Genomic DNA, 57,671 nt, shown 5'->3' with positions numbered 1-57,671 from the left:
ACGACCTGCACGGCCGCCCGAGGTAGACCGGCCTCCTCGAGGCCGCGAGCGATGCATTCGGCCAGAGCGGCGTTGGACTCCCTGGCCTCGGAGCCGCCGCGCAGAATGCACGCATTGCCGGACTTCAGGCACAGACTCGCGGCTTCCAGGGTGACATTGGGACGCGATTCATAGATGATGCCGATCACGCCGAGCGGCACCCGCATCTGCCCCACCTGGATGCCGCTGGGCCGGGAGCGCAGGCCATCGACCTCCCCCACCGGATCCGGCAGCGCGGCCACCTGGCCGAGCCCTTCGATCATGGCGTCGAGGCGTGCATCATCCAGCGCCAGCCGATCGAGCAGGGCGGCGTCCAGACCATGGCGGCGGCCCGCTTCCAGATCACGGGCATTGGCGTCCAGCACCTCGGCGCGAGAGGCCTCGAGATGAAGGGCCATGGCGTTGAGCGCGGCATCCTTGGCCGCCGTGTCGATGCGCCGCATGGCGGTCGCCGCCTCGCGCGCGGCCAGGCCGAGACGCTCCATGTAGGCCTCGATATCCGCGATGTCGGTCGCCCGGTCCGTATCGCTGGCAGAATGTGTGACGTTCGCAGTCATGCCGTAACGTATCTCCTGAAAATGGATCGCCGCCGTCGCGGTCGCCTTCGCGTGGACCGCGGAACTCCCCATACTAAGTCACCATGCTCAGCATGTACAAAGCCGGTCCGACGCAACAAGCCTTCGCCATGGCAACTTCACCCGCAAGGTGAAGGCCTCTTGAGTCAGTGGCCGCCTTTCGGTTATATCGCTCTATCCACCGGCCCGACGCACAGCGTCGGCCCTTTGACGCCTGGAGTGCGCCTTGAGCCTTACCGATGCCTTTTATCAGCTTTCGCCATCACCGACCTTGCTGCTGGCCATCATGGCGATCATTGCCTTGATCGAGTCCTTGGCGCTGGTCGGCCTGGTGGTCCCCGGCGTGGTACTGATCACGGCCGCCGCCTCGATGGCCGGGCATCAGGAACTGAGTCTGGCCATCGTCATGCTCGCAGCCTTCTGCGGTGCCGTGGCCGGTGACGGCTTGAGCTTCTGGCTGGGCTATCGGCACCGGCGCCGGGTGCCCGGCTGGTGGCCCTTCTCGCGTCACCCGGAGTGGCTGTCGCGCGGCGCGAAATTCTTCCAGCGCTACGGTGCCTATTCCGTGGTGCTGGGACGCTTCGTCGGCCCCGTACGCCCGATCATCCCCCTGATCGCCGGCATGCTGCACATGTCGCCACGCCGATTTGTGTGGGCCAACCTGATATCCGCGGCACTCTGGGCGCCAGTCTATGTGTTGCCGGGCTACCTGCTCGGTCACGCCTGGCAACGGTTGCCGGGGCTGCCCGAAGCACTCGAGCCCTGGCTGGCCGTGCTCGGCAGCGCCGTGGTGGCATTGGCACTGGTATTTTCCTGGCTGCGCCATCAGACCTACCGCGACGGCCACGTGTATCGTGGCCTGGTGCGCCTGGCCCGCCACACATCCGTCGGCCGCCTGATATGGCGCGTGCTGGTAATGCAGCGCAACAGCGAGCCGCCCCTGGCCAGCTGGCTGTTATTGCTGGCCTCACTGGCCGCGCTCTGCGCCTGGACGCTGATCGTGCTGCAGCACAATGGCCCCATGCCGATGGACCGACAGTTGCATGCGCTGCTGGACAGCCTGTCCATGCCGGCACTACGCGAGTTGGGATACCTGCTGGCCGAGGTCGGCGACCTCTTCGGCATCATCGCCCTGGTACTGCCCTGGGCCGGCTGGTGGATATGGCACAAACGCTGGGATGTCCTCGGCCATTTCGGCGGCGGCCTGCTGGCCATCGCTGGCCTCAATGTGCTCGGCAAGGCCTTGATCGGCCGGGCCAGACCCACCACCCCGGACCATCTCAGCGGCTCCATGGCCTACCCCAGCGCCCACACTTCGACCTCGGTGGTGCTGCTGGGCATGGCGGCCGCCTTCCTGGCCCGCGAGCTGCCTCCCCGGTACCGCTTCTGGGCCTACTGGGCCGCCATCGCCCTCGCCGTGCCCATGGCCCTCTCCCGCCTGCTCATCGGCGTGCACTGGCTAAGCGACCTGATCGGCGGCGCCCTGCTCGGCCTGGTCGTCTGCGCCCTGGTTCAACTGTCCTGGCAACGCCGCCAACGTCCCCGACTGGCCCCCGGCCCCTGGCCGCTGATCGCCACCGCCTCGCTCGCCCTGCTCACCGCCCGGCTCATCTGGCTGGGGCCGGCGTAAGAGTGAAGAGTGAAGAGTGAAGAGTGAAGAGTGAAGAGTGAAGAGTGAAGAGTGAAGAGTGAAGAGTGAAGAGTGCCAGGCTAGCCCCAGGGTTGGGAGCGTCAAGGTTTGTCTTCCCTCTTCAAGGCGCGCAGCGCCGTTCTTCCCTCTTGATTCTTTGAAGGTGCGTAGCGCCGATCTGCCCTCTTCATTCTCGAAGCGGCTGGAGACGCATTTTTCAGCCTACCGCCAGCCACAGGCCGACGCCGACCATCAGGGTGCCGGCGATGCGGTTGAGCAGGCGGACGTTGCGGCTCTTGCCTAGCAGGTGCCGCAGGGTCTGGCCGCCGGTGGCGTAGGTCAACAGGGCCAGGAACTCGATGCTCAGGATGAGCGTCACCAGCAGCGCCAATTGGCCAGTCAGAGGGCGCGAGGCGTCGAGGAAAGGCGGCAGCAGGGCCACGAAGAAGGCCCAGCCCTTGGGGTTGGCGACGGCGGTGACGAAGCCCTGCACGGCGAGCTCGCGACGCCCCGCCCGGTTCCCGGCATCGACCTGGTCGGGAACCGCCATGCGTCCCCGGGATCGCCACATCATCACCCCCAGATACACCAGATAGGCGCCGCCCAGCCACTTGAACACCGCGAACAGGGCCGGCTGCTGGAGCATCAGGGCGGCCACGCCGGCCCCGGCCGAGGCGGCCACCAGGCCGACCCCCAGCAGCTCGCCCACCATCATCCACAGCGTATGCTTCACGCCCTGGGTCATGCCCAGCACCATGGCCAGCGTCATGCACATGCCGGGCGTCAGCGAAACCAGCAGGAAGGTCGGCACGAAGACCGAGAGCAGGGAAGGATTGAGCATCGTCTGTTTCTCTAGTGGCGAACCGATATCCGACGTATCTTGACCGGGATCTGTGTCGGGCAGCTTACGCTTACGTTCCCCAGGCCGGCATCAACTCATGCGCGATCCCCAGTTGATTGAGAATGCGCGCCACGATGAAGTCGATCATGTCGTTCACGCTGGCGGGACGGTGATAGAAGCCGGGCGCCGCCGGCATCACCACGGCGCCGAGACGTGTCAGGTCGAGCATGTGCTGGAGATGAATGGCGGACAGCGGGGTCTCGCGCGGCACCAGTATCAGCTGGCGGCGCTCCTTGAGGGCCACGTCGGCCGCCCGCTCGATCAGGTTGTTGCTGGCTCCGCAGGCCACGGCCGACAGGGTGCCAGTGGAACACGGACAGATGACCATCGCCGAGCTCGCCCCGGAGCCCGACGCGACCGGCGCCATCCAGTCCTCGCGCGCGAAGCAGCGGATCTGCCCCGGACGCGCCCCGCAGCGCTCGATCAAGGCCGCCGCCAGACGTTCCGGCTTCGCCGGCAAGTCCACATCGGTCTCGGTGGCAATCACCATGTGCGCCGCCTTGGAGATCATTACCCAGACTTCGCGCTCGGCCGCCACCAGCACCTCGATCAGGCGCAGTCCGTACTGCGCCCCGGAGGCGCCGGTCATCGCCACGCTGACGGGGGCGTGAAATTCACCCACCATGCTTGTCCTCCAGTGCGTTCAACAGCCGCTCGTGAATGCCACCGAAACTGCCGTTGGACATGACCACGATGCGGTCGCCGGCGCGTGCCTCGCCGACCAGGCAGGTTACCAGGTCATCCAGTTCGGTGAACTCCCGGCTCGGCGTGGTCGCCGCCTCGATCACCGGCGCCAGCTGCCAGTCCAGTTCCGCCGGTCGATACCAGAACGCCAGGTCGGCGCTGTCGACACTGGCCGCCAGGCGTTCCCGCAGCGTGCCCAGGCGCATGGTGTTGGAGCGCGGCTCGACCACCGCGAGCAGGCGCCCACCGGCATCGCCGGCGCTAAGCCCCTCGAGGGTCGTGGCGATCGCCGTGGGGTGATGGGCGAAGTCATCGATCACGCTGATGCCGGCTACCTCGCCGCGCAGCTCCTGGCGCCGGCGCGGTGCCTCGAAGCGCGACAGGGCCCGTGCCGCCGTCGCCACGTCGACACCACAGGCATGCGCGGCGGCAATGGCCGCCAATGCATTGCGTGCATTGTGCGTGCCGCTCAGCGACCAGGCGACACGTGCGGGGGCGGCGTGCTCGTCGGCGCGGCGGGACACGCTGAAGTCGGCGGCATCGGCGCGCTCCAGCGTCAGGCGCCAGTCACTGGCAGCGGCTTGACCGAAGCGTTCCACCGGCGTCCAGCAGCCCTGTTGCAGAACGCGTTCCAGCGCGGGTTCACCATCCGCCACCAGCAGCTTGCCCTTGCCCGGCACCGTGCGCACCAGATGATGAAACTGGCGCTCGATGGCCGCCAGGTCGTCGAAGATATCCGCGTGATCGAACTCCAGGTTGCCCAGCACCGCGATATCGGGACGGTAATGCACGAACTTGGAACGCTTGTCGAAAAAGGCCGTGTCGTATTCATCGGCTTCGACCACGAAGGGTGCATCGGGCGCGCCGAGCCGCGCCGAGACCCCGAAGTTGCGCGGCACACCACCGATCAAGAAGCCCGGCGACTGCCCCGCCGCCTCGAGCAGCCAGGCCACCAGGCTGGCCGTGGTGGTCTTGCCATGGGTGCCGGCCACCGCGACCACGCGGCGCCCGGGCAGCACTTGCTCGGCCAGCCACTGCGGCCCGGAGGTATAGGGCAGGCCCAGGTCCAGCAGCGCCTCGACCTCGGGGTTGCCCCGCGACACGGCATTGCCGACCACCACCAGGTCCGGCCGGGGTTCCAGGTTCGCCGCCGAATAGCCTTCCATCAGGCTGATGCCCGCCTGCTCGAGTTGCGTGCTCATGGGCGGATAGACACCGGCATCAGAACCGCTGACCCGCACTCCCTGCTCGCGCGCCAGCAATGCCAGACTGCCCATGAAGGTACCGCAGATGCCGAGAATATGAAGGTGCATGCTGTCTCCGCTGCAGGAAGGTGTCAGTCGGCCTGGAAAAGCGGCAGACTAGCATGGCACCCGCGCCCTCTCCAGCCAACCGGTTGCCGGGACAGAGAATCGTCACAGGATGCAGTGCCGGTGGTGATAGGCTAGAATCCACGCCTGCCCAACCTCCTTGGCGGCGCCGCAGCACGACCGCCCGGTCGTCGGCGGCACGCCCCAGATGCGACCAGCAACAGGATAGCTACATGGCACAGCACAATGCCTTTTACGCCCAGTCCGGCGGTGTCACAGCCGTGATCAATGCCAGTGCCTGCGGCGTCATCGAGGCCTGCCGTCGTCACAGCGACCGAATCGGCAAGGTCTATGCCGGCCACAACGGCATCATCGGCGCCCTGACCGAGGACCTCATCGACGTCAGCCAGGAAAGTGACGAGACCATCGCCGCCCTGCGTCACACCCCCGCCGGAGCCTTCGGCTCGTGCCGCTACAAGCTCAAGGACATCGAGACGCATCGCGCGCAATACGAGCGCCTCATCGAGGTCTTCAAGGCCCACGATATCCGCTACTTCTTCTACAACGGCGGTGGCGACAGCGCCGACACCTGCCTCAAGGTATCTCAGCTTTCCGAAAAGATGGGATATCCGCTGACCGCCATCCATGTGCCCAAGACGGTCGACAACGACCTGCCGATCACCGACAACTCGCCGGGCTTCGGCAGCGTCGCCAAGTACATCGCCACTTCCACCCTGGAAGCCTCGCTGGACATCGCCTCGATGAGCGCCACCTCCACCAAGGTCTTCGTGCTGGAAGTCATGGGCCGGCATGCCGGCTGGATCGCCGCCGCCGGGGCCCTGGCCGGCCAGGGCGAAGGAGATCCCCCGCACCTGGTCATCTTCCCCGAGATCCACTTCGACCGCGAGGCCGTGATGGCCCGGGTCCAGGAGTCGGTGCAGGAATATGGCTACTGCGTCATCGTGGTCTCCGAGGGGGCTCGCTACGAAGACGGCACCTTCCTCGCCGACTCGGGCAATACCGACGCCTTCGGCCATCGCCAACTGGGCGGCGTGGCCCCGACCCTGGCCGGCATGATCAAGCAGGACCTGGGCTACAAATACCACTGGGCGGTGGCCGATTACCTGCAGCGCGCCGCCCGGCACCTGGCCTCACGCACTGACGTGGAACAGGCCTACGCCGTCGGCGAGAAGGCCGTCGAACTGGCCCTGGACGGCCAGAACGCCCAGATGCCGGCCATCAAGCGAACCAGCGAAGATCCCTATGCCTGGACCGTGGAACCGGCACCGCTGGCCGAGGTGGCCAACCAGGAAAAATTCATGCCGCGTGAATTCATCCGCGAAGACGGCTTCGGCATCACCGAAGCAGGCCGCCGCTACCTGGCCCCGTTGATCCAGGGCGAAGACTTCCCGCCCTTCGACAACGGCCTGCCCAGAGTCGCCAAGCTGGCCAAGCACCGCGTCGCACGCAAGCTGCCGGAGTTCAAGATCTAGCGACAGCCGCGAGGCGCGAGTTGCGAGAAACGAGCGGCGGGCAGTCAGCTCGTAGCTCAGCGTAACAACCACGACAACACCAGCAGCAACAGCAACAGGCCTGCCACTGCCTGCCAGAAGCGCGCCGGCGCGCCGCTGACCTGGCGGGCTGCCGGGCCCCGGGACTCCTTGCCCGGTGTGCGCAGGGCGTGCAGAAATTCCGACAGGCGGCGGAAGCGCAGGGCCCGTTGCGGGGCCAGTGCACGCTTCAGGGCTCCATCCAGCGCCGGTGAGACCTCGGGGTTGAGTGTTCGCGCACTGCGGTAGGTCATCTGCTCCATATCGGTATGGTGCAGCAGCTCGCGGGTCGGCAGGGCATAAGGGAACTCGCCGGTCAACAACCAATAGATCGTCGACGCCAGCGAGTACTGGTCGCTGCGCCGGCCGACCTCATCATCCAGGGCGTACTCGGGGGCGCTGTGCGCGGTCAGGCCGACCTGGCGCACCAGGGTCCGCGAGCGCCGATGACCGTCCACATCACGCAGATGGCAGGCACTGAAATCGGCCAGCACCACCTGGCCGTGCCGATCGATGAGCACATTGTCGGGATGCACCTGCTGATGCAGCAGGTCCCGATGATGCAGCGCCTGCAGGGCCTTGCCCATCTGCACCGCGATATCCAGACGCTGAGCCAGACTCGCCTGGGGATGCCGGTGGGCCCAGTCGGTCAGGGTCTCGCCCTCGACATGGGCCATCAGATAATAGAGGTAACGTCGCGGGCGTGACGGCTGCATGACCTTGACCACGAAGGGCGAATGAACGCGTTCCACCACCCACTGCTGAAGCAGGAAGTGCTCGAGGTAGGCATTGCGCGTGGAAAGCTCGGGGCTAGGCGCCTTGAGCACCATGTCACGCTCGTTGCGCAGGTCACGCACGCGATACACTCGCGACTGAGCCGTCCGCGACAGCACCGAGACCACTTCCATGCCGTCCAGGCGCTCGCCGACGGCCAGCTCGGGCGGGATGGGCAGATCACCGTAGACCTTTTCGGGGCTGTCGACGTCTTCGGCCGGCAGTTCATCGATGCGCACCAACTGAAAGCAGAACTGATCACCGCCGTAGCCACGCTCCTGAGCGCGCTGCTGAGCCGTCCGGGCAAGGCGTTCGCAGGCGGCATCCAGGTCACTGACATCCTGGCGGATCAGCCCGACATAGTCCGATGGCATCAGGGTGCCCTGCACGGCCTGGGTGGTGAACAGGAAGATATCGCCCTGCTTGAGCGGCATCTGCACATAGTCGATGTCGATACTGGCGTCCATGCCGAGCGCTCTGGAGGGGTAGCGATAGCCGCCGATATCGGTGACATGGTCCCGCGACAGCTGCTCGAACTCGGCGCCGCGCAAGCGGAATACCAGGGTATCGCCGAGATGGAACAGGTGCGCTTCCTGGCCCCGATAGACCATGGCCGACAGGGAACTAACATAGCTGCCGTTGCTGACCTGATGGCTCAGGCCATAGCACCAGCCATTGAGGGCGGTCAGAACCCGGTTGGCCGATGTCTTGACGTCCCAGTGGTCAGGGGTCGAGAAATAGTCGGCCAGAAAGCCGCGCACACTGATATCCCCCGCCTGCTTGGCCAGGGAGTTGCGCATGGTGGAGTCACTGATCAGCGCACAGGCACCCTTCGTCGCCCATTGTGGCGCCTCCGGCGTCTGCACCGACATCGAGCTGCGATGCCGCCGCTTGTCCGGGACCACGAAGGCTTGACCATAACTCAGGGACAGGGTTGCGGATGCCAAGACATTCTCCTCGGGCTGGCGGCGAATCGCCGGGGTAGCCGGCTCGACACCGGGCCATCATACACGTCAACCGCGATACTGGCTTGTGCCGGCCGGCCCCCGAATCCGGACCAGGCGGTGCACAGGGGCCGCGCCGCCCTGCCGCCATGACTGAGGCCAATTGGGTATTGGTAATCGCCTGGACGGCTTCGTATAATTCGGCCACTTGCGGGCAACAGCCCCGACATTCGCCAGAGAAGGACGATCTCATGAACTTCGATAACATTCCCGCCGGCAAGGATCTGCCCAACGACGTCTATGTGGCGATCGAGATCCCGGCCAATCACTCCCCGGTCAAATACGAGATCGACAAGGACATGGGCGCCCTGCTGGTCGATCGCTTCATGGCCACGCCGATGTTCTACCCGGCCAATTATGGGTTCATTCCGCACACTCTGGCCGATGATGGCGATCCCCTGGATGCTCTGGTTGTCACCCCTTATCCGGTCACCCCGGGCAGCGTGATTCGCGCCCGCCCGGTGGGCATCCTCAACATGACCGATGAAGCCGGTGAAGATGCCAAGCTGGTCTGCGTACCGCATTCCAAACTGTCCAGCCTGTATGACGACATCCATGAGGTCACCGACCTGCCCGAGCTGCTGCGTCAGCAGATCGCGCACTTCTTCGAGAACTACAAGGATCTCGAGAAAGGCAAGTGGGTCAAGGTCGAGTCCTGGGAAGGCTCCGAGGCGGCGCGCAAGGCGATCGACAAATCCGTGGATGCCTATCAGAAAGCCTGACCACCGAGTCCGCTGCGCCAGCAAGAGGGCCGTCGCATGACGGCCCTCTGTCGTTGCATCCCCGGCAAGCCCCAGCCTGACATGGCCGGGGCCGGGCTACTCGCCGGCCGTTTCGCGCGGCGGCTCACCGGTAGTCGTGGCGTTTTCGCCCGCGGCATCCGGCGCCGCTGAGTCCGGCTTGTCGGCTGAGTCGGCCGCCAGCCCACCGGAGAGCTCACGCACCAGATCACGCGCCTTCAGGACATGGCTGGCCATCACCAGGGAGTGATTGGCAAAGATACCGAAGCCGGAACCATTGAGCACGACCGGGCTCCACAGCCGCCGCTGACTGCGCTCCAGTTCCACGATCAGCGCATCCCAGGCGTCGGAAAGCCCCGCGGCCTCGATCCGGGCACGCTTATCCTGGCGTACCGCCGTCAGTAGGTGGCGCAATGCCCATGTCTGCCCGCGAGCCTCGAAGAAGACGTTGTCGACCCGGTACCAGGGCGTGGGCTCGGGCAGCGATTCCACCGGAACCCCCAGCTCGGCGAGCCGCCGGGTATCGCCGACACTGGCCGACAGTTGAACGCCCAGCGCATCCAGATCGCTCGCGACCCGCGCCAGCCAGTTCGCCAGACCGGTCGAGTCCTCCCGCGCCGTGGCGGCCGACGTCTGCGCCAGTGCCTCAATGGCGCGACGCAGGTGGTGCTCGGTGGACGGATAGAACCAGTTCCGCCCATTGCCACGCAGGCTGACCGCCGCCGATTCGAGCCCATCGGCCGTACCGTCCACCATGGATGGCAGGGCCGCCACCAGGCTGCGAGTCTGGTGCAGGACACCCAGCTCCCAGGCCGGCATGTTATCCAGCCACAGGCCCGGCGGCGCAATGTCATTGCGCAGGTAGCCACCCGGCTTGTCGAGCAGGGTCTGCAGGGTGGCCTGCACCTGTGCCAGCGTCGCCATCTCGCCGTCGGCCTGCTCCAGCGCCGCCTCGCCGCCTGCTGCCGGGTGACTCGGCGTGCGACTCCACCAGATGCCCAGAGCCAGGGTCACGACCAGATACAGCACCAGCAACACCAGCAACGGCTTCCAGATCCAGCCGTACTGAGGGCGTTCCAGCACCTCGACCTTGCGACGCCGATGCGCCGTTTCCTTGCTCGTCAATCCCATTTGCCTGTTCCCGAAAGGGAAACACTGCTTAAATGCCTGCGCATGCAAATCGCGGCGTTACGCGGTGCTCGAAAACTCGCCTAACTATTTGTTATGTCTCGCTTTCTGTGCTCCGCGCGCCTTGCGCTTCACTATGCTCGGCGATTTATTCAGCGCTTCCAAAGATGGTGGTGCCGAACGTCGTGTCACGCCGACACTCGACTGCGTTATCCTGATGCCTCAACGACGCCATCGCCACTGAGCATAGCGGCCCTGGCGCGGAACCCCAAGTCATCAGGCGTGTCTCAAGCGCGCCATCCCGGCGCTTTTGCGCGGAAAATGACCTGCAACCCGGTGGATAAGGATCACAACCTTGGTGTCCCAGCTTCGTCGTTTCAGCCTCTGCTGCCTGCTGCTACTGCTGGCCTTGCCGGCTTACGCTGACTGGTTTTCTGCCGATACACAATCGGACTTTCTGCCTGTCGAACAAGCCTTTCAGCCCACTGCCTGGCATGACGGCGAGACCCTGAAGATCGGCTTCGAAATCGCCCAGGGCTACTACCTCTACCGTCACCGGTTCGACATCAGCGCACCGCATGACGCAGTCAGGCTTGGCCCCCTCGACCTGCCCCCGGGGCAGGCGAAGACCGACGAGTTCATGGGCGATGTGCAGGTCTTTCATGACCGCGTGGTGCTGAAGGCCCCGATCGAGGCAGCCCGGCATGGGCCAATGGACATCGCCCTGACCTTTCAGGGCTGCGCCGACGCCGGACTTTGCTATCCGCCGCAGACCATCGAGCTTCAGGCCCCCCAGGGACAGGCGCCCAAGGCCTTCGCGGCCAGCGTCGATGGCGCAGGCCCGGATGAGCCATCCGCTGGCAACGCCGACACCCCCGCGGGCGATGTCGACACCGCGACACCCGACACCAACACACCCCTCACGGACAACGATCTGCGCAGCGCAGACAGCCGCTTCAGCGAGCTGATGCGCACGGCCAGCCTGCCCCTGGTGCTGGGGCTCTTCCTGGTCGCCGGCCTGGGGCTGACCTTCACCCCCTGCGTGCTGCCCATGGTGCCGATCCTGTCATCGATCATCGTCGGCCAGAACCCCAGCCGCCCCCGGGCCTTCCTGCTGTCGGCCAGCTATGTGGCCGGCATGGCCGCGACCTATGCCTTGGTCGGCGTGCTCATGGGGCTCTTCGGGGCCGGGCTGAACCTGCAGGCCAGGCTGCAGTCGGCCCCGGTGCTGATCGGCTTCGCCATCCTCTTCGTGCTCTTTGCGCTGGCCATGTTCGACGCCTTCGAACTGCGCCTGTCTTCCGCCCTGACCCAACGCCTCGACGCCTGGCAGGACAGGGCAAGGCGCAGCGGACCGGCGGGCCTGGCCCTGGCCGGCGCCCTGTCGGTGCTGGTCGTCTCGCCCTGCGTCTCGGCGCCCCTGGCCGGGGCCCTGGTGTTCATATCGTCCACCGGGGACGCCCTCCTCGGCGGCGCCGCCCTGCTGGCCCTGGCCCTCGGCATGGGGCTGCCGCTGCTGCTGGTGGGCACCTTCAGCGTGACCCTGCTGCCGCGTACCGGCGCCTGGATGAACGGCGTCAAGACCGGCTTCGGCATACTCCTGCTGGGAGTGGCGATCTGGCTGATCGAGCGCCTGGTGCCGGGCCCGGTCGGCTTGCTGCTGTGGGCCGGACTGGCAAGCGGCACCGCCATGGCACTGGGAGTGATGAACCCCGGCCAGCCCCAGGGCTGGCCCAGAGTGCGACAGGCCGCCGGGGCATTGCTGCTGGTGTGGGCCATCGCCCTGGTCATCGGTGCCGCACGCGGTGCCGGCGACCCTCTGCAACCCCTGGCCGCGGCCCATCAGGCGACGGCAAGCGACGACCGGGCCGCGGCGACGGAGGACGTCAGCGTGGTGCACACGCTCGACGAGCTGCAGACCGCCCTCGAGGCCAGCGACGAGCCCGCCATGGTCAACATTACCGCCGAGTGGTGCATCTCCTGCCAGGTCATGAAGCGTCAGGTCTTTCCCGACCCGAAGGTGGCCGATGCCCTCGGTCACTTCCGACGCATCGACGTCGACGTCACGCAAAGCGATGCCGCCAGTCGCCGCATTCTGGAACATTTCGACCTCTTCGGGCCGCCCAGCCTGCTGTTCTTCGACGGGGGCGAGGAGATTCGCGCGGCACGCATCCAGGGCGAGGCCGATGCCGCCGGGCTGGCGAGCCATCTCGCGGAAATCCGCACCTGGTTGGAACGTCAACCGAGCTGAGCCAGACGCGCAGTGGCGAAAAGTGAACGCTGTTCGTCGCTGGCTGGACATCAAGTTGGATTTTCGGCAAACTCCGCCCACAATAGCCTCGATGGCTTTCATGAGCGGCAAAGCACGCCAACATGCCGCGATCTAATCAGAACTGGCCCGGGTTGACAGCGCCGGGCAGCCCCAGAACCCACTGATCGAGACAACGTCATGGATATCCGAAAGGTCAAGAAGCTGATCGAACTATTGGAAGAGTCGAACATCAGCGAGATCGAGATCCAGGAAGGCGAAGAGTCGGTTCGCATCAGCCGTCACCCGAATGGCACGGAACAGCCCCAGCCCGCCGCGCCTGCCTGGCCGGCACAGGCTCCGGCACCGGCTGCGCAACCCGCCGCCGAGCCGCAACCGGCGCCCGCAGCCGAAAGCGCGGCCGAGGGGCCCGCCTATCAGGGTCAGGCGGTGGTGTCGCCGATGGTTGGTACCTTCTATCGCGCACCGGCCCCCGGTGCACAGGTCTTCGTCGAAGTCGGCCAGAGCGTCAAGAAAGGCGAGACGGTGTGCATTGTCGAGGCCATGAAGATGATGAACCAGATCGAGGCCGATCGCGACGGCGTCGTTGAAGCGATTCTGGTCGAGGACGGCGAGCCGGTCGAGTTCGAGCAACCGATGGTCGTCATTTCCTGATCTTCCCACAACACTGGCGGATTCCATCATGCTGGACAAGGTTCTCATCGCCAATCGCGGCGAGATCGCCCTGCGCATCCTGCGCGCCTGCAAGGAACTGGGCATTCGAACGGTTGCCGTTCATTCCAAGGCAGACCGCGAACTGATGCACGTTCGCCTGGCCGACGAAGCCGTCTGCATCGGGCCGGCGGCATCGAGCCAGTCCTATCTCAATATTCCCGCTCTGATCAGCGCGGCCGAAGTCACCGACACCAGCGCCATCCACCCCGGCTACGGCTTCCTCTCGGAAAATGCCGATTTCGCCGAGCAGGTCGAGCGCTCCGGCTTCACCTTCATCGGCCCCTCCGCCGAGACCATTCGTCTGATGGGCGACAAGGTGAGCGCCATCAGCGCCATGAAGGAGGCCGGCGTGCCGACGGTGCCGGGCTCCAACGGCCCGCTGGGCGATGACGAGGAAGCCACGCTGGCCACCGCGCGGCGCATCGGCTATCCGGTGATGATCAAGGCGGCCGCCGGCGGTGGCGGACGCGGCATGCGTGTCGTGCATACCGAGGGCCATCTGCTCTCGGCGGTGAACGTGACGCGCACCGAGGCCCACTCGTCGTTCGGCGACGGCACCGTCTACATGGAGAAGTACCTCGAGAACCCGCGCCACGTCGAGGTTCAGGTACTGGCCGATGGTCAGGGCAACGCCATTCACCTGTATGACCGCGACTGCTCCCTGCAGCGTCGTCACCAGAAGGTCCTCGAGGAAGCGCCGGCCCCCGGCCTGGACCAGGAAGCCCGCGAACAGGTGTTCAAGGCGTGCCGGGATGCCTGCATCGAGATCGGTTACCGCGGTGCCGGGACCTTCGAGTTCCTGTACGAGAACGGCGAATTCTTCTTCATCGAGATGAACACCCGCGTTCAGGTCGAGCACCCGGTCACCGAGATGGTCACCGGCGTCGACATCGTCCGCGAACAGCTGCGCATCGCCTCCGGCCTGCCGCTGTCGGTCAGCCAGGACGACATCGAGCTGTCCGGCCACGCCTTCGAGTGCCGCATCAATGCCGAGGATGCCCGGACCTTCGTGCCCTCCCCCGGCCGCGTCACCCTCTACCACCCGCCGGGCGGACTGGGAGTGCGCATGGACTCGCATGTCTATACCGGCTATTCCGTCCCGCCCTACTACGACTCGCTGATCGGCAAGCTGATCACCTGGGGGGACGACCGCGAGACGGCGCTGAACCGCATGCGCATTGCCCTGGACGAACTGCTGGTCGAAGGCATCAAGACCAATATCGACCTGCACAAGGACCTGGTGCGCGACGGCTACTTCCAGCAGGGTGGCGTCAACATCCACTACCTGGAAAAGAAGCTCGGCCTCTGATCGAGGCCGATGCGTGCAACCTGTGACGGGGCGGCTTGGGCCGCCCCGTTCTCTTCGTCACCCGACACCGCTCCGGAGTCCCCATGCCCTGGCTGCAACTCAAGGCCCACGTCGCACCGGAACACGCCGAGCTGCTGGAAGAGCTCCTGCTGAACGAGGGCGCCACGGCCATCACCCTGCAGGATGCCCAGGACGAGCCACTGTTCGAGCCCGAGCTTGGCACCACCCCGCTGTGGAACGAGACCGTGCTGACCGGCCTGTACGATGACCTCGAAGGACTCGCCTCGATGCTCGAACGCCTGGCCGCCGCCTGGGCCGAAGCCATGCCCGACGAGCCCTGCCCCAAGATCGAGCATGAACTGCTCGCCGATCGCGACTGGGAACGCGAGTGGATGGCCGACTTCGAGCCGCTGCGCATGGGCGAACGACTGTGGATCGTGCCGAGCTGGCATCAGGCGCCGGATCCCCAGGCGGTCAACCTGCAGCTCGACCCGGGGCTGGCCTTCGGCACCGGCACTCATCCGACGACAGCCCTGTGCCTGGCCTGGCTGGATGCCCTGGCCGTGGACGGCGAGATTGCCGAACGCGAGCTACTGGACGTCGGTTGCGGCTCCGGCATCCTGGCCGTCGCGGGACTGAAACTCGGCGCCCGGCATGCCACCGGTACGGATATCGACCCCCAGGCCCTCACCGCCAGTCGCGACAACGGCGAGCGCAACGGCATCGAAGCGCACGCATTGCGACTCGAGTACCCCGAAGCCCTCGAGTCCTCGGCGAGCTATCCCATCGTGGTCGCCAATATCCTGGCCGGCCCGCTGACCGAGTTGGCCGACGATATCGCCCGGCGTGTCGCACCGGGAGGCCGGCTGGCACTATCCGGTATCCTCGAGACCCAGGCGGAAGAGGTACTGGCCGCCTACAGCGCTCGCGGCCTGATGATGGACGAGCCCGAGGTGCACGAGGGCTGGGTACGCCTGACCGGCCAACGTCCTGCCGGATCGCCTTCACCCTGAACGGTCAGGGGCGTATGATAGTCCCCCCCTTTTGCCAGTCGCTGCTCGAGAGTGATGCCCGAATCCAGCCAGCCGCTCCGCATAGGCCGCCACACCCTGCCCAACCGCGTGGTCCTGGCGCCCATGGCCGGTGTTACCGACCGCCCCTTCCGGGCGCTCAGTCGCCGCCTGGGGGCCGGACTGGTGGTGGGCGAGATGGTGACTTCGGATCCCAGCCTGTGGAGCACCCGCAAGTCACGCCTGCGCATGGACCACAGCGGCGAACCCGGGCCACGCTCCGTGCAGATCGCCGGCGGTGATGCCGACATGCTGGCCGAGGCGGCACGCCTGAACGCCGAAATGGGTGCCGAGATCATCGACATCAACATGGGTTGCCCGGCCAAGAAGGTCTGCAACAAGGCAGCAGGGTCCGCCCTGCTGCGCGACGAGGCCCTGGTGGCCGAGATTCTCGAGGCCGTGGTCGGGGCCGTCGACATACCGGTCACGCTGAAGATTCGCACCGGCTGGTGCGCGCACAGCAACAATGGCGTGCGCGTCGCCGGCATCGCCGAATCCGCCGGTATCCAGGCGCTTGCCGTCCACGGACGGCATCGGGAGCAACGCTACGGCGGCCAGGCGGAGTACGACACCATCGCCGAGATCAAGGCCAGTGTGGGAATCCCGGTATTCGCCAATGGTGATATCGATTCTCCCGAGAAAGCCCGGCGGGTTCTCGACTATACTGGGGCGGATGCGGTGATGATCGGTCGTGGGGCCCAGGGCAACCCCTGGATCTTCCGTGAAATCGATCATTACCTGCGCCATGGTCAACGCATGGCGCCCCCTGACGATGCCGAACGCATCCAGGTACTGGGCGGCCATGTATCGGCCCTGCACGATTTTTACGGTGAGTACATGGGCGTGCGCATCGCGCGCAAGCACATCGGCTGGTACCTGGCCGCCGATGAGCGCTTCGATGACGCCACGCGCAAGCGCCTGCGTGCCACTTTCAACGGCCTGGACAATGCCGATGCCCAGAGCCGCTACATCGACGAACTGTTTTGTCATGCGCCCGCCGCGCCAGCACCCGGCAGCGGCCGAGGCATGACATCGGATGGAACCTGTGCCGCATGACCAGCAGCCAAGCCTTTACCCCGTCTTCCACGCTACCCGAGAGTGATACCCGGGCAGCACCTGCCTCCGGTGACGACGGCATCAGTGCACCGGGGGACGACATGCTCCTGCGTGACGCCGTGGACGCTGCAATGCGCCGCTACTTTGCCCACCTCGACGGCTGTGACGTGACCGACCTGCACGCCATGGTGATCGCCGAGGTCGAAGCGCCCTTGCTGGCCTCCGTGCTCGATCACGCCCAGGGCAACCAGACCCGCGCCGCCGAGATGCTCGGCCTCAATCGCGGCACCCTGCGCAAGAAGCTCAAGCACTACGGACTGATCTGATAACGCGGGCGCCCCAGCGCCCGCGTTCGCGTTTTCCCGTCACATTGCCCGCAAACGAGTGATTTTCATGGCCCAATCCTCCGCCTCCGCCACACCGATCCGTCGTGCCCTGATCAGTGTTTCCGACAAGACCGGTATCGTCGACTTCGCCCGCAGCCTGCGCGAGCACAGTGTCGAGCTGCTCTCCACTGGTGGTACCTACCGCCTGCTGTGCGACCACGACATTGCGGTGACCGAGGTGTCCGAGCATACCGGCTTCCCGGAAATCATGGACGGCCGCGTCAAGACCCTGCATCCCAGCATTCACGGCGGCATCCTCGGCCGTCGCGGCCAGGACGACGCCGTCATGGCCGAGCACGATATCGATGCCATCGACATGGTCGTGGTCAACCTCTACCCCTTCGCCGCCACGGTGGCACGCCCGGACTGCAGCCTGGAAGACGCCATCGAGAACATCGACATCGGCGGCCCGACCATGGTGCGCGCCTGCGCCAAGAACCATGCGCATACCTCCATCGTCGTCGATGCCAGCGACTACTCGCGCGTGCTCGACGAACTGGACCAGGGCGGCATCCAGCACGCCACCCGCTTCGACCTGGCCGTGAAGGCCTTCGAGCATACCGCCGGCTATGATGCCGCCATCGCCAACTATCTCGGCGCGCGTACCGAAGGCGGCGAGGCAGGCTTCCCGCGCACCTACAACACCCAGTTCCACAAGAAGCAGTCCATGCGTTACGGGGAGAACCCCCACCAGTCCGCGGCCTTCTATGTGGACCCGGCCAGCAAGGAGCCCGGTGTCGGCACCGCACGCACGCTCCAGGGCAAGCCGCTGTCGTTCAACAACGTGGCCGACACCGATGCCGCCTTCGAGTGCGTCAGGGGTTTCAACGAGACCGCCTGCGTGATCGTCAAGCACGCCAACCCCTGTGGCGTGGCCGTCGGCGAAAGCGCCCTGGCCGCCTACGACAAGGCCTTCGCCACCGACCCGACCAGTGCCTTCGGCGGCATCATCGCCTTCAACGTGCCGCTCGATGCCGAGACCGCGGGCGCCATCATCGAGCGCCAGTTCGTCGAGGTGATCATCGCCCCCGGGGTCAGCCAGGAGGCCATGGAGATCGTCGCCGGGAAGAAGAATGTGCGTCTGCTCGATGTCGCCGACCACTGGCCCGGTCAGCGTGAACAGACCCATGACCTCAAGCGCGTCACCGGCGGCCTGCTGGTTCAGGACCGCGATCTGGGTCAGGTCGAGCGTGACCAGTTGCAGATCGTCTCCAGTCGCCAGCCCTCGGAGCAGGAGATGCGCGACCTGAGCTTCGCCTGGAAGGTCGGCAAGTTCGTCAAGTCCAACGCCATCGTCTACGCCAAGGGCGGTCAGACCATCGGCGTCGGCGCCGGTCAGATGAGCCGCGTCTACTCCGCCCGGATCGCCGGCATCAAGGCCGCCGATGAAGGCCTCTCGGTGCCCGGCTCGGTCATGGCCAGCGACGCCTTCTTCCCCTTCCGCGACGGCATCGACGCCGCCGCCGCCGCCGGCATCACCGCCGTCATCCAGCCCGGCGGCTCGATGCGCGACCAGGAAGTCATCGACGCCGCCAATGAAGCCGGCATCGCCATGGTGTTCACCGGGATGCGACACTTCAGGCACTAAAGACGGAAGAAGGAAGAAGGAAGAAGGGAGTTAGGCTAACGCCATATAAGCGGAACCCCCGCCGGGCCAACCGGAGGGGGTTCTTCTCTGACCTCTTCCTTCTTCGCTCTTAACTCTGCGAGCTTAGTCCCCTAGATCAATACACAGGTACTTGGTCTCGAGGAACTCCTCGATGCCCTGGTGGCCGCCTTCCCGGCCCAGGCCGGAGGACTTCACGCCGCCGAAGGGCGCGGCCGCGTTGGACAGCAGGCCGGTGTTGATGCCGACCATGCCGTATTCCAGGGCATCGGCGACGCGCCACACGCGACCCAGATCGCGAGAGTAGAAGTAGGAAGCCAGGCCATATTCGGTATCGTTGGCCATGCGCACGGCGTCTTCCTCGTCATCGAAGGGGAAGACCGCGGCCAGCGGGCCGAAGGTCTCTTCTCCGGCGACCTTCATGCTGTCATTGGCCTCGGTGATCAGGGTCGGGGTGAAGAAGTTGCCGCCGAGGGGATGCGGGTGGCCACCCAGCAGCAGCTCGGCACCGTGCTCGACGGCATCCTGAACGTGCTCGGAGACCTTTTCGACGGCCCTGGCATCGATCAGCGGGCCGATGTTGACGCCATCATGGGTGCCATCACCGACCTTGAGCTCGCTGTTCATGGCCACCGCCAGCTTCTCGCAGAAGGCATTGACCACGCTCGACTGCACCAGGAAGCGATTGGTGCACACGCAGGTCTGGCCGGCATTGCGGAACTTGGCGGCCATGGCACCCTCCACGGCGGCATCCAGATCGGCATCCTCGAAGACGATGAAGGGCGCGTTGCCACCCAGCTCGAGGGAGACCTTCTGGACGTGTCGGGCCGCCTGGGCCATCAGGCCGCTGCCCACCTCGGTGGAGCCGGTGAAGGTGATCTTGCGCACGATCGGCGACTCGGTCAGCGCCGCGGCGATGTCCGAGGCACTGCCCGGCACCACATTGAAGACCCCGCGAGGAATACCGGCGCGCTCGGCCAGCAGGGCCAGCGCGGTAGCCGAGAAGGGTGTCTGACTGGCCGGCTTGACGACGAAGGTACAGCCCACGGCAAGCGCGGCACCGGCCTTGCGGGTGATCATCGCCGCCGGGAAGTTCCAGGGCGTGATGGCGCCGACCACCCCGACCGGCTGCTTGGTCACCACAATGCGCTGGTGGGACGCGGCGGCGGGCACCGTCTCGCCATAGATCCGTCGGGCCTCGCCGGCAAACCAGCGCAGGAAGCTGGCGGCGTAGGCGATCTCGCCGGCGGCTTCCTTGAGCGGCTTGCCCTGCTCGTGGGTCATGATGGTCGCCAGGTCCTGCTGATGCTCCATCATCAGGTCATGCCACTTCATCAGGGCATCGGCACGTTCCAGGGCCGTCAGGGCCTTCCAGGCGGGCAGCGCCGCACTGGCGGCATCGATGGCGCGTTCCGTCTCGGCACGGCCCAGCCGGGGCATATCTCCCACCGCTTCACCGGTGGCAGGATTGACCACCTCGATCTGCTCGCCGCTGTCAGCCGCGACCCAGCTACCATCGATATAGGCGAAGGGGCAATACAGCTGGGTTTCCTTCAGACTGTCCTTCAGGGCTTCCATGGTCGACTCCTGACGTCAATGCACTGCGAATGGAATGGCCTCTATGCTAAGCGCATGGAGGCGCAGACGCCAACCTTGAGGCCTCGACCATGGGCGTACGCGCCTCACACCTTGCGACGCGCGTCCCGCGAATCCGACAGGGTGATCGACACCGAGTCGGCAAATCGCAGGGCGTGGGGCTTGTCGATCTCCACCTGAGTAGTCAGCACCTGATCGAAGCTCATGATCAGGTCGAGCACCTCGCGTGTCATGCGTTCCAGCAGTTCGAAGCGGTTGTCTTCCACATGCGCGATGACCTGCTTGGTGATGGTGCGGTAATTGAGTGCCTGTTCGATGTGGTTGAAGGCCACGGCATTGTCGGCTCGGTAGCGGATCACCGCATTGACCACCACATCCTGGCGGTTGCGGATTTCATCTTCCTTGATGCCGATGAAGGTGCGCAGGCGCAGGTTCTTGATACGGATGGTCGCCAGATCGTGATCCAGATGCTGGTCATCCAGGCCGAGCATTGCCATGTCGCGTTGCCTCCTATCGGGACTGCACCAGTGTCAGGAACTCCTGGCGCGTGCTCTGGGATTCGCGGAAGGCGCCGAGCATCACCGAGGACGTCATGCTGGAATTCTGCTTCTCCACGCCACGCATCATCATGCACAGATGATGAGCTTCGATCACCACGGCCACGCCGCGGGCATCGGTCACCTGCTGGACCGCCTCGGCGATCTGGCGCGTGAGGTTCTCCTGAATCTGCATGCGCCGCGCATACATGTCGACGATACGCGCGAACTTGGAAAGCCCCAGCACCTTGCCCTGCGGCAGGTAGGCGATGTGACACTTGCCGGTGAACGGCAGCAGGTGGTGCTCGCACATCGAGTACAGCTCGATGTCCTTGACCAGTACCATTTCATCGGTATCCGATTCGAAGACAGCACCATTGACGATTTCTTCCAGGGATTGGAAATAGCCGCGATTCAAGAATTGCATGGCCTTGGCGGCGCGCTTGGGCGTGTCGCGCAGGCCTTCCCGGTCAGGATCTTCCCCGATCTCCTGTATGATCTGGCGGTAATGGTCGGCGAGTTGTTCGCTCATGCTCAGGCCCCGTGCAGCGTCATTATCGTGGTGTGTCGTCATTGTGCCACCACGCCTTGCCATCGAATCGTCACCCCGGCGTCATGTTTCCCGGGGCAAGGCGCATGATTCTAGCGCATGCCGTGCGCCAACGCAGTCCCGGGGCGCGATATCACGCAAGAAGATGCCGCTTCGGGGCCTGTGACGCCGGTCGTGTGTCACCCGCTGGCCGTTTCCAGCCAGCGGCGCTGTTGCTCGAGCTGACGAATATGCTCATCCCAGTAACGTGACTCGGCCAGCCAGGGAAAGGCCATCGGAAAGGCCGGGTCCGCCCAGCGGGCCACCAGCCAGGCGCTGTGCCGAATCAGCCGCAAGGCCCGCAACGGCTCGATCAGCGCCAACTCACCGCGGTCGAATTCGCGATGCTGTTCATAGCCCTCGATAACCTCGGACAGTTGCATCTGCCATTCATCCTCTTCCTGGCCGCTGAGCAGCATCCAGATGTCCTGCACCGCCGGCGCCGTCAGACAATCATCGAAGTCCACCAGGCCGAACGCCTCGTCGCGCCCCAGGATATTGCCCAGATGGCAGTCGCCATGCACGCGGATGCTGGCCTCGGGCGACCAGCCGCGATCGGCCAGTGCCCGCCGCAGATCATCGGTCACACGCGTATAGGCCTGGCGCTGGCGACGCTCGAGCCAGGGACTGGCCAGCACGGCCTCGCAGGCCTCTGCCAGCATCTCGTCGAGGTCCAGCCGCCGCCGTTCGACGAAGCGCCCCTGCTCGCCCACTGCATGCATGGCGCCGATGACCTCGCCCAGGGCAAAGAGGTGGGCCGGATTGTCGAGTTCCGGCGCCTGCCCCGAAAGCTGCGGATAGAGCGCAAAGCGAAAGCCCTCGGCCTGATGCAGGCTGACGCCCTGCGCATCCCGCCAGGGCGCCGCCACCGATACCTCGGCCGCCGCCAGCTCCGCGAGGAAATCATGTTCTTCCTGGATCTGCTCGTTGCTCCAGCGGCCGGGGCGATAGAACTTGGCGATCCAGCGACGACGCTCGTCATCGTGCAGCATGTAGACACGATTCTCGTAGCTGTTCAGGGCGAACGGCTCACCGGGCAGCCAGAAGCCCAGCGACTCGACTGCCGCCACCACGCGCGAGGGTTCGAGACGGGCAAAGGGATGCAGCGAGTCTTGCATGCGGCGCTCCAGGTTCATTCGACGAACCTGCATGCTAACAGAGCCCCGCAAGCCGCGCTGAAGTCGCGAGGCTCGCTCAGGGCAGTGGCGTGCGGGCCACCGCCCAGGCCTCGACCCGCTGCGCTCCGGCCTGCTGACAGGCGCGTGCCAGGGCATCGAAAGTGGCGCCGGTGGTCATGACGTCATCCAGCAGCGCCACACGCTCCGGCAGGTCTGACTCGACGCCGAAGGCGGCACGCAGGTTGCGACGCCGATGCTGGCGGTCCAGCCCGCGCTGGCTGGGCGTATCGCGCAGCCGCCGGGCCGTGTAGAGCGGGATTTCCAGCCGCACCGCCAGGCGGCGGGCCAGCCATTGCGCCTGATCGAAGCCACGCTCCCGCGCCCGCCGGCGATGCAGGGGCACGGCCACCAGCCCGTCGGGCCTGGGCGCCGTCTCCAGGGCCTCGACCAGCAACCCGAGCAGGACGCTACCGGCGCGTGGCGAGGCCTGAAACTTGAAACGCCGGACCAGATCCGCCAGCTCATCCAGGTATCGCAACGGCACCCGGGCCGCGGCAAAGGCCGGCTGGCGACGCAGGCAGTGCCCGCAGGGGCGGCCGCGGCCCTGCCCGGCCTGGGGCTCGGCACACAGCGGACAGGCCGGCAGGTTCCAGGGCAGTTCCAGGTGACAGGTCTGACACCAGGGCAGCGTGCCGTGAGTGGCCGCCAGGCAGAAGGCACAGCGCCCCGGCAGTGCTCGACGCAGCCATTCGTCAACCCTGTAATCATGAACGGTTGACATGAACGACCGACCGCTTACCCTGTTCGTCAACCGTGACAACCCAGCAAAGTTGACCAAAAGCGAGCCCTCCATGCCAGCCAATAGCCACGCCAGCGCGGCGCTTGATCTGAACCTAGACGCCCGACCCGAAGTACGCCACGACTGGCGCCTGGAGGAGATCGAAGCGCTGTTCGAGCTGCCCTTCAACGACCTGCTGTTCCGCGCCCAGCAGGTACACCGCGCGCATTTCGACCCCAATGCCGTCCAGGTCTCGACCCTGTTGTCGATCAAGACCGGCGCCTGTCCGGAAGACTGCAAGTACTGCCCTCAGTCGGGCCACTACAACACCGGCCTGGGCAAGGAAAAGCTGCTGGAAATCGACAAGGTGGTGGAGCAGGCCCGGGCGGCCAAGGAGGCCGGCGCGAGCCGTTTCTGCATGGGTGCGGCGTGGCGCAGCCCGCGGGAGCGCGACCTGCGGGTGGTCATGGAGATGGTCGGCCGGGTCAAGGCACTGGGGCTCGAGACCTGCATGACCCTCGGCATGGTCGACAGCGACCAGGCCAGCCGACTGGCCGAGGCCGGACTGGACTACTACAACCACAATCTCGACACCTCGCCGGAATACTATGGCGAGGTCATCACCACCCGCTCCTATGCCGACCGCCTGGATACCCTCGCCAATGTCCGCGAGGCCGGCATGAAGGTCTGCTCGGGCGGCATCCTGGGCATGGGCGAAGCGCCCCGCGACCGCGCCGCCCTGCTCCAGCAGCTGGTGCGCCTGGAGCCGCATCCGGAATCGGTGCCCATCAACATGCTGGTCAAGGTGCCCGGCACCCCCATGGAAAACGTCGAGGACCTGGACCCGCTCGAGTTCATCCGCGCCATCGCCGTGGCCCGTATCCTGATGCCGCAGAGCCATGTGCGCCTGTCGGCCGGCCGCGAGCAGATGGACGAGTCGACCCAGGCCATGGCCTTTCTCGCCGGCGCCAACTCGATCTTCTACGGCGACACCCTGTTGACCACCGGCAATCCGCAGATCGAGCGTGACCGCGCCCTGTTCGACAAGCTCGGCCTGCACCCCGAGCAACGCGACACCCATGCCGACGAGGCCGATACCGAGACCGCCCTGACACATGCCATTCAGCGCCAGCGGGATGACGCCCTATTCTACGACGCCGCCCAGGCCTGAGCCCAAATGTCTCGAGCACACCGCTGGGACGAGCGACTGTCGCAAGCCGCCGCACAACGGCGAGCCGCAGACGGCTGGCGCCAACGAATCAGCCTCGGCCCGTCGGCCCAGCTGATCGATTTCGCCGGCAACGACTACCTCGGCCTGGCCGCCGACCCGCGCCTCGCCGAGGCCCAGGCCGCCGGCGCGAAACGCCTCGGCGCGGGCGCCAGGGCCTCGCATCTAGTCTCCGGGCACCTGGACGTACACCAGCGACTCGAAGAGCGTCTGGCCGAGCTGACCGGCCGACCCCGCGCCCTGCTATTCTCCACCGGCTACATGGCCAATCTGGGCGTGCTGCAGGCATTGTGCGACCGTCACACTCGCGTCTTTCAGGACCGCTTGAACCATGCCTCGCTGCTCGATGGCGCGCGGCTGGCCGAGGCCCCCTCGCGACGCTTTCACCATCGTGATCTCGCGGATCTGGAGCGCCTGCTCGAGCGCGCTCCCCGGGAGGCGCCGGCGCTGGTGGTCAGCGATGGCGTTTTCAGCATGGATGGCGATACGGCCGATATCGCCGGCCTGGCGAATATCTGCCAGCGCCAGGGAGCCTGGCTGATGATAGATGACGCCCATGGCCTTGGTGTATTGGGTGAGCTGGGCGACGGCTGCGTGGGCCAGGCCCATGACCACCACCAGGTGCCAGTCCTGGTGGGCACCCTGGGCAAGGCCCTGGGCAGCGCCGGCGCCTTCGTGGCGGGCGACGCCGCCGTGATCGACCACCTGATCCAGTTCGCCCGCCCTTACATCTACACCACGGCCCAGCCGCCCGGCGTGGCGGCGGCCACCCTGGCGGCCCTGGACATCCTCGAGGCCGAGCCCGAACGTCGCGACCGCTTGCACGCCAACATCGCCCGCTTCCGTCGGGAAGCCGATACGCTCGGCCTGCCGCTGAGCGACTCGGGCACACCCATCCAGCCCGTGGTACTGGGTGACAGCAGCCGCGTGCTGCGCTGGGCCGAGCGCCTGGCGCAGGCCGGGCTGCGTGTCGGTGCCATCCGTGCGCCCACCGTGGCACGCGACCAGGCTCGCCTGCGCATCACCCTGAGCGCCGCCCATGATGCCTCGGCGCTCGATGCCCTGCTCGAGGCACTGGACGGCTGTCGCCGCGAGGAGGCCGCATGACACGCCTGGTACTGCTCAGCGGCTGGGGCTGCGACGCTCGCATCTGGCAGCCGCTCGCCCCCTGCTGGTCCGCCGGACTCGAGGTCACAACGCCGGACTGGCCCGGCTATGCCGGTCGCCCGCCACTCGCCGACCCTGCCTCGCTGGGCGAGCTGGCCGCTGCCATGGCAGCCGACCTGCCCGCCGAGGCCATCTGGGTGGGCTGGTCGCTCGGCGGCCTGCTGACCACCGCCTTGCTCGACCACCTGCCAAGCCCGCGTGCCCTGGTACTGCTCGGCATCGGCGAGCGCTTCGTTCACCCGGAAGGGGTCAGCGCACAAGCCCTGGCCGATTTCCGGCATGCCTTCGAGCGCTCTCCGGATACCGCCCGGGAACATTTTCTGCGCTGGCAGCTGGGCGGTGAACCCGATCCCCGCCGCGCGCGCCGCGATCTGCGTCAGCTGCTCGGCACCACTGCCCCGGCCTCCATCGAAACCCTCGACGCCGGTCTCGGCCAGCTCGCCCGGCTCGACAACCGACACCGCCTGAACGCCGCCTCCTGTCAGGTGCGCCGCCTCGCGGGCGCCCGCGACCCCTTGCTCGCCGGCGAGGTCCTGGCCGACGCCGACCAGCAGATCGCGGACGCCGGACACTGCCCGATGCTCAGTCGACCCCAGCATCTGGCGGCATCGCTGGCGGCCATCGCCGACACGCATCGGCCTGACGGCGAACGCCCGGAGCCGACATCATGACCATTGCCGCGCTGGCCACCGAACCCACCACTCAAGCCGATGCTGCCGACTGGCGCGCCCGCGTCGCCCAGGCCTTTTCCCGTGCCGCCCCCCACTACGCCAGCCGCGCCAGCGCCCAGCAGATGATGAGCGAGCGTCTGCTGGCCCACCTCCCCGACACGGCCGAATGCCTGCTGGACCTGGGCTGTGGCCCCGGCGAGCTGACCGCCCGACTGGCCCGTCATTACGACGACCACTGCCATGTCGAGGGCCTCGACCTGGCGCCGGGCATGCTCGACGAAGCGCGCCGACGCCATCCGCAGCCGATCCGCTGGATCTGCGGCGACGCCGGCATGCTGCCCCAGGCCGACGCCAGCCTGGACCTGGTCATCTCCAACCTGGCGATCCAGTGGTGCCCCGACCTCGACCGCGTCCTGGCCGAGATCCACCGAGTGCTGAAGCCCGGCGGACGCGCCCTGCTCAACACCCTGGCACCCGGCACCCTGCGCGAAGTGAACCAGGCCTGGTCACAACCCGGGCGTGCCGCCGCCCTGCTGGATTTCCGCGATGCCGCCCGCCACCAGATTGCCGCCCGATGCGCCGGCTTCCGCCATGTCGACCTGGAACAACGCGAGGAGCGCTTCCACTACCCGGACCTGAACGCCGTGATGGCCTCCATCAAGGGCGTCGGTGCTCAGGTGGCGCGGCCGGGGAAACGGCTGACACGGACCGACCTCGCCCGCGCACGACGTCGCTACGAGACGCTGCGCGAGCCAGCCGGCCTGCCTGTCACCTATCACCTGCTGACCCTGATCCTGGAGCGCTGAGATGGGAGTCTACTTCGTCACCGGTACCGACACCGACGCCGGCAAGACCCTGGTGGCCGGCGGCCTGCTGGCCCTGGCTCGCCAGCACGACATGAGCACCCTGGGACTCAAGCCGGTCGCCTCGGGTTGCGACATGACTCCGGCAGGGCTGCGCAATATCGACGCCCTGACCCTCGGTGAGCAGAGCACCCCCGAGGTCGGGTACGAGACCATCAACCCCTACACCTATGAACCGGCCATCGCCCCGCACCTGGCCGCCCGGCGTACCGGCCGGGTGCCGACGCTGAATGACCTGGTCTCGGCCACCGCCGACCCGCTGGCCCGGCAACGCGACCTGACGCTGATCGAGGGCGCCGGCGGCTGGCGCGTGCCCCTCAACGAGCATGAAGATCTCGCCGGACTGGCCGTACGCCTGCGCCTGCCGGTGATCCTGGTGGTCGGCCTCAAGCTCGGCTGTCTCAATCACGCCCGCCTCAGCGCCGAGGCGATTCGTGCCGACGGCCTACAACTGGCCGGCTGGGCCGGCAACCTCATCGACCCCGACTTCGCCGCCGATGCACATGACTATCAGGCCAACCTGGACACCCTGGGCCAGACGCTCCAGGCCCCCTGCCTCGGGCTGGTACCGCGACTCGAGGCAGGGAGCCCCGGACAGCGCGCCACCGCCGCCGCGCAACACCTTTCCCTGCCGGGCGCCGATTGACTTGGCACCATCAATCAGTAGAATACTGACGCCTGCCAGATACGTGCGGATGTGGTGGAATTGGTAGACACGCCAGATTTAGGTTCTGGTGCCTTCGGGCGTGGGAGTTCAAGTCTCCCCATCCGCACCATCCATGCCTTTCCCGTTTCCTCGTCGCTCATTGCCGCCAACGCCGGCCTCCTGGAGGTCACTGGCACTGCCCGGCGCAATGAACCCCGGCCAGTCTCCCTCGGCGTTCTCCCCGAAGAACCTTCCCCGTCATGACGAGTGCGACAAGACACCGCGCGGCAATACACCACGCTACTTGGCGTCGGTTTTTCTCCTAAGCTGAATGTGTACAAACATGAAAGGAGAGCCACCATGTTCAAGCACATCCTGGTCCCGGTCGATGGTTCGGAGCACTCCAAGATCGCCCTGCAGGTCGCCAGCCAGCTCGTCGCCTCACAGGGCGGCACCATCACACTGCTGCATGTTCCAGAGCCTCGCGACCATGAACCCCTACTGGTCTGGGGCCTTGGGGCGGTGCCGTCCGAGGCGTCGTTCGAGGAACGTGACAAGGCGGGCAAGGCATTGCTCGACAAGGCCATGGAAGAAGCCAGGGCCATGGGGCTGGCGGACGACACGATAAGTACCCAGCTCGAACATGGCGAACCGCGGCAGGCCATTGTGACGGCAGCCAAGAACATGAACGTGGATGCCATCGTGTTGGGAAGCCGTGGCCTCAGCGACTTCAAGGGCATGATGGTCGGCAGTACCTCGCACAGCGTCAGTCATGACGCCGAGTGCCGGGTGATCACGGTTCACTGAACCGTCGCGGATACAATTGCCTCGATCTCCCGCCACGCCCCCTCATGTTTTGCATGAGGGGCCAGCCCCTGTCGTCATGACGAGTCCTCAGCCGTCTGTCACCATTGTAAACCTTTAAATTATTACGGGTTAACATGTAAAGTACCGGGCCATCATCTCCCCCTGCCCGGAGCCTTCATGTCCCCTGAACCGCGAAACGCCGACACAGCGACCTCCTCCTGCTCCGCCGAGCAACGCCGCGCCTCGCCCGTCTGGCATCCCTATGCCCATCTCAAGACCCAGGCTCCTGCCCCCAGGGTGGTCGGCGGCGAAGGCCCGCGCTTCACCCTGGACAGCGGCGAGTCGTTGCTGGATGCTACCTGCTCCTGGTGGTGCATGATTCATGGCTATCGCCATCCCCGCCTGGTGCACGCCATTCAGGAGCAGGCCGATACCCTCTGCCACGTGATGCTCGGCGGCCTGACCCATGACCCGGCCGACCAGCTGGCCCGCGAGCTGGTGCGTATCACTCCGGACGGCCTCAACCATGTGTTCTATTCGGACAGCGGCTCGGTGGGCATGGAAGTCGCCATGAAGATGGCCGTGCAATACCAGTACCTGCGCGGCCAGCCCGAAAAGCATCGCATGCTGTCGCTGATGAAGGCCTATCACGGCGACACCGCCGGCTGCATGGCGGTCTGTGATCCGGAAGAGGGCATGCACTCGCTGTTCGCGGGCTTCCTGCCACAGCATTACTTCGCCCCGGCGCCGACAGCGTCCTTCGATGCCGATGCGGCCAGCGTGCAGGCCGACCTGGACGCCCTGCGCGCCGTGCTGGAGTCGCATCATCACGAGGTCGCCGCCCTGCTCATGGAGCCCTTGCTGCAGGCCGCGGGCGGCCTCAACATGACCTCGCCGGCCTACCTGCGCGGGGCCCGCGAGCTGTGCGAGGAATTCGATGTGCTGTTGATCCTCGACGAGGTGGCCACCGGCTTTGGTCGCACGGGGCGCATGTTCGCCGCCGAGCATGCCGATATCACGCCGGACATCATGGTGCTCTCCAAGGGCCTGACCGGCGGCTACCTTGGCCATGCTGCCACCCTGGCCAGCGACCGCGTGCACGACACCTTCATCGGCGACAGCGAGTTGCATGCCTTCATGCACGGGCCAACCTTCATGGGCAACCCGCTGGCCTGTCGCGTGGCGCTGGAAAGCCTGGCAGTGTTCGAGGAAGACGACTACCTGGAGCGGATTGCCAACCTGAACCGCGTGCTGTGCGAGGAGCTGGTCGAAGACGACAACCTTCATGCCCACCCGGCCGTGGCCGATGTCCGCGTGCTGGGTGCCACCGCCGCCATCGAGGTGCACGACGCCGACTCGCTCGAGGGCGCGGCGGATTTCGCCCGCACACAGGGCGTCTGGCTGCGATCCTTCGGCCGCTGGCTGTACACCATGCCTGCCTATATCACCTCCCCCGAGGACATGCGTCAGATCACCGAGGCGATGAAGGGCTGGTTTCGCTAACATGGCAGAACATTTCCCGAACGTGCCCAAGCCATGACATCACTCAGCAAGACCCAGTCGAGCTTCTATCGCCGCCTCTACGTCGCCCATCTGGTCGCCGCCGGTACCGACAGCGTACCGGCCATCGTCACCGCCACGGGTATGCCGCGGCGCACCGCCCAGGATACGCTCTCGGCCCTGACCGAGCTGGATATCCACTGCCAGTTCGAGCCGACACCCGGCGAGCGCCATAACATCGGCCGCTACGTGATACGCGACTGGGGGCCCATCGACCCCGACTGGATCGAGCGTCATGCCGAGCGGCTGCGCCTTGCCCTGGGGTATCCCTCGCCCTAGCGCGTTGCCCAGCACGCCGGGGCGGAAACTGTCAGGCTCCGCTCGGGCTGATATGCTCAAGGTAGATCCGCAACACCAAGGAGCCTTTCATGTCCCTGACGCCTTCCCGAATGATCGAACTGGAAAGCCCGCTGCCCGCCTTCCAGTTGCCCGACCCTGAAGGCCGCATGGTGAGCAGCGAGGACTACCCCGACCAGCCGCTGCTGGTCATCTTCATGTGCAATCACTGCCCCTTCGTCAAGCATCTGGCCGATGCGCTCGCCGACTTCGCCCGCGAGTATCAGGCACGGGGCCTGGCCGTGGTCGGCATCAACAGCAATGACTTTCAGGCCCACCCGGACGACCACCCCGAGCGCATGCAGGAAGAAAGCCGGCAACGCGGCTATACCTTCCCCTATCTGGTCGACGATACTCAGGACGTGGCACGGGCCTTCGATGCGGCCTGCACGCCGGATTTCTTCCTGTTCGATCGCCGGCACCGGCTCGCTTACCGCGGCCAGTTCGACGACAGCCGCCCCAGCCAGGCGCTACCGGTCAGCGGACGGGATCTGCGCCAGGCCGCCGACGCGGTGCTGGCCGGCCGAGCTCCCGACAGCACACAGAAACCCTCGATGGGCTGCAACATCAAATGGAAATGAGCCACCCTGACCCGTATCCAGACATAGCGGAGGCCGCATGAACACTCACCTCTACTTCGAGATCCAGGCCGACTCGCCGGAACGCGCCCGACACTTCTATGGCGACCTCTTCGGCTGGTCCTTCCATCACGTCCCGGGCTTGCCGATCGACTACTGGCGCATCGATACCGGTGGCATGCTGGGCGGCTTGATGCAGCGCCCGGCCGCCACACCGCCCGAGGCGTGTGGCACCAACGCCTTCACCTGTTCCTTCGAGGTCACCGATATCCAGGCCAGCGCCGACCGGGTGGCCGCCCTCGGCGGCCGGGTCGCCCTGCCCGTCTTCGCCGTCCCCGGCATCTGCTGGCAAGGCTACTTCCTGGATACCGAGGGCAACACCTTCGGACTCTTTCAGGTCGACGACCAGGCGGGTTAATCGGGCGACCAGCCCTTCGCCGCCATCTCGCGCTCGACATGCTCCCTGACCCGGCGTGACGCGGTGCGCGTCTCGAGGCCTCGACAGTAGGCCTCGAACGCCGGCCGCTTCTCGATGGTGCCGAACTGCATGCCCCAGCTCAGGTGCGAAGCGACATAAACATCGGCCGCGGAAAACCGATTGCCGGCGATATATTCCTTGCCATCAACAGCGCCCTCCAGGGTCTCGAGCACCTGCTCGAGGCGGCCGAATCCCAGCATCCGTTCCTGCTCGGGCGTCGGCTGGAAGCCACACCCCTTCAGGGAGACGGCGGCTTCCAGCGGACCGGCGGCGAAGAACAGCCAACGATAGTACTCGCCGCGTTCGGCAGGCGCCGGTGCCAGACCGGCCTCCGGGAAGGCATCGGCAAGATAGGCACAGATCGCGGCGGCCTCGGTGACCACCGTATCGCCATGCCGAATCGCCGGCACCTTGCCCATCGGGTTGATGGCCAGATAGGCCGGCGACTTCATGGCATCGCCGAACTCCAGCACTTCCATTCGATAATCAGCACCGACCTCCTCGAGCATCCAGTGGACGATACTGCTGCGCGACAGGGGGTTGGTATAGAAAACGAGCGTCTCTGGCATGTCAGCCGTCCTCGTTGCGGGAAATGATGAATCATGACAGGGACAGGATAGTCGCCGTCTCATAATATTGGCCATGATTTCGGACCTCGGCATAGTGCGCATTATCCTTGAATTGCTTGACGACCCAGGCATGCCAGCGCCGAATTCGCTTCTCGAGCCCCCGCCCTGTCACGCTTCTCTTGCCGTCACAAGCTTGTCGCGACGTGGCTGGCTAGTTTGTTAGAGTGCTATTTATCTATCTCATGACATGTCATCGTCGATTCAAGGAGGCTTCCATGCACATCGATCTGACCGGCAAGACCGCCATCGTCACCGGCTCCACCGGGGGCATCGGCTTCGCCATCGCCAAGGGCCTGGCAGACAGCGGAGCCAGCGTCGTGATCAACGGCCGCCAGCAGGAGGCCGTGGATCATTCCATCAGCCAGCTCAGGGAGCAGGTCGCCAATGCCGATGTGCGCGGCGTGGCCGCCGACCTGGGCACCGCCGAAGGCTGCGATGCCATGCTGGCCGCCAAGCCGCGTGCCGATATCCTGGTCAATAACGTGGGGGTCTTCGGCCCGCAGGACTTCTTCGAGACACCGGATGAGGAATGGCAGCGCTTCTTCGACGTCAACGTCATGTCCGGCGTCCGTCTGTCCCGTGCCTACTCCGGTGGCATGGTCGAACAGGGATGGGGGCGCATCATCTTTATCTCATCGGAGTCCGCACTGAACATCCCCGCCGACATGATTCACTATGGTGTGACCAAGACAGCCTATCTATCGCTCTCGCGCGGGTTGGCCAAGCGGCTGGCCGGCACCGGCGTCACGGTCAATGCCGTCCTGCCGGGGCCCACTCTGTCCGAGGGCGTCCAGGACATGCTGTCCGACCAGCAGCAGGAAGGCCAGTCCATCGAGGACGTCGCCCGGGAGTTCGTCATGGCCGAACGTCCAAGCTCGATCATTCAGCGCGCTGCCAGCGTCGAGGAAGTCGCCAACATGGTCGTCTACACCGCCTCGCAGCAGGCCTCCGCGACCAGCGGCGCCGCTCTGCGCGTCGACGGCGGCGTGGTCGACAGCATCGCCTGATCGGCCGGGCGGACGCAGCAGCGGTTGTTTCGTCCGGCCCGGCTCCCCAGACCAGCAGTGTGTCATGCCCAGGACTCGGCCGTGGACCCAGGCATCGTGTCGACGCAAGGTTGAACATCAGAGAGGTACTCGTGCGCCTGTCCGGGTAAACTGGGGCCCCAACCAGGATGACGGACAAGGATTTCCTCTCGATGCGCAAGACCCTCATGACGATTCTGCTGATCAGCGCCTGCTACACGGCCCATGGTGAGGACGACACCGCTGCTCAGCCTGACAGCGACTTGCCGACCTGGGCCGATGAGCAGCTCACCCCCTTTCATGAAGACGTGTCGAACTGGGTCGAAACCACGTCGCGACGCATCGACAGCTTCTTCGGCACCACCGATGCCTTCACCGTGGATACCGATTCCTACCTGCGCATCAGCACCGGAGGCGAATGGCGCCAGGGACAGGAGTTCGATGACGACTGGGGCGCCCGCTTCCGGCTGGATCTACCCACCAGCGAGAAGCGCCTGCGCCTGATCATCGAGAGCGAGCCGGAGGAAACCCGCGGCACCCTGGGCGAACAGGACACCGAGCTGCCGAGTGACCGGCCCGATGGCCTGGAAAGCCTGAGGATCGGACTCAACCGCCTGGGCGACCGCGACAAGACCAAGCGCTGGAAGACCGAGGTCGGCGCCGGTATCCGGGTACGCCTGCCGCTGGACCCTTATGCGCGGGTAGCCACCCAGCGTCTGTGGACGCTGAACGACGGCCCCTGGCGACTGGAAAGCGACAACCGGCTTTCCTGGTTCAATCACGAGGGCTATTCCGCCCGCACCCGCTGGGACCTGGGCAGGTCACTGGACGAGAACCGTCACCTGCGCTTCATCACCAATGTGCAGTGGCGCGAAGAGGTCGACAACCTGGAATACAGCGAGACCGTCGAACTCAACCGACGCCTGAACAAGCGCAGTGCCCTTCGCCATACCCTGGCGGTCATCGGTGCGAGCGGCTCCCATCCCCGCATGGAGGACGCCTACCTGCAGACACGCTACCGACGCGACGTGCACAAGGGCATTCTCTTTCTCGACGTGGCCCCCTCCGTGCACTTTCCCCACGAATACGACCACGACCCGCGCTGGCAAATGAACCTGAGCCTGGAGATGTATTTCCGGCGGCACTTCGACCGCGCCGTCTTCTAGGGCAGCGATCAGTAAGTGGCGGGCAGGCCTGCGACCGGGCAGTCCAGGTAAAAAAGCGGCAGGCAGAGCCCGCCTCAACGCCGATCAGAACGCCTGACCAGAGAGAGCCTTGAAACGCCGCGATCAGATCTCGAAGCCACGGCCGAAATCCTCGGCCGACATGGCCATCAGCGACTCGCCGCCGGCCTGGATCATCTGCGCATGGGCACGCGTACGCGGCAGCAGCCGCTCATAGAAGAAGCGTGCGGTATTGATCTTGGCGCGGTAGAAGGTGGCTTCCTCCAGGCTGTCGTCCAGTGCCAGGCGAGCCTGTTTGACCGCCCTGGCGAACAGATAGGCCAGGGTCACATAGCCGGCATACATCAAGTAATCGACACTCGCCGCCCCGACCTCCTCACGATCACTCATGGCCTTCATGCCTACTGCCGTGGTCAGCTCGCCCCATTCGGCATTGAGCTTGGCCAATGGCCGCACGAACTCGGCCATGTCAGGATTGGCGTCTTCGGCCTGGCAGAATTTATGGATCTCCTTGGTGAAGACCTTCAGGCTCTCACCCTGACTCATCAGCACCTTGCGGCCCAAAAGGTCGAGCGCCTGAATCCCGGTAGTGCCCTCGTAGAGGCGTGTGATGCGCGCATCCCGCACCAGTTGCTCCATGCCCCATTCCTGGATGAAGCCATGGCCGCCAAATATCTGCACGCCTTCATTGGTCGCCTCGAAGCCCACCTCGGTGAGAAACGCCTTGACGATGGGGGTCAGCAGGCCGAGCAGGGCCTCGGCATGCTCGCGCTGCTCGGCCTCCTGGCTGCGCTCCACCACATCGACCAGCTGCGCCGTATACAGCACCAGCATGCGACCGCCTTCGGCGATGGCCTTCTGGGTCAGCAGCATGCGACGCACATCCGGGTGCACGATGATCGGATCGGCAGGCTTGTCCTCGGCCTGGGTGCCGGATAAGCCGCGCATCTGCAGACGGTCTCGGGCATAGCCCAGGGCATTCTGGAAGCTGGCTTCGGCGAGCCCGAGCCCCTGAATGCCCACTCCGATGCGTGCGGCATTCATCATGGTGAACATGCAGGCCAGGCCCTTGTGGGGTTGGCCGACCAGAAAGCCGCGTGCGCCATCGAAGTTCATCACGCAGGTGGCATTGCCGTGAATGCCCATCTTGTGCTCGAGCGAGCCACAACTCACGGCGTTACGCTCGCCGGGATGGCCATCGTCATCGGGGAGATACTTGGGCACCACGAACAGCGAGATGCCCCTGGAACCGGCCGGCGCATCCGGCAACCTGGCCAGCACCAGGTGCACGATGTTCTCGGCCAGATCATGCTCGCCGGCGGAAATGAAGATCTTGGTGCCGCTGATGGTGTAGCCATCATCAGCGTCGGGCACCGCCCGCGTCTTGATCAGGCCCAGATCGGTGCCGCAATGTGACTCGGTCAGGCACATGGTGCCGGTCCAGACGCCCTCGACGAGCTTGTTCAGGTAGGTCTGTTTCTGCACCGCGCTGCCGTGATGACGCAACGCATCCGCGGCCCCGTGGGACAGACCGGGATACATGCCCCAGGCCAGATTGGTGGCACAGATCATCTCCGAGAGCACCATGGCCAGTGACGGCGGCAAGCCCTGCCCGCCCTGCTCCGGATCCGCGGCCAGACCCGGCCAGCCACCCGCGACATAGCGCTGATAGGCCTGCTTGAAGCCTTTCGGCGTCTTGACCTCACCGCCTTCCAGCAGACACCCCTCACGGTCGCCACTCTGGTTCAACGGCAACAGTTCCTCCCGCGCAAAACGCGCGCCTTCCTCGAGGATCGCCGCCACCACATCCGGCGTAGCCTCTTCACCACCCGGCAACCGCGCATAATGCGCCGGATAACCAAGCAGTTCGTCCATGACGAAACGCAGATCACGCAAGGGGGCCTGATAATCGGGCATTTCTCTCTCCTGGAACGCGAACGCCGCCAAAACGTTGGCCGACAGCTTTCAAACAATTGTTTGAAATTACGCCCGCAAACCAGGGCAGTCAAGGGTTTGTTTTATTCGACAGGAAGAAGGAAGAAGGAAGGCTAGTGACAGGGTGTGTGGCGTCATGGGGTTTCTTCCCTCTTCAAGGCGCGAAGCGCCGATCATCCTTCTTCCAGCTTATGGCTTACGGCTTACAGCTTACAGCTCTCGGCTCAGCCGGGTCACTGCATCCGAATCCCGCCGTCGAGCCGGATCACCTCGCCGTTGAGCATCGGGTTGGTGACGATCTGCTCGGCCAGGCGGGCGTATTCATCCGGCTTGCCGAGGCGCTTGGGGAAGGGAATAGAGGCCGACAACGCGGCGACGGCGTCCTCGGGGATATCGCTCATCATCGGGGTCTCGAATACCCCGGGGGCGATCGTCATGACGCGCACACCATGCCGCGAGAGCTCACGCGCCGCCGGCAGCCCCATGCCCGCCACACCAGCCTTGGAAGCGCTGTAGGCACACTGCCCGACCTGGCCATCGAAGGCGGCCACCGAGGCCGTGTTGATGATCACCCCTCTCTCGCCGTCCTCGCCCGGCGGATTGTGCGACATCGCCGCCGCGGCGAGCCGCATGACGTTGAAGGTGCCGACCAGGTTGATCTGAATGGTGCGCGCATAGGCATCCAGGTTCGCCGGATTGCCGTCGCGATCCAGCAGCTTGGCCACACTGACCACCCCGGCACAGTGGATCACACCGGACAGTCCGGCCTGACCGCCATTCTGTTGTCCCAGTGCCACGGCGGCGTCCACGGCCGCCTGCATATCCGCTGCCGACGTCACATCACCGCGTACGGTTCGGGCGGCTTCGCCCAGTTGCGCGGCATGCGCCTCCACGGCATCACTCAGATCACAGAGCACCACCCGGCCGCCACCGGCCACGATGCGCTCCGCCGTGGCGGCCCCCAGTCCGGAAGCCGCCCCGGTGATCAAAAAACTGTTGTCCTTCAGTTGCATTGATAGGTCTCCATGGTCATTGAGCGGCAGCATCAGCCTTGTCGGCGGCATCCGTGCGCAGCTTGAAGCGTTGGATCTTGCCGCTGGGTGTCTTGGGCAAGGCATCGGCAAACTCGATCACCCTGGGAAAGGCATGGGTCGAAAGACGTTCGCGGACCTGCTGACGAATCTCTTCGGCCAGTGATTCGCTGGGTTCGAAGCCATCCCGCAGTACAACATAGGACTTGATGATCTCACCGCGAATCTCGTCGGGCTGGCCTACCGCGGCGGACTCCGCCACGGCCGGATGCATGAGCACCGAGTTCTCCACGTCAGTGGGCCCGACCCGATAACCGGCCGTGGTGATGATGTCGTCGTCGCGACCGGCAAACTGGAAGCTACCATCCTCATTGCATTGCACTACATCGCCGGTCAAATAATAGCTCTCGACGAAAGGGTCCTTCTCCTGCCAGCTGTAACCAGTAAAGAAATGAGCCGGGGAGCCGGCGATATCGACCGCCAGCACACCGGGCTCCCCCGGCGGAAGCTCATTGTACTCGGCGTCGAGGACCACCATACGATAGCCAGGCAGCGGGACACCCATGCCACCGACATGCTTGGGATGTGCCAGGGCATGGTGATTGCAACAGGTCATGCCGGTCTCGGTTTGCCCATAGTGATCCATCACCGAACAGCCCAGCGCCTTCTCCACCCAGGTGACCACTTCCGTATTGAGCGGTTCGCCGGCGGAGCTGGCACGCCGCAAGGCGAGTCGCTGGCCCGCCTCATCGAACAGCCCCGAGGCCTTCATCAGCCGGTAGGCAGTAGGAGCGGCGGCGAAATTGGTGATGCGATGGCGCTCCATGAAGTCCAGTGCGCCTTCGGCACTGAAACCTGTCTCGCAGAAGTACGTGGTCACGCCAAGCAACAAGGGGCCAGCAATAGCGTAGTAGAGCCCGTAAGCCCAACCGGGATCGGCCATGTTCCAGAAGCGGTCGCTACCATCGAGTCCGATGGCCAGTTTCATGTAGAGCGCGAAAGCCGGCATAGCGGAAAGCGGTATGGCAACGCCCTTGGGCTTGCCTACGGTGCCGGAGGTAAACATCTGCAGGAAGGGAGAATCCGGCGACTGGCGTGGCGCCTGGGCGATGATGGCAGCATGTGTCAACGCCGTGTCCCAATCCAGGTCATCAGCATGCTCGGCATCCGGCCCGCCTACGCTCAACACTGGCGGGCACTGGTCCAGGCCGTCGAACTTGTTCCGATTGTCAGCGTCAGTGATCACCAGCCGCGTATCAGCTCGTGCCAGTCGATACGTTACCGAGTCGGATCCGAAGGCGGTAAACAGCGGCTGATAGACAGCGCCAATGCGCCAGCTGGCTAGTATGGAGACCAGCAACTGCGGCGTGCGAGGCAACATGCAGGCGATACGATCCCCCTCACCCAGGCCTCGTGAGGCGAGCCAGCCAGCGAGTTTTTCGCTCTCGGTGGCCAGCTCCGCATAACTCAAGGAGCTAACCTGTCCTTGGGTATCTTCATGTACCAGGGCCGTCACCTCGCCCCGTCCTTCACGCAAGTGCCGCCCGCAACAGGCCTCAAAGGCATTCAGCCGGCCATCGCGCTTATCATCGAGATGGGCGATGACGTCTTCGACGGTAAAGGACTCGAGATAGGCATGATAATCGTGAAGACTCGTGGACGTGCTCATGAACTGCCACCTGTGATTGTTGAAAGAATCTGGCCAATACCTTGTCGTTGACGTAAACGTAAATCGATAAAGACAAGCTAGAGTCTTCAACCTGGCAGAGCAAGCATCGAGGACGGTGAGGAGACTAGACCATGGTCGACGCCATGGACGAATCGTCAAGCTGTCAGTTGGAAGGCTGAGTCAGCATGGCAACCAGTTCATTGGCCAGTTCATCCGGGGTGCGTTCACCCTCCGGGTCATACCAGCGTACCGTCCAGTTGAGCGCCCCCATGATGAAGCGCGAGACCAGAAAGCGGTCACCATGGATCAGGCCGGCCGTCAGGGCGTCATCGATGACGCTCTCCCAGAGCGCTTCATAGGCATCGCGCAGATGACTCAGATGCGAACGCGCCGCAGGCTCCAGCCGACGCCACTCATAGAGTGCCACGACATGCGCATTGCGATCGGTATGCAGTGTCTGAAGATGCGCCCTGGCCATGGCATGCAGTCGCGCCGAGGCTGTTTCACCGGTGTCGTTCAGGGCCTGGTGTGCCATGTTCAGGGCATTCTGAGTGCCCTCTTCGATCACGGCCGCCAGGATTGCCTGCTTGTCGCGGAAGTGATGAAAGAGACTACCGGACTTGATCCCCATCTCATCGGCCAGCATGCGCACCGTGGTGCGATCGAAGCCTTCCTGCACGAAAAGCCGAGCAGCCTGGCGGGTGAGTTCCTTGCGGCGCGGTGACTCATTCATTACATTCATCAGGATTAACACTAGCGCTTGCTTGGTTGACCCAGAGCAGACCACGGCCCCGATGCCGGGTCAACGCGGCCGGCCCATACCCGGAACATCCTCCATTAACGGGAGTAGGCTCATGAGTCACGCCAACGATATCGTCTTCCTGGCGGCAACCCGCACCCCCATGGGCGGCATGCTGGGCAACCTGTCCTCGGTGGAGGCCCCCGAGCTGGCGGCTACCGCCATTCGCGCCGCCATCGAGCGGGCCGGCATCGCGCCCGACGCCATTGATGAAGGCTTCATGGGCTGCGTCCTACCGGCTGGCGTCAAGCAGGGCCCGGCTCGTCAGGCCATGCGCCAGGCCGGCATTCCAGACACCATCGGCGCCACCACCATCAACAAGCTCTGCGGCTCGGGCATGAAGAGTGCCATGCTGGCCCATGACCTGATCCGCGCCGGCAGCGGCGAGATCATGCTGGCCGGCGGCATGGAGTCGATGTCCAACGCGCCGCACCTGCTGCCGCGTGCGCGCACCGGCTATCGCCTGGGCCATGGTGAACTCAAGGACCATATGTTCTTCGATGGGCTGGAGGATGCCGAAAGCGGTCAACTGATGGGCGTCTTCGCGCAGGATATCGCCACGCAGCGCGGCTACACCCGCGAGCGCCTGGATGACTTCGCCATTGCCTCGCTGGAACGCGCCATGGAAGCGACCCATGCCGGTCATCTCGACGCCGAGATGGCCCCGGTCACGATTAGGGACCGCAAGGGCGAAACCCGGGTCGAACACGATGAGCAGCCCTTCCAGGCCCGGCTCGACAAGATTCGCGAGCTGCGCCCGGCGTTCACCCGGGACGGCACCATCACCGCCGCCAACTCAAGCTCGATTTCCGACGGCGCCTCGGCGCTGATCCTGGCCAGCGGTGCCGCCGCTCAGCGCGCCGGCGCCCGGCCCATCGCCCGGATGCTGGGTCACAGCACCCACTCGCGTCACCCGAGTGAGTTCACCATTGCCCCGGTGGGCGCCATCGACAAGCTGATGAAGCAACTAGACTGGAGCGTCGCGGATGTCGACCTGTTCGAGATCAACGAGGCCTTCGCCGTGGTCACCCTGATGGCCATGGACGACCTGGGGCTGCCCCACCACAAGGTGAACATCTACGGCGGAGCCTGTGCCCAGGGCCACCCCGTCGGCTCCACCGGCTCGCGCATTATCGCCACCCTGATCCACGCCCTGCGCAGCCGCGGTGGCAAGCGCGGCATCGCCAGCCTGTGCATCGGCGGCGGCGAGGCCACCGCCGTGGCCGTGGAATTGAGCGATTGAGTCGATACAGGAACGGGAAGACCTCGCGGCCTCCCCGTTCACTCACAACGACTGTCTTGTAATCAGCTCGCAGCCATCAACCATAGCGGCCGGTGATGTAATCCTCGGCCTTCTTGGTTGCCGGATTGGCGAACATGGTCTTGGTGTCGTTGTATTCAACGACTTCCCCGAGATGGAAGAAGGCCGTGTAATCCGCCACACGCGCCGCCTGCTGCATATTGTGCGTCACCGTGATGATGGTATAGCGCTGCTTCAGCTTATCCATCAGATCCTCGACCGTGGCAGTGGAAATCGGGTCCAGTGCCGAGGTCGGCTCGTCCATCAGAATCACGTCGGGGCTCACCGCGATGGCACGCGCAATGCACAGGCGCTGCTGTTGGCCACCGGAAAGCGAGGTGCCGGGGTCATTGAGCTTGTCCTTGACCTCTTCCCACAGACCGGCGTCCCGCAGAGCGCGTTCCACCAGCTCGTCGGAGTCCGACTTGCGGCTGACCAGGTCGTGCATGCGCGGCGCATAGGCGACGTTTTCGTAGATCGACTTGGGGAACGGATTAGGCTTCTGAAAGACCATCCCGACCCGACGACGCAGGGCCACTTCGTCCATCTTCTTGCCGTTGATGTCGCGGCCGTCCATCTCGATCATGCCCTGAATGCGCACACTGGGAATCAGATCATTCATGCGATTGAGGCAGCGCAGGTAGGTGGACTTGCCGCACCCCGATGGCCCGATCAGCGCCGTGATGTTCTTCTGGTAGACATCCATGTCGATGCCGCTCAGGGCCTGGTTGTCGCCATACCAGAGGTTGAGATCACGAACACGGATGCTCAGCTCGTGATTGGCGTCTTCGTTTCGTGTCACCGGCTCGCCGGCGGTATGACCGGTCATGGATGTCGTACTCCGCTGGGCAACTTGCATATTCATCATGGCATTTCCTGTTTCAGGCCGCGGGATTACCAGCGACGTTCGAATTTCTTGCGCAGCACCACGGCAGTCGCATTCATTAAAATCAGAACCGCCAGCAACACCAGGATGCCGCCCGAGGTCTTCTCGATGAAAGCATGGTCCGGCTCACCGGCCCAGGTGAAGATCTGCGCAGGAAGGACCGTCGCCGCCTCGGTAAAGGACCCGGTGATATCCGGAATAAAGGCCACCATACCGACGATGATCAAGGGCGCGGTTTCCCCCATCGCCTGTGCCAGGCCAATGATAGAGCCTGTCAGGATTCCCGGGAAGGCCACCGGCAGCACGTGGTCACGGACCATCTGCCAGCGCGAGCAGCCCACACCGAACGCCGCATGACGTATGGAGTCCGGCACACTGCGTAATGCCGAGCGCGTCGAGATGATGATCACCGGCAGGGTCATCAGCGCCAGGGTCAAACCGCCTACCAGTGGCGACGAACGCGGCACACCGAAGAAGCCGATGAAGATCGCCAGACCCAGCAGACCGAACAGGATCGAAGGGATCGCCGCCAAATTGTTGATGTTGATCTCGACCAGTTGGGTAAAACGGTTGTCCGGAGCGAACTCTTCGAGATAAACCGCCGTCATCACGCCGATGGGGAAGGCCACGGCCAGGGTTACCAACAGCGTCATCATGGTACCGAAAGCCGCCGAGGCAATACCGGCATACTCCGCCATCTTGGAGTCGCCCTTGGTGAAGAAGGTGGTATTGAACTTGAGCTCGGCACGCCCCTGGGCTTCGAGGCGGTCGACCACTGACTTCTGGCTGGCGGTCAGTTCTGAGTCATTACCCTTGAGATACTGATCCACGGGGCTGTCCGCCAGCACCCACTCGGTGCGAGTAGTGCCCTCAAGCGCCGGATTGTCTTCCATTCGCTGGGGTATCAGGCGCAGGTAGCCACGGCTGACCAGGGGGCGCATTTCCTCGTCGAGGGCCGCCAAAGGAATCCGGCTGGCCTGTTCGCTGTATTCGATCTCGACCTGGACCTGCGCCTGCTGAAAGGCCGGCAGCCCCTTGACCAGCATGTCGGCGAAGAACAGCACCAGGAACAGACCCGCCAGGCCCAGGGCGCCCATGGACATCCACTTCAGGCGCGCCGACTTGCGGTGGCGCTTCTTGAGCTGGGCGCTGATGTCATCGAAGGATTGGTTCATCGGTCAAGACTCCCAGCTTAAAGGTTGTTGATACGATACTTTTCGCGGAACCGGCGAATCATGATCACCGACACGAAGTTCAGCGACAGGGTCACCACGAACAGCACCAGCCCCAGGGCGAAGGCCGAGAGGGTCTCGGCACTGCCGAACTCCAGGTCGCCGGTCAGTGCCGAGACGATACGCACCGTGACCGTGGTCATGTCCTCGAAGGGGTTGGCGGTCAGGTTGGGGCGCATGCCGGCCGCCATGACCACGATCATGGTCTCGCCCAACGCACGCGAGACGGCCAGCAGCGACGCCGAGATAATGCCCGGCATGGCCGCCGGCACGACCACATCGCGAATCATTTCGCTCTTGGTCATGCCGAGTGCCAGGGCACCCTCGCGCATGCTGCCCGGCACCGAGCTGATGACGTCATCGGACAGCGAGGAGATGAACGGGATGATCATGATACCCATGACGATGCCCGGAGCCAGGGCATTGCTGAATGATGCCTCGATGCCGAAAAAAGCGGCAACTGCCACAATGATCGGCGCCACCGTAATGGCGGCGAAGAAGCCATAGACCACCGTGGGAATGCCGGCCAGCACCTCGAGAACCGGCTTGGCCACGGTACGCACCTTCTCGGGCGCGAACTCTGCCATGTAGATCGCCGAAAGCAGTCCCACCGGAATGGCCACTAACATGGCGATAAAGGTGATCATGAAAGTGCCGGCAAACAACGGCACCGAGCCGAACTGCGCCGCACTGGTGGCCTCACCACCACGCCCTGCCGCTACCAGAAAGCTGGCGCCCGGATCCCAGGTCGTGCCGGTGATGAAGTCCCAGAAGCTCTGCATCTGGAAGAAGCGAATCGCTTCACCCACGATGGAGATCAAGATGCCAAAGGTGGTAAAGATCGACACCATGGCCGCGCCGGCCAGCATGAAACGGACGACCGCCTCGATGGCCTTGCGCGCATGAAAATTGGGTTTGACCAGGTAGATACCGGCCATCAGACCGACACAGGCCACAATCAGGCTGCCGGCCAGCAGATAGAAGGACGGGATGTCGCCCCCCATCCACAGCATGAAGAAGGCGCCCACGGCACCCACCAGCACCGCCGGACCCGCCGTGGAGAGCACGGTGAACCAGCCATACTGATCGGGCTGAGCGTGCATGGAGGTTCCCGCCGCACGCACCCTGGACGCCTTGGAGCGCCCCAGGAAGAAGGCTATCAGACCCAGCACCAGGAGTGTGCCGCAGAAGGTGGCGAGGATTTGATTGGTCTGCATAGGATTCTCTCGAAGGAATTCACGCGGAGCATTCGCTCTAACGCGAGCCGGCCGACAGCCTGACTGCCGGCCGGCTCAGGGCATCACCAGGGAGGCTTACTTCTCGAGGTCAGCCAGTTCGAGCTGCTCCTGGTTCTTGAGGCTCTTGCGCTGCTCGGCACGAACATCTTTGGGTGCCGGGATCAGACCCAGGCCCTTCAGATAGCCCATGTCGCCGATCATCTTCTCGCTCAGGAACAGGTTGGCGTATTCCATCATTGCCGGCACTTCTTCGCTGTGCTGGTTCTTGGTGTAGAAGTACAGTGAACGCGACACCGGGTACTCACCGCTGCCGATGGCTTCCGGCGTCGGCTTGACGCCATCGATGCTGGAGCCCAGCAGTGCATCGGCATTCTCTTCCAGGAAGGAGTAACCGAAGATACCGAAGGCATCGGTATTCTCGGACAGGCGCTTGACGATCAGGTTGTCGTTCTCGCCGGAGTCGATGAAGGCACCATCGGAACGGATATCGGTATAAGCTTTACCGCCATAGGCTTCCATGTCTTCGGAGGCATGTTCCATGACCAGTTCCTCGAAGGCATCACGCGTACCGGAAGTGGTCGGCGGACCATAGACGGTGATCTCGCGGTCCGGCAGCGAACTATCGACGTCACTCCAGGTCTCGTTCGGGTTTTTGACCAGCTTGCCGTCAACAGGCACCTTGGCGGCCAGTGCCTTGAAAATCTGCTCGCGAGTCAGCGGCATCGGGTCATTAACGCTGGACTGAGCGAAAGCAATGCCGTCATAACCGACCATGACTTCGGTGATATCGGTCACACCATTTTCCTGGCAACGCTTGAACTCGGAAACCTTGATACGACGCGAAGCGTTGGTGATGTCCGGTGTATCGTTGCCAACGCCGTTGCAGAACAGGCGCAGACCACCGCCCGAGCCGGTGGACTCGATAACCGGGGTCGCGTATTCGGTGGTGGCACCGAACTCTTCAACCACGTAGCTGGCAAAGGGGTAAACCGTGCTGGAACCCACGATGCGCAGCTGCTCGGCCTCCTGGGCCTGGGCGGCGCCCGCCATGCCGATGGAAGCAGCAATGACGGAAGTCTTGAAGATGCGGCTATTGAGGATGCGATTCATGGAGATGGCTCCTGTTCATGGAAGTGTTCATCCTTCGCACGACACAAGATGCCCCACAAAAATGACAGCTTCATGACACCGCGTCATTTGATGCAAAAAATCATGAAGCGCCTTTCTGTTCCGTCTCGCTGCGGGCGTCCGGCTCCCCCGAGCGCGCCGGGGATGGCGCGCCAAGCGCATGCCCCGCCAGCATGCGCAACGCGATATTGCCCGATAGCGACACCACCAGCATGGTCAGCACCATGGGCCAGGCGCTGTCGATCTCGAAGGCACTGACGATGACACCCGCCAGCGAGCCGCAGGTGAACTGGATGCTGCCCAGCAGTGCCGTGGCCGTGGCACTCATGTGGCTGAAGTGTTCGAGCATCGACGACATGGCATTGGGCGTGATCAGCCCCACCATGCCCATGAACACCATGATCAGCGGCACCACCGTATAGGGCGAATCCAACCCGGTCGCCACCAGCCCGATCAGGCCGACGGCCACCGCCAGTTGCACTCCCATGCCCAGGCGCATGTTCTGCTGCGGACTGCGCCGCCGCAACAGACGGATATTGAGGCGATTCGAGCCCGCCATGACCACCACATTGGCCCCGAACACGACCGGATAAATGGCCGGCGAGATGCCGTAATGGGTGATATAGAGAAACGGCGAGGCCGTGATGAAGGCGAACATGCCGGCAAAGGTGGTCGCCACCGACAGCACATAGCCCATGGCCTCGCGATGGCGCAGCACGCTGGCATAGTTGCGCAGTACCTGGCGCGCCGAGGCCATCGGGGCATCCACGGGCCGCGTCTCCGGCAGGCGCGTTCCCATCAGCCACAGCAGGAAGGCGGCATACACCGCCAGGAAGACGAAGATCAGCCACCAGTCGGCCAGGTACAACAGGCCGGAGCCCACTGCCGGCGCAGCCAGTGGCGCCAGCATCATGATCATGGCCATGGTCGACATGACCTTGGCGGCCTCGCGACCACTGAAACAATCCCGCACGATGGCCGCCGAATTGACCACACAGGCCCCGCCGCCCAGCGCCTGGACGAAGCGCAGCCCGAGCAGCTCGGTCAGGGTATTGACCTGGGTGATCAGCAGGCTGGCAATCAGGAAGATCACCAGCCCGCTCAGCAGCACCGGGCGCCGACCGAAGCGATCGGACAGCGGCCCCCCGGTCAACTGGCCGAGCGCGAAGCCCAGCAGGAAGAAACTGATCGACAGCTCGGTATGATGCACGCTGGCATCCACGGCCTCGGCCAGTGCCGGCATGGCAGGCAGATAGGCATCAATGGCAAAGGGCGCCAGCGCGGTATTGGCCGCCACCAGCAGGGCGGTTCGTCGAGCATCGAGTTTCAAGGGGCCTCCACAAGCTTGCGGGTCGAAGCCTCCATGATAACGTCATTCGACGTCGCGTGCCGGCATGCCAATGCCGGCCCAGTGTTGTCAGCGTCGCTGGCTTGGTAGAGTGAAGGTCACTTCCAATGCTTTCGACCGAGGAAACCGCATGGCCGACGACCAGCTCTCACAGCTCAAGCAAATGACCACCGTGGTGGCCGATACCGGCGACCTGGACGCCATTCGGCGCTTCCAGCCCACCGATGCCACCACCAACCCCTCGCTGATCCTTCAGGCCGCCCAGCAGCCGGAACGCCGCGCCCGCCTGGCCGACATCGCCCGCCGTGCCACCGATATCGACGCGGCCCTGGACGCCGTGGCGGTCGAGATCGGCAGCGAGATCACCCAGCTGGTACCGGGTTATGTCTCCACCGAGGTCAGTGCCCAGCTCTCCTTCGACACCCAGGCCACCCTGGCCAGAGCGCGCTCACTGATCGAGCGCTATGACCGCCAGGGCGTGCCGGCCGAGCGCATCCTGATCAAGGTCGCCGCCACCTGGGAAGGCATCCAGGCCGCACGCGTGCTCGAACGCGAGGGCATCCACACCAACCTGACGCTGCTGTTCAGCTTTGCCCAGGCCAGGGCCTGTGCCGACGCCGGCGTCACCCTGGTCTCGCCGTTCGTCGGGCGTATTCTCGACTGGCACAAGGCGCACGACCCGCAAGCCGACTTCAGCGGCGACCGGGATCCCGGTGTGCAGTCGGTTCGCCACATCTACGAACACTTCAAGGGAAACGGCTACGAGACCGTGGTAATGGGCGCCAGCTTCCGCAACAGCGGCGAGATTCAGGCATTGGCGGGCTGCGATCGCCTGACCATTTCGCCGGCCCTGCTCGAGGAGTTGTCCGAGACCCGACAACTGCTGGAACGCCGGCTGACACCACTGGACGCCGAGACCCAGGCCCCTGCCCCGCAGGACGACGCCGAATTCCGCTGGGACCTGAACGAGGACGCCATGGCCACCGAGAAACTGGCCGAAGGCATTCGCAAGTTCATGGCCGACCAGCGCAAGCTGGAAGCCCTGCTGGCCGAACTGCGCCAGGGCTGATGAGCAAGGCGAACGCGACCGCTACCGCGAGGCGTCGGTGAGGAAGGCTATTCGGAGGAGCTTGAGGAGCGCTGCGCCTCGAGCATATCCACCAGTGGCTGGAACTGTTCGCGATTATGCTCGCTCATGTGCATCAGGATGCGATGCGCCTCGAGCACACGCTCACGGGTGTCGGCCTCACCCGCAGGCACGGCGTCCAGGTCATGCAGTTGGTGAGGCTCGGTGACCGGCGACTCCAGCAGGGTGTAATAGCGCGCAAACCCCATGACATCGAGCATGCGGCGTACATCCGGGTTGTCGACCACGATGGTCGGCGCCTGGTCGAGGCGATCACGCAACGCCATGGCCACCTTGGCCAGAAAGCCGAGCGCCGTCGAGTCCACATTGGTGGCCTCGCGCAGATCGACCATCACGGCCTCCAGCCCCGGCGTGGCGGCCAGTTGCTGAGCCTGCTGGTCGAGGGTCGCGCACAGCGTCAGGCGCACATCGCCACTCAGCTTGAGCACGAACACCCCGGAATCGAACGCCGCCTGAATACGGCCTTCATGCATTATCATCGCCAAATCCGCTCAACATCATGATCGTCAGGTCATCCGGCAGCTCATCGCCATTGGCATCATCCGCGGCCACCTCATTGCCCTCCACCCGCTCGCCAAGCGACAGGCTGTCGCGCAAGCCGGCCAGCGTTCGGTGAGACCGGGCCCGTTGCATGAGCACCTCCAGGCGTTCATCCAGCGACGCCCCCGGCAGGCAATCGAGAATGCCATCGGAACACAGCCACAGCCTGAAGTCGTCCGGCAGGGCGCAGCCCAGACGCGGGTACTCGACATCCGGAAACAGGCCCACCGGCATACCCTCGCCGGCCAGCGTCAACGTGGTGTCGTCGACCACCAGCAGCGGCATCGGGAACTGCGAGCCGAGCGAATAGTGAAGATATCGCTGCTCGCGGTCAATCACCCCGACGAAGAGGGTGGCATGCTTGCCAATGCCGGTATCCAGCAACTCGCGATTGAGCGCTGCCAGCCAGCCCGGGGCCAGCGCTTCCGGGTCGCGGCCGTCCCACTCGCCCTGCCAGCGGTTGAACAGGTACTTGAGCAGGACGGTGACGAAGGCCGATGACGCGCCATGGCCGGATACATCGGCGAAATAGAAGATGGTGTAGCGTTCGTCGAAATGCTGGAAGTCAAGAAAATCCCCGGAGAGATAGAGCGACGGCGCCAGCCAGTAATCGCAGCGCACGCTGCCCGAGTACTGCGGGCTGGGCGGCAGCAGCTTGCGCTGGATCTGCCCGCCCGCCTGCTGGTCGAGACGCAGCATGGCCAGATGCGTCTCGAGATGCTCATTGAGCTCGGCGAGCCGACGCCGGTCGCGCTCCTGCTCCCGGGCCAGGTCATTGATCTCGATGACCCGGCGAATCATGCGACGCAGCAGATGGCCGTGGCGCAGAGGATCGACGACATAGTCCACCAGACCCGCGTCCACCGCCGAGAACAGCTCGCTGTCCTGACGATCATCGCTGACGACCAGCGTCGGCAGACGCCGGCACAGCTCCGGCCAGTCGCCGGGCGAGACGGCGCGGGAGTGCACCACCACCAGCACCGTCTCCTCCGGAAGCTGGTCGACATCGCCCGCGGCCAGGACCGCGAGACCGTCCTTGGCGATGGTACTGGCCAGGGCATCACGTTCGGCACCCGGCCGGTCGACCACGCCGATCAACGCATTGTCGCTCGACATCCTGTCACCGCCTCACTCGGCGAAGGCATCATCAAAATCACTGCCTTCCAGGTCGAAATCATCAGTGGCGAAGGGATCTTCGCCCAGCTCACCGTCGTTGACCTCGAAGTGTCGACGCTGCAGCCAGCTATCACGGATGAAGGAATAGCGATCGCCCTGAATCAGCTTTTCCTGATCCAGCAGACCGGCGCGCGTGTCGATGACACGCAGCCCGGTCAGCGAATAGCGCACCGCGTCGTCCTCGATATAGGTCGTCGGATAGGTGTACATATCCACCGGCAGGCCACCGGTATCACGCAGCGTACTCGGCCCCAGCAGCGGCAGTACCAGGTAGGGGCCCGAGGCCACACCCCAGCTGCCCAGGGTCTGGCCGAAGTCTTCCTCGCGTGCGTGCAGGCCTATCTGAGAGGCCACGTCGAAGACACCGAGCACACCCACCGTGGAGTTGAGCAAAAAGCGGCCGGTCGAGGCACTGGCATTCGAGCCCTTGCCCTGCAGCAAACTGTTGAGCGTGGTGCGAATTTCACCCAGGTTCGAGAAGAAGTTGCCGACCCCGGTTTCCACCGGATCCGGCGTCACGAAGCGATAGCCCTGGGCCACCGGCTTCAAGGCATAGCGATCGAGGGTCTCGTTGAAGGCGAACACCCCCCGATTGAAGCCCTCCCAGGGATCCTCGGGATTGGCCGGTGCAGAGCTCTGGGTCGTCGCGCAGCCGGACAGCACGACCAGCGCCAGCCCGGCCAGCAAAGGCCGCGCTGCCCGGGAAAAAGTCGTCGTGAATGGTCGATTCATTGCTTCAAGGGTCTCCTGCCAGTTATATCACTCTATCGTCAGCGGCGACGCACCACGACATTGCCGGCACTGTAGCCCGCACCGAAGGAACACACCACCCCCAGCGACCCCGAGGCCAGGTCATCGCGATGCAGGTGGAAGGCGATGATCGAGCCGGCCGAACTGGTATTGGCATAGCGGTCGAGAATGATCGGCGCTTCGCCGGCCGCAGGCTCGCGCCCCAGCACCCGACGCGCGATCAGATCGTTCATGTGGCGATTGGCCTGATGCAGCCACAGCCGCGACAGATCATCTCTGCTCAACTCGAGCTGCGCCAGATGCTCGCCGATCAGGCCGGCCACCATGGGGCAGACCTCCTTGAACACGCGCCGCCCTTCCTGAACGAAAAGCTTGTCCGCCGCCAGCGGATCCGCATCAGACACTCGGTTGAGGAAGCCGGCATTGTTGCGAATGGCGTTGGAGAACTGCGTCACCAGTCGCGTGCCCAGCACCTCGAAACGCGAGTCGGCGGTGGCCACGGCATCATCTTCCAGCACGATGGCCGTGCAGGCATCGCCGAAGATGAAATGACTATCGCGATCGCGAAAATTCAGATGGGCCGAGCAGATCTCCGGGCTGACCACCAGAACGCGACGCGCCGCACCCGCGCGAATGGCATTACTGGCCGCATCGATGGCGAAGGTCGCCGACGAACAGGCCACGTTCATGTCGTAGGCATGCCCGCCGGCACCGAGCGCCGCCTGCAGCTCGACCGCCACGGCCGGATAGGGGCGCTCCAGATTGGAACAGGCGACGATCACCTGGTCGATGTCGGCGGCCGACACCCCCGCCGACGCCAGGGCCTCGTGCGCCGCGGCAAGCCCCATTTCGGCCTGGACCGACAGCTCATCATTGCCGCGCACCGGGAGGTTCGGTCGCATCCGCTCGGGATCCAGAATGCCCTCGGCATCCATCACATAGCGACTGTGAATGCCGGACGCCTTGACGATGAAGTCCTCGCTGGAGGCCGCCAGCGGCTCACATTGCCCCGCCTCGATGGCACCGGCCAGGCGTTCGTTCTCGGCCGCCACCCAGGTATTGAAGCTCGCCACCAGGGCAGCATTGTCGATGGCATTCGGCGGCGTGAATAGCCCCGTGCCGGTCATAACCACTCGGGTCATCTGACTCTCCCTATCTCGCCCATTGACACCGATGAGCCTCAGCCGCGCCCGGTGATTTCCGCCCAGCGTTTTTCCAGGCGCTTGGCCGACACCGGCATGCGGGTTCCCAGCTGCTGTGCGAACAATGACACCCGCAATTCCTCGATCCACCAGCCGAACTCGACCAGTGTCGGATCCTCGACCTCACCGCGGCGCTCGCTCTCGCGACGCGCGGCCAGACGAGCTTCCAAGTCCTGTATTTCCTGCATATGCATCTGGTCACGCATGCGCTCGCGTGGCGCCTTCTCCAGACGGATGCACGCGGCTTCCATGTAACGAGGATACTCCTCCAGCCAGTCGCCTGCCTCACTGACAAAGCCGGGATACACCAGCCGCTGCATCTGGGCCTTGAGATCACTGTATACCAGCGCCAGCGAAAGATTCAGATTGCCCTTCAACGCCTTGGTCACTGCCAGATGGCCTTCCAGGGCCTTTTCCAGGGTGGCCAGCAGCGCTTCCGCCCGCGGCACCACCTCAGCGCGACACTCGCTGACACGCTGCTCGAGCTCGTCGGCCGAGCGTGGCAGCGGATCCACCGCCACCACCTGACGGAAGGCCGCATCGATGACGTCATCCGTGAGCTGACGCTTGCTGCCGACCTTGGTGAACAGCAAGGCACAGGGCTTCATGCCCGGCAGGCGCTCGATGGCCCGGGCCTGATCGGGCAGCCGCGCCCGGGCCGCCCAGACGACGCCGCGCCGGTGGGCCTCACGGGCCTTGTCGGGGTGATCGAAGAGCTCCACATCCAGGGCCTCGCCACGCGGCACCACCGCCGGAAAGGCCTCGACCCGGATGCCCGCCTGGGTGGTGACACGCGATTCCGGCAGGGCCGAGGCTGGCAGTGTGTCCAGTGCCTGCCCCTCGCTGGCCTGCTCGGCCAGCGCCTGAGCGCCCTGCCCGGCGGCCTTCTCGAAACGCCGCTCCAGTTCGCGCACATCCCGGCCCTGGCCGAGTTCATTGCCCTCATGGTCGACCACCTTGAGGTTCATGATCAGGTGCGGCTCGAGCTGGTCGAAGCGCCAGTCATCCGGGTGGGGGCGTGCCCCGGTCTTGCGCCGCAGGAACTCGCCCAGCGCCTCGGTCAGTGGCGTATCGTCGGGCGTCATGGCCTGCAGGGCGGCGTCCACCCAATCGGGGATCGGCACCACCTGGCGGCGGATCGACTTGGGCAGCGACTTGACCAGGCTGATGCACTTCTCGCGCAGCAGCCCCGGCACCAGCCATTCCAGACGCCCGGCCGGCAGCTGCGGCAGCATCGCCGCCGGCACCGTCAGCGTCACGCCATCATCCGCCGCCCCCGGCGAGAAGTGATAGGCCAGCGGATAACGCACCCCGCCCAGCACCAGCTCATCGGGGTAATCCGCCTGGGTGACTTCCTCGGCCTGGCGAGCGAACAGCGCCTGACGATCGAACTTGAGGATATCCGCGTCGTCACGCTCGGCCTTCTTGCGCCAGGCCTCGAAGCTCTTGCCGTTGTAGACGTCCTCCGGAAGCCGCGCGTCGTAGAAGTCGAACAGCGCTTCTTCGTCGACCAGGATGTCGCGCTTGCGCGCCCGATCCTCGAGATCCTCGACTTCCTCGACCAGGGCCCGGTTATGGGCGAAGAACTCGCCCCGCGTCCGGAACTCGCCCTCGACCAGGGCGCGACGAATGAACAGCTCGCGGGCCTCCTGCGGCGCGATGGGCCCGTAATGCACGCGGCGGCGCGCCACGATGGGCAGGCCGAACAGGGTCACCTGCTCGAAGGCCACCACCTGGGCACGTTTCATCTCCCAGTGCGGCTCGCTGTAACTGCGCTTGACCAGGTGCCCCGCCGCCGGCTCGATCCACTGCGGGTCGATGCGCGCCACGGTGCGCGCGAACAGCCGCGATGTCTCGATCAGCTCGAAGGCCATCAGCCACTTGGGCGTCTTCTTCGACAGTCCGGAACCCGGATGGATCATGAACTTGCGATTGCGCGCCCCGAGGTACTCGCGATTCTCGTGGAACTGCCCCAGGTGCGAGAGCAGGCCCGGCAACAGCGCCTTGTGCAGCTGCACGGCGTTGTCGCGTTGCGCCTGCCGCGCGCTCTCCCGGTCGGATTCGGTGACCACCACCGGCTGTGTCGGCCGGGCCGGGACCTCGATGTCCATGTCGCGCAGCAACTGACGCAGCTGACGAAAGGTATCGTGCCACTCGCGCAGGCGCAGATAATTCAGGTAGTGGTCGCGGCACCAGCGGCGCAGCCGATTGCCGGACAGCTCCTCGCGGGCCTCTTCGAAGCCATTCCACAAATTGAGCAGGGTGACGAAATCGGAGTCGGCATCCTGCCAGCGGCGATGCGCCTGATCGGCCGCCTCGCGCTTCTCGGCCGGCCGGTCGCGCGGGTCCTGGGTCGCCAGTGCCGAGACCACGATCAGGACCTCGCGCAGGCCGCCCTGCTCGGCCCCCGCCAGCAGCATGCGCGCCAGCCGCGGGTCGATCGGCAAGCGGGCCAGGCGCTTTCCGGTGGGCGTCAGGCGCTGGCCATCATCCACCGCGCCGAGCTCGTAGAGCAGCCGGAAACCATCGCTGACAAAGCGCGAGTCCGGTGGATCGACGAACGGAAAGGCCTCGATATCCCCCAGCTTCAGCGACAGCATGGAGAGGATCACCGAGGCCAGGTTGGTGCGCCGGATCTCCGGGTCAGTGAATTCCGGCCGTCCCAGGAAGTCGTCCTCGTCGTAGAGGCGGATGCACACGCCCTCGGCGACACGCCCGCAACGCCCCTTGCGCTGGTTGGCGCTGGCCTGACTGATCGGCTCGATGGGCAGGCGCTGAATCTTGGCGCGATAACTGTAACGGCTGATGCGCACCAGGCCGGGGTCGATCACATAACGAATGCCGGGCACGGTGAGCGAGGTCTCGGCGACATTGGTCGAGAGCACGATGCGCCGCCCCTTGTGGGGCGCGAAGACGCGGTTCTGCTCGGCATTGGACAGGCGCGCATAGAGTGGCAGGATCTCGGTGTCGCGCAGATCGGCGCGCCTCAATGTGTCGGCGGCCTCGCGAATCTCGCGCTCGCCGGGCAGGAAGATCAGGATATCCCGCGGCCCGTGGAACCAGCGCTTCTCGCGTTCGATGCTCTCGATTTCCTCCACCGCATGCAGGATACCTTCCTGCAGGGTGCGGTCCTCTTCCTCGTCATCCGCGCGCACCAGGGGGCGGTAGCGCACGTCCACGGGATAGGCACGCCCGGACACCTCGACCACCGGCGCCGGCACGGACTCGCCCTCGGCACCCGAGCTCGCGAAATGCTGGGCAAAGCGCTCCACGTCGATGGTCGCCGAGGTAATGATGATCTTCAGGTCCGGCCGCCGCGCCATCAAGCGCTTGAGGTAGCCCAGCAGGAAATCGATGTTGAGGCTGCGTTCGTGGGCCTCGTCGATGATGATCGCTTCGTAGCGTGTCAGATCCGGGTCATGGCGCGTCTCGGCCAGCAGGATGCCATCGGTCATCAGCTTGACCCGAGTGCTGTCCGCGGTCTGGTCGGTAAAGCGCACCTGGTAACCGACCTGCTCGCCCAGTGGCACCTGCATTTCCTCGGCCAGACGCGTGGCCACCGAGCGTGCCGCCAGTCGGCGCGGCTGGGTGTGGCCGACCAGGCCGCGCTGGCCGAGCCCGAGCTCCAGGCACAGCTTGGGCAGCTGAGTCGTCTTGCCCGAGCCGGTCTCGCCGGCCACCACCACCACCTGATGATCGCGCAGCGCCGCGAGAATATCCTCACGCCGCTCGGCGACCGGCAGTTCCGGCGGATACTCGAGATGCACCGAGCCGGCGGCACGCGCCTCGACCCGGCCCCGCGACCCGGCGATCTCGCGGCGCAGCTCGTGGAGCCCGCGATCCACGGGCTTGCCCTGCTGCTGCCGGCGCATCAGCCCCGTCAGGCGCTTGCGCAGGCGCGGCTCATCGCGCGACTGCACACCGGACAGCTCACCCTGCAAGGCGCGCAGGGCATCGTGATCGGAAGCGGAAACGTCGGGGGCGGTGTCGGTCTGGGGATGGCTACTCACGATGGCTCGATGACTCCGGTGATCGTTGGTGCGACCGGGATTGTAACGTGAGCAGGCTTTCGGCTCCTAATCGGGGTGTCAGGCGTCAGGCGTCAGGCGTCAGGCGTCAGGCGTCAGGCGTCAGGCGTCAGGCGTCAGGCACTATCCTGGTCGCGCAACTCGCGGCGCAATACCTTGCCGACATTGGTCTTCGGCAGCTCGTCACGGAATTCCACCTGGCGCGGCACCTTGTAGGCGGCGAGTTCCTTCTTGCACCACTGACGCAGGGTCTCGGCATCCAGGTCGGCATCCCCGGCAACGACGAACAGCTTGACCGCCTCGCCGCTTTCCTCGTCCGGCACGCCGACCGCCGCGACTTCCACGACGCCGGGATGACCGGCCACCACATCCTCGATCTCGTTGGGGTAGACGTTGAAGCCGGAGACCAGAATCATGTCCTTCTTGCGGTCGACGATGCGGATATAGCCATCGTCCTGCAGCTCGGCGATGTCGCCGGTATGGAACCAGCCCTCGGCGTCCAGCACCTTGGCAGTCTCCGCCTCGCACTGCCAGTAGCCCTTCATGACCTGGGGGCCGCGTACGCACAACTCGCCCGCCTCGCCCATCGGCAGATCATGGCCGTCGAGGTCCACGACCTTGACGGAAGTTCCGCCCACGGGCTTGCCGATGGTACCCAGCCGAATGCCGTCGACCGGATTGAAGCTGACGATCGGCGAGGTCTCGGTCAGCCCATAGCCCTCGGTAATGGCACAGCCGGTCACCTCTTCCCAGCGCTGGGCTGCGGCCCGGGTCAGGGCCATGCCGCCGGAGATGGTCAGGCGCAGCGACGAGAAGTCCAGGGCCTGGAAGTCGTCGCGATTGCACAGGGCATTGAACAGGGTGTTGAGGCCGATGAAGCCAGTGAAGTCCAGCGACTTCAGCTCCTTGACGAAGGCATCCAGGTCGCGCGGGTTGGTGATCAACACGCTGTGGTTGCCGCTTTCCAGCATGAACAGGCAATTCACCGTGAAGGTGTAGATGTGGTAGACCGGCAGCGGCGCCACCACCACCTCACAGCCCTCGCCCAGTCCCGGGCCAATGGCCTGGCGGGCCTGCAGCATATTGGCCACCAGGTTGCCGTGGGTCAGCATGGTGCCCTTGGCCGGCCCGGTGGTGCCGCCGGTGTACTGCAGGGCAGCGATATCCTCGGGCCCTGGGGTGACATCCTGATGCGACAGGCCACTGCCGCGCTTGAGCGCCTGGCGCAACGTCACGGCCTGCGGCAGCTGGAAGCTCGGCACCATCTTCTTGACGTACTTGACCACGGCATTGATCAGATGGCGCTTGGGAAAGCCGTGCAGGTCGCCCAGTTCGGTCACCACCACATGCTCGATATCGGTGCGATCGAGGATGCGCTCCAGCTTGTCGGCCATGTTGGCCAGGATCAGGATGGCACGCGCCCCCGAGTCCTTGAACTGATGGGCCATTTCCCGCTCGGTATACAGCGGATTGGTATTGACCACGACCATGCCGGCCCGCACGGCACCGAACACCGCCACGGGAAACTGCAGGGTATTGGGCAGCTGAATGGCCACCCGGTCGCCGGGCTGGAGCTCGGTCTCGTGCTGCAGCCAGGCCGCAAAGTCACCGGACAGGCGATCCAGCTCGCGATAGCTGAGCGACTGGCCCATGCAACTGAAGGCGGTCTTGTCGGCGAAGCGCTCGGTGCTCGAGTGGAAGACCTCCAGCACTGATTGATACTTGCCG

General features: G+C 65.0%; 51 protein-coding genes and 1 tRNA gene (2 of these 52 cut by a window edge). 25 read left to right on the top strand and 27 right to left on the bottom strand.

Annotated features, from left to right (window positions below; translation table 11 throughout):
• Positions 1-596: the 5' end (the start) of a glutamate-5-semialdehyde dehydrogenase gene (locus HHA01_RS04115; RefSeq protein ID WP_141318010.1), read on the bottom strand. The gene continues 715 nt to the left of window position 1, outside the view; 596 of the gene's 1,311 nt are visible here — the first part of the coding sequence; it begins with the start codon at positions 594-596; the stop codon falls past the left edge of the window.
• A gap of 244 nt (positions 597-840) precedes the next feature.
• Here HHA01_RS04115 and HHA01_RS04110 point away from each other — a divergent pair, with 244 nt between their 5' ends.
• On the top strand, positions 841-2,244 hold the full coding sequence (locus HHA01_RS04110) for a bifunctional DedA family/phosphatase PAP2 family protein (RefSeq protein WP_141318008.1): 1,404 nt from the start codon (positions 841-843) through the stop codon (positions 2,242-2,244).
• Between the two features lie 217 nt (positions 2,245-2,461).
• Here HHA01_RS04110 and HHA01_RS04105 read toward each other — a convergent pair whose 3' ends face one another.
• The 3 genes from HHA01_RS04105 to mpl all read right to left on the bottom strand — a co-directional run bounded on the left by HHA01_RS04105 (position 2,462) and on the right by mpl (position 5,142).
• Positions 2,462-3,085 (bottom strand): LysE family translocator, encoded by a 624-nt coding sequence (locus tag HHA01_RS04105; protein WP_141318006.1) that lies wholly within the window; start codon positions 3,083-3,085, stop codon positions 2,462-2,464.
• A gap of 70 nt (positions 3,086-3,155) precedes the next feature.
• Positions 3,156-3,770: a flavin prenyltransferase UbiX gene (locus HHA01_RS04100; protein WP_141318004.1), complete on the bottom strand. Its 615-nt coding sequence runs from the start codon at positions 3,768-3,770 to the stop codon at positions 3,156-3,158.
• The gene (gene mpl / locus HHA01_RS04095; RefSeq protein ID WP_141318002.1) at positions 3,760-5,142 is read right to left on the bottom strand and encodes a UDP-N-acetylmuramate:L-alanyl-gamma-D-glutamyl-meso-diaminopimelate ligase; all 1,383 of its coding nucleotides are present in this window, start codon (positions 5,140-5,142) and stop codon (positions 3,760-3,762) included. The genes HHA01_RS04100 and mpl overlap by 11 nt, the downstream gene beginning before the upstream one ends.
• 230 nt (positions 5,143-5,372) lie before the next feature.
• Here mpl and HHA01_RS04090 point away from each other — a divergent pair, with 230 nt between their 5' ends.
• Positions 5,373-6,632: a 6-phosphofructokinase gene (locus HHA01_RS04090; RefSeq protein ID WP_141318000.1), complete on the top strand. Its 1,260-nt coding sequence runs from the start codon at positions 5,373-5,375 to the stop codon at positions 6,630-6,632.
• 56 nt (positions 6,633-6,688) lie between these two features.
• Here the strand turns inward: HHA01_RS04090 and HHA01_RS04085 are convergent, their stop codons facing one another.
• Positions 6,689-8,410, bottom strand: a complete 1,722-nt coding sequence (locus HHA01_RS04085; protein WP_141317998.1) for a bifunctional protein-serine/threonine kinase/phosphatase — start codon at positions 8,408-8,410, stop codon at positions 6,689-6,691.
• A gap of 248 nt (positions 8,411-8,658) precedes the next feature.
• Here HHA01_RS04085 and ppa point away from each other — a divergent pair, with 248 nt between their 5' ends.
• Positions 8,659-9,189, top strand: coding sequence for an inorganic diphosphatase (ppa, locus tag HHA01_RS04080; RefSeq protein ID WP_141317996.1), 531 nt, complete (start codon positions 8,659-8,661; stop codon positions 9,187-9,189).
• Between the two features lie 96 nt (positions 9,190-9,285).
• Here the strand turns inward: ppa and HHA01_RS04075 are convergent, their stop codons facing one another.
• Entirely contained in the window at positions 9,286-10,338 is a 1,053-nt protein-coding gene (locus HHA01_RS04075) for a DUF2333 family protein (protein WP_141317994.1), read from the bottom strand.
• A gap of 355 nt (positions 10,339-10,693) precedes the next feature.
• Between HHA01_RS04075 and dsbD the strand changes: the two genes are divergently transcribed.
• The 7 genes from dsbD (at position 10,694) to purH (ending at position 18,727) form a co-directional block, all read left to right on the top strand.
• Positions 10,694-12,586: a protein-disulfide reductase DsbD gene (gene dsbD, locus HHA01_RS04070; protein WP_141317992.1), complete on the top strand. Its 1,893-nt coding sequence runs from the start codon at positions 10,694-10,696 to the stop codon at positions 12,584-12,586.
• 198 nt (positions 12,587-12,784) lie between these two features.
• Positions 12,785-13,258: an acetyl-CoA carboxylase biotin carboxyl carrier protein gene (accB, locus tag HHA01_RS04065; protein ID WP_141317990.1), complete on the top strand. Its 474-nt coding sequence runs from the start codon at positions 12,785-12,787 to the stop codon at positions 13,256-13,258.
• Positions 13,259-13,286: 28 nt separating this feature from the next.
• A complete protein-coding gene (accC, locus tag HHA01_RS04060) occupies positions 13,287-14,627 on the top strand; it encodes an acetyl-CoA carboxylase biotin carboxylase subunit (protein ID WP_141317988.1) in 1,341 nt (446 codons plus the stop codon).
• 83 nt (positions 14,628-14,710) lie between these two features.
• The gene (prmA, locus tag HHA01_RS04055; protein WP_141317986.1) at positions 14,711-15,640 is read left to right on the top strand and encodes a 50S ribosomal protein L11 methyltransferase; all 930 of its coding nucleotides are present in this window, start codon (positions 14,711-14,713) and stop codon (positions 15,638-15,640) included.
• 54 nt (positions 15,641-15,694) lie between these two features.
• Entirely contained in the window at positions 15,695-16,753 is a 1,059-nt protein-coding gene (gene dusB, locus HHA01_RS04050) for a tRNA dihydrouridine synthase DusB (RefSeq protein WP_141317984.1), read from the top strand.
• Positions 16,750-17,079, top strand: coding sequence for a DNA-binding transcriptional regulator Fis (fis, locus tag HHA01_RS04045; protein ID WP_141317982.1), 330 nt, complete (start codon positions 16,750-16,752; stop codon positions 17,077-17,079). Before dusB ends, fis begins: the two co-directional genes overlap by 4 nt.
• Before the next feature lie 67 nt (positions 17,080-17,146).
• Positions 17,147-18,727 carry a bifunctional phosphoribosylaminoimidazolecarboxamide formyltransferase/IMP cyclohydrolase gene (gene purH / locus HHA01_RS04040; protein ID WP_141317980.1) on the top strand — a complete coding sequence of 527 codons (1,581 nt, stop codon included), beginning with the start codon at positions 17,147-17,149 and terminating at the stop codon, positions 18,725-18,727.
• 123 nt (positions 18,728-18,850) lie between these two features.
• On the opposite strand, the gene HHA01_RS04035 is transcribed toward purH, so the two are convergent.
• From HHA01_RS04035 to HHA01_RS04015, 5 genes are all read right to left on the bottom strand, one after another.
• Positions 18,851-20,323, bottom strand: a complete 1,473-nt coding sequence (locus HHA01_RS04035) for an NAD-dependent succinate-semialdehyde dehydrogenase (RefSeq protein WP_141317978.1) — start codon at positions 20,321-20,323, stop codon at positions 18,851-18,853.
• A gap of 104 nt (positions 20,324-20,427) precedes the next feature.
• Positions 20,428-20,838 (bottom strand): dihydroneopterin triphosphate 2'-epimerase, encoded by a 411-nt coding sequence (folX, locus tag HHA01_RS04030; RefSeq protein WP_141317976.1) that lies wholly within the window; start codon positions 20,836-20,838, stop codon positions 20,428-20,430.
• A gap of 13 nt (positions 20,839-20,851) precedes the next feature.
• Positions 20,852-21,409: a GTP cyclohydrolase I FolE gene (folE, locus tag HHA01_RS04025; protein WP_218023781.1), complete on the bottom strand. Its 558-nt coding sequence runs from the start codon at positions 21,407-21,409 to the stop codon at positions 20,852-20,854.
• Positions 21,410-21,606: 197 nt separating this feature from the next.
• The gene (locus tag HHA01_RS04020; RefSeq protein WP_141317972.1) at positions 21,607-22,584 is read right to left on the bottom strand and encodes a serine/threonine protein kinase; all 978 of its coding nucleotides are present in this window, start codon (positions 22,582-22,584) and stop codon (positions 21,607-21,609) included.
• 76 nt (positions 22,585-22,660) lie between these two features.
• Entirely contained in the window at positions 22,661-23,365 is a 705-nt protein-coding gene (locus HHA01_RS04015; protein ID WP_170214829.1) for a ComF family protein, read from the bottom strand.
• A gap of 70 nt (positions 23,366-23,435) precedes the next feature.
• Here HHA01_RS04015 and bioB point away from each other — a divergent pair, with 70 nt between their 5' ends.
• From bioB to HHA01_RS03960, 11 genes are all read left to right on the top strand, one after another.
• Entirely contained in the window at positions 23,436-24,533 is a 1,098-nt protein-coding gene (gene bioB / locus HHA01_RS04010) for a biotin synthase BioB (RefSeq protein WP_174787712.1), read from the top strand.
• Positions 24,534-24,539: 6 nt separating this feature from the next.
• Positions 24,540-25,697 carry an 8-amino-7-oxononanoate synthase gene (gene bioF / locus HHA01_RS04005; protein ID WP_141317970.1) on the top strand — a complete coding sequence of 386 codons (1,158 nt, stop codon included), beginning with the start codon at positions 24,540-24,542 and terminating at the stop codon, positions 25,695-25,697.
• Positions 25,694-26,428 (top strand): alpha/beta fold hydrolase, encoded by a 735-nt coding sequence (locus HHA01_RS04000; RefSeq protein WP_141317968.1) that lies wholly within the window; start codon positions 25,694-25,696, stop codon positions 26,426-26,428. The genes bioF and HHA01_RS04000 overlap by 4 nt, the downstream gene beginning before the upstream one ends.
• Positions 26,425-27,234, top strand: coding sequence for a malonyl-ACP O-methyltransferase (locus HHA01_RS03995; protein ID WP_141317966.1), 810 nt, complete (start codon positions 26,425-26,427; stop codon positions 27,232-27,234). The genes HHA01_RS04000 and HHA01_RS03995 overlap by 4 nt, the downstream gene beginning before the upstream one ends.
• A 1-nt stretch (position 27,235) precedes the next feature.
• Complete coding sequence (gene bioD / locus HHA01_RS03990; protein ID WP_141317964.1) at positions 27,236-27,937, top strand: dethiobiotin synthase; 702 nt, start codon at positions 27,236-27,238, stop codon at positions 27,935-27,937.
• Positions 27,938-27,982: 45 nt separating this feature from the next.
• Positions 27,983-28,067, top strand: a tRNA-Leu gene (locus HHA01_RS03985).
• A 230-nt stretch (positions 28,068-28,297) separates the two neighbouring features.
• Positions 28,298-28,744, top strand: coding sequence for a universal stress protein (locus HHA01_RS03980; RefSeq protein ID WP_141317962.1), 447 nt, complete (start codon positions 28,298-28,300; stop codon positions 28,742-28,744).
• A 177-nt stretch (positions 28,745-28,921) separates the two neighbouring features.
• On the top strand, positions 28,922-30,247 hold the full coding sequence (gene bioA, locus HHA01_RS03975; protein ID WP_246053806.1) for an adenosylmethionine--8-amino-7-oxononanoate transaminase: 1,326 nt from the start codon (positions 28,922-28,924) through the stop codon (positions 30,245-30,247).
• Positions 30,248-30,280: 33 nt separating this feature from the next.
• The gene (locus HHA01_RS03970) at positions 30,281-30,583 is read left to right on the top strand and encodes a winged helix-turn-helix domain-containing protein (protein WP_141317960.1); all 303 of its coding nucleotides are present in this window, start codon (positions 30,281-30,283) and stop codon (positions 30,581-30,583) included.
• Between the two features lie 89 nt (positions 30,584-30,672).
• Positions 30,673-31,221: a thioredoxin family protein gene (locus HHA01_RS03965; RefSeq protein WP_141317958.1), complete on the top strand. Its 549-nt coding sequence runs from the start codon at positions 30,673-30,675 to the stop codon at positions 31,219-31,221.
• Positions 31,222-31,258: 37 nt separating this feature from the next.
• Positions 31,259-31,636, top strand: coding sequence for a VOC family protein (locus HHA01_RS03960; protein WP_141317956.1), 378 nt, complete (start codon positions 31,259-31,261; stop codon positions 31,634-31,636).
• On the opposite strand, the gene HHA01_RS03955 is transcribed toward HHA01_RS03960, so the two are convergent.
• A complete protein-coding gene (locus tag HHA01_RS03955; RefSeq protein ID WP_141317954.1) occupies positions 31,633-32,265 on the bottom strand; it encodes a glutathione S-transferase family protein in 633 nt (210 codons plus the stop codon). The genes HHA01_RS03960 and HHA01_RS03955 overlap by 4 nt on opposite strands.
• A gap of 275 nt (positions 32,266-32,540) precedes the next feature.
• Here HHA01_RS03955 and HHA01_RS03950 point away from each other — a divergent pair, with 275 nt between their 5' ends.
• Together HHA01_RS03950 and HHA01_RS03945 are read left to right on the top strand one after the other, a co-directional pair.
• A complete protein-coding gene (locus HHA01_RS03950) occupies positions 32,541-33,332 on the top strand; it encodes an SDR family NAD(P)-dependent oxidoreductase (RefSeq protein WP_141317952.1) in 792 nt (263 codons plus the stop codon).
• 191 nt (positions 33,333-33,523) lie between these two features.
• Positions 33,524-34,516 carry a hypothetical protein gene (locus HHA01_RS03945; RefSeq protein WP_246053805.1) on the top strand — a complete coding sequence of 331 codons (993 nt, stop codon included), beginning with the start codon at positions 33,524-33,526 and terminating at the stop codon, positions 34,514-34,516.
• A 123-nt stretch (positions 34,517-34,639) separates the two neighbouring features.
• Here HHA01_RS03945 and HHA01_RS03940 read toward each other — a convergent pair whose 3' ends face one another.
• The 4 genes from HHA01_RS03940 to HHA01_RS03925 form a co-directional block, all read right to left on the bottom strand.
• A complete protein-coding gene (locus HHA01_RS03940; protein WP_141317950.1) occupies positions 34,640-36,451 on the bottom strand; it encodes an acyl-CoA dehydrogenase C-terminal domain-containing protein in 1,812 nt (603 codons plus the stop codon).
• 251 nt (positions 36,452-36,702) lie between these two features.
• Positions 36,703-37,482: an SDR family NAD(P)-dependent oxidoreductase gene (locus tag HHA01_RS03935; RefSeq protein WP_141317948.1), complete on the bottom strand. Its 780-nt coding sequence runs from the start codon at positions 37,480-37,482 to the stop codon at positions 36,703-36,705.
• Positions 37,483-37,498: 16 nt separating this feature from the next.
• Positions 37,499-39,169 carry an AMP-binding protein gene (locus HHA01_RS03930; RefSeq protein ID WP_141317946.1) on the bottom strand — a complete coding sequence of 557 codons (1,671 nt, stop codon included), beginning with the start codon at positions 39,167-39,169 and terminating at the stop codon, positions 37,499-37,501.
• Positions 39,170-39,332: 163 nt separating this feature from the next.
• Positions 39,333-39,902, bottom strand: coding sequence for a TetR/AcrR family transcriptional regulator (locus HHA01_RS03925; protein WP_141317944.1), 570 nt, complete (start codon positions 39,900-39,902; stop codon positions 39,333-39,335).
• Positions 39,903-40,023: 121 nt separating this feature from the next.
• On the opposite strand from HHA01_RS03925, the gene HHA01_RS03920 reads away from it, so the two are divergent.
• A complete protein-coding gene (locus HHA01_RS03920) occupies positions 40,024-41,211 on the top strand; it encodes an acetyl-CoA C-acyltransferase (RefSeq protein WP_141317942.1) in 1,188 nt (395 codons plus the stop codon).
• Positions 41,212-41,287: 76 nt separating this feature from the next.
• Here HHA01_RS03920 and pstB read toward each other — a convergent pair whose 3' ends face one another.
• The 5 genes from pstB to HHA01_RS03895 form a co-directional block, all read right to left on the bottom strand.
• The gene (gene pstB, locus HHA01_RS03915) at positions 41,288-42,070 is read right to left on the bottom strand and encodes a phosphate ABC transporter ATP-binding protein PstB (protein ID WP_174787714.1); all 783 of its coding nucleotides are present in this window, start codon (positions 42,068-42,070) and stop codon (positions 41,288-41,290) included.
• Between the two features lie 92 nt (positions 42,071-42,162).
• Complete coding sequence (gene pstA, locus HHA01_RS03910; protein WP_141317938.1) at positions 42,163-43,329, bottom strand: phosphate ABC transporter permease PstA; 1,167 nt, start codon at positions 43,327-43,329, stop codon at positions 42,163-42,165.
• Positions 43,330-43,346: 17 nt separating this feature from the next.
• Positions 43,347-44,603, bottom strand: coding sequence for a phosphate ABC transporter permease subunit PstC (pstC, locus tag HHA01_RS03905; RefSeq protein WP_141317936.1), 1,257 nt, complete (start codon positions 44,601-44,603; stop codon positions 43,347-43,349).
• Between the two features lie 96 nt (positions 44,604-44,699).
• Positions 44,700-45,734 carry a PstS family phosphate ABC transporter substrate-binding protein gene (locus HHA01_RS03900; RefSeq protein WP_141317934.1) on the bottom strand — a complete coding sequence of 345 codons (1,035 nt, stop codon included), beginning with the start codon at positions 45,732-45,734 and terminating at the stop codon, positions 44,700-44,702.
• Between the two features lie 100 nt (positions 45,735-45,834).
• Positions 45,835-47,082 carry a Bcr/CflA family multidrug efflux MFS transporter gene (locus HHA01_RS03895; RefSeq protein ID WP_141317932.1) on the bottom strand — a complete coding sequence of 416 codons (1,248 nt, stop codon included), beginning with the start codon at positions 47,080-47,082 and terminating at the stop codon, positions 45,835-45,837.
• A gap of 148 nt (positions 47,083-47,230) precedes the next feature.
• Here HHA01_RS03895 and tal point away from each other — a divergent pair, with 148 nt between their 5' ends.
• The gene (gene tal / locus HHA01_RS03890) at positions 47,231-48,169 is read left to right on the top strand and encodes a transaldolase (protein ID WP_141317930.1); all 939 of its coding nucleotides are present in this window, start codon (positions 47,231-47,233) and stop codon (positions 48,167-48,169) included.
• Positions 48,170-48,216: 47 nt separating this feature from the next.
• Here the strand turns inward: tal and HHA01_RS03885 are convergent, their stop codons facing one another.
• The 6 genes from HHA01_RS03885 to HHA01_RS03860 form a co-directional block, all read right to left on the bottom strand.
• Complete coding sequence (locus tag HHA01_RS03885; protein WP_141317928.1) at positions 48,217-48,726, bottom strand: STAS domain-containing protein; 510 nt, start codon at positions 48,724-48,726, stop codon at positions 48,217-48,219.
• Positions 48,713-49,903 (bottom strand): PP2C family protein-serine/threonine phosphatase, encoded by a 1,191-nt coding sequence (locus HHA01_RS03880; protein ID WP_141317926.1) that lies wholly within the window; start codon positions 49,901-49,903, stop codon positions 48,713-48,715. The genes HHA01_RS03885 and HHA01_RS03880 overlap by 14 nt, the downstream gene beginning before the upstream one ends.
• A 12-nt stretch (positions 49,904-49,915) precedes the next feature.
• Entirely contained in the window at positions 49,916-50,695 is a 780-nt protein-coding gene (locus HHA01_RS03875) for an MlaA family lipoprotein (RefSeq protein ID WP_141317924.1), read from the bottom strand.
• Between the two features lie 38 nt (positions 50,696-50,733).
• Complete coding sequence (locus tag HHA01_RS03870; RefSeq protein WP_141317922.1) at positions 50,734-51,855, bottom strand: beta-ketoacyl-ACP synthase III; 1,122 nt, start codon at positions 51,853-51,855, stop codon at positions 50,734-50,736.
• Positions 51,856-51,893: 38 nt separating this feature from the next.
• Positions 51,894-55,925, bottom strand: coding sequence for an ATP-dependent RNA helicase HrpA (gene hrpA / locus HHA01_RS03865; RefSeq protein WP_141317920.1), 4,032 nt, complete (start codon positions 55,923-55,925; stop codon positions 51,894-51,896).
• 134 nt (positions 55,926-56,059) lie between these two features.
• A protein-coding gene (locus HHA01_RS03860) for an AMP-binding protein (RefSeq protein WP_141317918.1) crosses the window boundary here: on the bottom strand, positions 56,060-57,671 show its 3' portion. 53 nt of this gene lie beyond the right edge of the window; only the last 1,612 of its 1,665 coding nucleotides appear in the window; the start codon falls outside the window, past its right edge; it ends in the stop codon at positions 56,060-56,062.

This window comes from Halomonas halmophila (genome assembly GCF_006540005.1).
GTDB lineage: Bacteria > Pseudomonadota > Gammaproteobacteria > Pseudomonadales > Halomonadaceae > Halomonas > Halomonas halmophila.
This window is presented reverse-complemented; position numbering and strand designations above follow the sequence as displayed.

Bases quoted from the DNA above. Each gene is read 5' to 3' on its own strand.
- HHA01_RS04105 (WP_141318006.1), bottom strand. From the start codon at position 3,085: ATGCTCAATCCTTCCCTGCTCTCGGTCTTCGTGCCGACCTTCCTGCTG.
- HHA01_RS04100 (WP_141318004.1), bottom strand. From the start codon at position 3,770: ATGGTGGGTGAATTTCACGCCCCCGTCAGCGTGGCGATGACCGGCGCC.
- mpl (WP_141318002.1), bottom strand. From the start codon at position 5,142: ATGCACCTTCATATTCTCGGCATCTGCGGTACCTTCATGGGCAGTCTG.
- HHA01_RS04090 (WP_141318000.1), top strand. From the start codon at position 5,373: ATGGCACAGCACAATGCCTTTTACGCCCAGTCCGGCGGTGTCACAGCC.
- ppa (WP_141317996.1), top strand. From the start codon at position 8,659: ATGAACTTCGATAACATTCCCGCCGGCAAGGATCTGCCCAACGACGTC.
- HHA01_RS04075 (WP_141317994.1), bottom strand. From the start codon at position 10,338: ATGGGATTGACGAGCAAGGAAACGGCGCATCGGCGTCGCAAGGTCGAG.
- accB (WP_141317990.1), top strand. From the start codon at position 12,785: ATGGATATCCGAAAGGTCAAGAAGCTGATCGAACTATTGGAAGAGTCG.
- accC (WP_141317988.1), top strand. From the start codon at position 13,287: ATGCTGGACAAGGTTCTCATCGCCAATCGCGGCGAGATCGCCCTGCGC.
- prmA (WP_141317986.1), top strand. From the start codon at position 14,711: ATGCCCTGGCTGCAACTCAAGGCCCACGTCGCACCGGAACACGCCGAG.
- dusB (WP_141317984.1), top strand. From the start codon at position 15,695: ATGCCCGAATCCAGCCAGCCGCTCCGCATAGGCCGCCACACCCTGCCC.
- fis (WP_141317982.1), top strand. From the start codon at position 16,750: ATGACCAGCAGCCAAGCCTTTACCCCGTCTTCCACGCTACCCGAGAGT.
- purH (WP_141317980.1), top strand. From the start codon at position 17,147: ATGGCCCAATCCTCCGCCTCCGCCACACCGATCCGTCGTGCCCTGATC.
- HHA01_RS04035 (WP_141317978.1), bottom strand. From the start codon at position 20,323: ATGGAAGCCCTGAAGGACAGTCTGAAGGAAACCCAGCTGTATTGCCCC.
- folX (WP_141317976.1), bottom strand. From the start codon at position 20,838: ATGGCAATGCTCGGCCTGGATGACCAGCATCTGGATCACGATCTGGCG.
- folE (WP_218023781.1), bottom strand. From the start codon at position 21,409: ATGAGCGAACAACTCGCCGACCATTACCGCCAGATCATACAGGAGATC.
- HHA01_RS04020 (WP_141317972.1), bottom strand. From the start codon at position 22,584: ATGCAAGACTCGCTGCATCCCTTTGCCCGTCTCGAACCCTCGCGCGTG.
- HHA01_RS04015 (WP_170214829.1), bottom strand. From the start codon at position 23,365: ATGTCAACCGTTCATGATTACAGGGTTGACGAATGGCTGCGTCGAGCA.
- bioB (WP_174787712.1), top strand. From the start codon at position 23,436: ATGCCAGCCAATAGCCACGCCAGCGCGGCGCTTGATCTGAACCTAGAC.
- bioF (WP_141317970.1), top strand. From the start codon at position 24,540: ATGTCTCGAGCACACCGCTGGGACGAGCGACTGTCGCAAGCCGCCGCA.
- HHA01_RS04000 (WP_141317968.1), top strand. From the start codon at position 25,694: ATGACACGCCTGGTACTGCTCAGCGGCTGGGGCTGCGACGCTCGCATC.
- HHA01_RS03995 (WP_141317966.1), top strand. From the start codon at position 26,425: ATGACCATTGCCGCGCTGGCCACCGAACCCACCACTCAAGCCGATGCT.
- bioD (WP_141317964.1), top strand. From the start codon at position 27,236: ATGGGAGTCTACTTCGTCACCGGTACCGACACCGACGCCGGCAAGACC.
- HHA01_RS03980 (WP_141317962.1), top strand. From the start codon at position 28,298: ATGTTCAAGCACATCCTGGTCCCGGTCGATGGTTCGGAGCACTCCAAG.
- bioA (WP_246053806.1), top strand. From the start codon at position 28,922: ATGTCCCCTGAACCGCGAAACGCCGACACAGCGACCTCCTCCTGCTCC.
- HHA01_RS03970 (WP_141317960.1), top strand. From the start codon at position 30,281: ATGACATCACTCAGCAAGACCCAGTCGAGCTTCTATCGCCGCCTCTAC.
- HHA01_RS03965 (WP_141317958.1), top strand. From the start codon at position 30,673: ATGTCCCTGACGCCTTCCCGAATGATCGAACTGGAAAGCCCGCTGCCC.
- HHA01_RS03960 (WP_141317956.1), top strand. From the start codon at position 31,259: ATGAACACTCACCTCTACTTCGAGATCCAGGCCGACTCGCCGGAACGC.
- HHA01_RS03955 (WP_141317954.1), bottom strand. From the start codon at position 32,265: ATGCCAGAGACGCTCGTTTTCTATACCAACCCCCTGTCGCGCAGCAGT.
- HHA01_RS03950 (WP_141317952.1), top strand. From the start codon at position 32,541: ATGCACATCGATCTGACCGGCAAGACCGCCATCGTCACCGGCTCCACC.
- HHA01_RS03945 (WP_246053805.1), top strand. From the start codon at position 33,524: ATGCGCAAGACCCTCATGACGATTCTGCTGATCAGCGCCTGCTACACG.
- HHA01_RS03940 (WP_141317950.1), bottom strand. From the start codon at position 36,451: ATGCCCGATTATCAGGCCCCCTTGCGTGATCTGCGTTTCGTCATGGAC.
- HHA01_RS03935 (WP_141317948.1), bottom strand. From the start codon at position 37,482: ATGCAACTGAAGGACAACAGTTTTTTGATCACCGGGGCGGCTTCCGGA.
- HHA01_RS03930 (WP_141317946.1), bottom strand. From the start codon at position 39,169: ATGAGCACGTCCACGAGTCTTCACGATTATCATGCCTATCTCGAGTCC.
- HHA01_RS03925 (WP_141317944.1), bottom strand. From the start codon at position 39,902: ATGAATGAGTCACCGCGCCGCAAGGAACTCACCCGCCAGGCTGCTCGG.
- HHA01_RS03920 (WP_141317942.1), top strand. From the start codon at position 40,024: ATGAGTCACGCCAACGATATCGTCTTCCTGGCGGCAACCCGCACCCCC.
- pstA (WP_141317938.1), bottom strand. From the start codon at position 43,329: ATGAACCAATCCTTCGATGACATCAGCGCCCAGCTCAAGAAGCGCCAC.
- pstC (WP_141317936.1), bottom strand. From the start codon at position 44,603: ATGCAGACCAATCAAATCCTCGCCACCTTCTGCGGCACACTCCTGGTG.
- HHA01_RS03900 (WP_141317934.1), bottom strand. From the start codon at position 45,734: ATGAATCGCATCCTCAATAGCCGCATCTTCAAGACTTCCGTCATTGCT.
- tal (WP_141317930.1), top strand. From the start codon at position 47,231: ATGGCCGACGACCAGCTCTCACAGCTCAAGCAAATGACCACCGTGGTG.
- HHA01_RS03885 (WP_141317928.1), bottom strand. From the start codon at position 48,726: ATGATAATGCATGAAGGCCGTATTCAGGCGGCGTTCGATTCCGGGGTG.
- HHA01_RS03880 (WP_141317926.1), bottom strand. From the start codon at position 49,903: ATGTCGAGCGACAATGCGTTGATCGGCGTGGTCGACCGGCCGGGTGCC.
- HHA01_RS03875 (WP_141317924.1), bottom strand. From the start codon at position 50,695: ATGAATCGACCATTCACGACGACTTTTTCCCGGGCAGCGCGGCCTTTG.
- HHA01_RS03870 (WP_141317922.1), bottom strand. From the start codon at position 51,855: ATGACCCGAGTGGTTATGACCGGCACGGGGCTATTCACGCCGCCGAAT.